Annotated in this window: 56 protein-coding genes, 5 pseudogenes and 1 riboswitch (1 of these 62 cut by a window edge); of the genes and pseudogenes, 39 read left to right on the top strand and 22 right to left on the bottom strand. The window is 74.3% G+C overall.

The window, feature by feature from the left end:
• The 11 genes from BJF81_RS06890 to BJF81_RS06840 all read left to right on the top strand — a co-directional run.
• A protein-coding gene (locus tag BJF81_RS06890) for an AAA family ATPase (protein ID WP_075957709.1) crosses the window boundary here: on the top strand, window positions 1-1,523 show its 3' portion. Its footprint begins 94 nt before the window's first position; 1,523 of the gene's 1,617 nt are visible here — the last part of the coding sequence; its start codon lies off the left edge, out of view; it ends in the stop codon at window positions 1,521-1,523.
• Complete coding sequence (locus BJF81_RS06885) at window positions 1,520-2,848, top strand: hypothetical protein (RefSeq protein WP_075957708.1); 1,329 nt, start codon at window positions 1,520-1,522, stop codon at window positions 2,846-2,848. The genes BJF81_RS06890 and BJF81_RS06885 overlap by 4 nt, the downstream gene beginning before the upstream one ends.
• A gap of 18 nt (window positions 2,849-2,866) precedes the next feature.
• Window positions 2,867-3,991, top strand: coding sequence for a hypothetical protein (locus tag BJF81_RS06880; RefSeq protein WP_075957707.1), 1,125 nt, complete (start codon window positions 2,867-2,869; stop codon window positions 3,989-3,991).
• A gap of 46 nt (window positions 3,992-4,037) precedes the next feature.
• Window positions 4,038-5,255 (top strand): serine/threonine protein kinase, encoded by a 1,218-nt coding sequence (locus BJF81_RS20900; RefSeq protein WP_342447094.1) that lies wholly within the window; start codon window positions 4,038-4,040, stop codon window positions 5,253-5,255.
• The gene (locus BJF81_RS20895) at window positions 5,198-6,436 is read left to right on the top strand and encodes a tetratricopeptide repeat protein (RefSeq protein WP_342447093.1); all 1,239 of its coding nucleotides are present in this window, start codon (window positions 5,198-5,200) and stop codon (window positions 6,434-6,436) included. The genes BJF81_RS20900 and BJF81_RS20895 overlap by 58 nt, the downstream gene beginning before the upstream one ends.
• Complete coding sequence (locus BJF81_RS06870) at window positions 6,433-7,587, top strand: PP2C family protein-serine/threonine phosphatase (protein WP_075957706.1); 1,155 nt, start codon at window positions 6,433-6,435, stop codon at window positions 7,585-7,587. Before BJF81_RS20895 ends, BJF81_RS06870 begins: the two co-directional genes overlap by 4 nt.
• A complete protein-coding gene (locus tag BJF81_RS06865; RefSeq protein WP_075957705.1) occupies window positions 7,580-8,866 on the top strand; it encodes a VWA domain-containing protein in 1,287 nt (428 codons plus the stop codon). Before BJF81_RS06870 ends, BJF81_RS06865 begins: the two co-directional genes overlap by 8 nt.
• Window positions 8,863-9,954, top strand: a complete 1,092-nt coding sequence (locus BJF81_RS17370) for an FHA domain-containing protein (RefSeq protein ID WP_143780708.1) — start codon at window positions 8,863-8,865, stop codon at window positions 9,952-9,954. The genes BJF81_RS06865 and BJF81_RS17370 overlap by 4 nt, the downstream gene beginning before the upstream one ends.
• A 57-nt stretch (window positions 9,955-10,011) precedes the next feature.
• Complete coding sequence (locus BJF81_RS06850) at window positions 10,012-11,937, top strand: SGNH/GDSL hydrolase family protein (RefSeq protein WP_143780707.1); 1,926 nt, start codon at window positions 10,012-10,014, stop codon at window positions 11,935-11,937.
• A gap of 144 nt (window positions 11,938-12,081) precedes the next feature.
• Window positions 12,082-12,909 carry a hypothetical protein gene (locus BJF81_RS06845; RefSeq protein WP_143780706.1) on the top strand — a complete coding sequence of 276 codons (828 nt, stop codon included), beginning with the start codon at window positions 12,082-12,084 and terminating at the stop codon, window positions 12,907-12,909.
• A gap of 13 nt (window positions 12,910-12,922) precedes the next feature.
• Window positions 12,923-13,285, top strand: coding sequence for a hypothetical protein (locus tag BJF81_RS06840; protein WP_075957702.1), 363 nt, complete (start codon window positions 12,923-12,925; stop codon window positions 13,283-13,285).
• Here the strand turns inward: BJF81_RS06840 and BJF81_RS06835 are convergent.
• Together BJF81_RS06835 and BJF81_RS06830 are read right to left on the bottom strand one after the other, a co-directional pair.
• Window positions 13,272-14,459, bottom strand: coding sequence for a YihY/virulence factor BrkB family protein (locus tag BJF81_RS06835; protein ID WP_075957701.1), 1,188 nt, complete (start codon window positions 14,457-14,459; stop codon window positions 13,272-13,274). The genes BJF81_RS06840 and BJF81_RS06835 overlap by 14 nt on opposite strands.
• A 141-nt stretch (window positions 14,460-14,600) precedes the next feature.
• A pseudogene (locus BJF81_RS06830) lies at window positions 14,601-15,508 on the bottom strand (SDR family oxidoreductase).
• A gap of 374 nt (window positions 15,509-15,882) precedes the next feature.
• Between BJF81_RS06830 and BJF81_RS06825 the strand changes: the two are divergent.
• The 5 genes from BJF81_RS06825 (at window position 15,883) to BJF81_RS19330 (ending at window position 20,189) form a co-directional block, all read left to right on the top strand.
• The gene (locus BJF81_RS06825) at window positions 15,883-17,553 is read left to right on the top strand and encodes a hypothetical protein (RefSeq protein ID WP_075957700.1); all 1,671 of its coding nucleotides are present in this window, start codon (window positions 15,883-15,885) and stop codon (window positions 17,551-17,553) included.
• Between the two features lie 69 nt (window positions 17,554-17,622).
• The gene (locus BJF81_RS06820; RefSeq protein WP_075957699.1) at window positions 17,623-18,279 is read left to right on the top strand and encodes a hypothetical protein; all 657 of its coding nucleotides are present in this window, start codon (window positions 17,623-17,625) and stop codon (window positions 18,277-18,279) included.
• Entirely contained in the window at window positions 18,276-19,058 is a 783-nt protein-coding gene (locus BJF81_RS17365; RefSeq protein WP_143780705.1) for a hypothetical protein, read from the top strand. Before BJF81_RS06820 ends, BJF81_RS17365 begins: the two co-directional genes overlap by 4 nt.
• Before the next feature lie 64 nt (window positions 19,059-19,122).
• Window positions 19,123-19,374, top strand: coding sequence for a hypothetical protein (locus BJF81_RS06810; RefSeq protein WP_075957697.1), 252 nt, complete (start codon window positions 19,123-19,125; stop codon window positions 19,372-19,374).
• Window positions 19,371-20,189 carry an FHA domain-containing protein gene (locus BJF81_RS19330; protein WP_237770084.1) on the top strand — a complete coding sequence of 273 codons (819 nt, stop codon included), beginning with the start codon at window positions 19,371-19,373 and terminating at the stop codon, window positions 20,187-20,189. The genes BJF81_RS06810 and BJF81_RS19330 overlap by 4 nt, the downstream gene beginning before the upstream one ends.
• Before the next feature lie 46 nt (window positions 20,190-20,235).
• On the opposite strand, the gene BJF81_RS16715 is transcribed toward BJF81_RS19330, so the two are convergent.
• Window positions 20,236-20,646: a hypothetical protein gene (locus BJF81_RS16715; RefSeq protein ID WP_083664046.1), complete on the bottom strand. Its 411-nt coding sequence runs from the start codon at window positions 20,644-20,646 to the stop codon at window positions 20,236-20,238.
• 116 nt (window positions 20,647-20,762) lie between these two features.
• On the opposite strand from BJF81_RS16715, the gene BJF81_RS19325 reads away from it, so the two are divergent.
• The 3 genes and pseudogenes from BJF81_RS19325 to BJF81_RS19315 all read left to right on the top strand — a co-directional run bounded on the left by BJF81_RS19325 (window position 20,763) and on the right by BJF81_RS19315 (window position 22,977).
• Window positions 20,763-20,957 (top strand): hypothetical protein, encoded by a 195-nt coding sequence (locus tag BJF81_RS19325; RefSeq protein ID WP_237770083.1) that lies wholly within the window; start codon window positions 20,763-20,765, stop codon window positions 20,955-20,957.
• A pseudogene (locus tag BJF81_RS19320) lies at window positions 20,912-21,196 on the top strand (AIM24 family protein); the annotation flags it as partial. The gene BJF81_RS19325 and the pseudogene BJF81_RS19320, both read left to right, overlap by 46 nt.
• 80 nt (window positions 21,197-21,276) lie before the next feature.
• Window positions 21,277-22,977 carry a M1 family metallopeptidase gene (locus tag BJF81_RS19315; RefSeq protein ID WP_237770082.1) on the top strand — a complete coding sequence of 567 codons (1,701 nt, stop codon included), beginning with the start codon at window positions 21,277-21,279 and terminating at the stop codon, window positions 22,975-22,977.
• Between the two features lie 99 nt (window positions 22,978-23,076).
• Here BJF81_RS19315 and BJF81_RS06790 read toward each other — a convergent pair whose 3' ends face one another.
• On the bottom strand, window positions 23,077-24,060 hold the full coding sequence (locus tag BJF81_RS06790; RefSeq protein WP_075957696.1) for a DUF2382 domain-containing protein: 984 nt from the start codon (window positions 24,058-24,060) through the stop codon (window positions 23,077-23,079).
• A gap of 126 nt (window positions 24,061-24,186) precedes the next feature.
• On the opposite strand from BJF81_RS06790, the gene BJF81_RS06785 reads away from it, so the two are divergent.
• Together BJF81_RS06785 and BJF81_RS06780 are read left to right on the top strand one after the other, a co-directional pair.
• On the top strand, window positions 24,187-24,927 hold the full coding sequence (locus tag BJF81_RS06785) for a TetR family transcriptional regulator (RefSeq protein WP_083664045.1): 741 nt from the start codon (window positions 24,187-24,189) through the stop codon (window positions 24,925-24,927).
• Window positions 24,928-24,976: 49 nt separating this feature from the next.
• Window positions 24,977-25,612, top strand: a complete 636-nt coding sequence (locus BJF81_RS06780; protein WP_075957695.1) for a DUF2461 domain-containing protein — start codon at window positions 24,977-24,979, stop codon at window positions 25,610-25,612.
• A gap of 2 nt (window positions 25,613-25,614) precedes the next feature.
• On the opposite strand, the gene BJF81_RS06775 is transcribed toward BJF81_RS06780, so the two are convergent.
• The 4 genes from BJF81_RS06775 to BJF81_RS06755 form a co-directional block, all read right to left on the bottom strand.
• The gene (locus BJF81_RS06775; RefSeq protein ID WP_269087317.1) at window positions 25,615-26,061 is read right to left on the bottom strand and encodes a very short patch repair endonuclease; all 447 of its coding nucleotides are present in this window, start codon (window positions 26,059-26,061) and stop codon (window positions 25,615-25,617) included.
• Window positions 26,062-26,064: 3 nt separating this feature from the next.
• Window positions 26,065-27,174, bottom strand: a complete 1,110-nt coding sequence (locus BJF81_RS06770; RefSeq protein ID WP_075957693.1) for an NAD(P)-dependent alcohol dehydrogenase — start codon at window positions 27,172-27,174, stop codon at window positions 26,065-26,067.
• 1,162 nt (window positions 27,175-28,336) lie between these two features.
• On the bottom strand, window positions 28,337-28,987 hold the full coding sequence (locus BJF81_RS06760; protein WP_075957691.1) for a hypothetical protein: 651 nt from the start codon (window positions 28,985-28,987) through the stop codon (window positions 28,337-28,339).
• 75 nt (window positions 28,988-29,062) lie between these two features.
• Window positions 29,063-29,752, bottom strand: a complete 690-nt coding sequence (locus BJF81_RS06755) for an NUDIX hydrolase (RefSeq protein ID WP_075957690.1) — start codon at window positions 29,750-29,752, stop codon at window positions 29,063-29,065.
• Between the two features lie 88 nt (window positions 29,753-29,840).
• Between BJF81_RS06755 and BJF81_RS19310 the strand changes: the two genes are divergently transcribed.
• The 6 genes from BJF81_RS19310 (at window position 29,841) to BJF81_RS06725 (ending at window position 36,452) form a co-directional block, all read left to right on the top strand.
• Window positions 29,841-31,298 carry an ADP-ribosylglycohydrolase family protein gene (locus tag BJF81_RS19310; protein ID WP_075957689.1) on the top strand — a complete coding sequence of 486 codons (1,458 nt, stop codon included), beginning with the start codon at window positions 29,841-29,843 and terminating at the stop codon, window positions 31,296-31,298.
• Between the two features lie 145 nt (window positions 31,299-31,443).
• A complete protein-coding gene (locus BJF81_RS06745) occupies window positions 31,444-32,565 on the top strand; it encodes an ABC transporter substrate-binding protein (RefSeq protein ID WP_075957688.1) in 1,122 nt (373 codons plus the stop codon).
• Between the two features lie 82 nt (window positions 32,566-32,647).
• Window positions 32,648-33,655 carry a FecCD family ABC transporter permease gene (locus BJF81_RS06740; protein WP_075957687.1) on the top strand — a complete coding sequence of 336 codons (1,008 nt, stop codon included), beginning with the start codon at window positions 32,648-32,650 and terminating at the stop codon, window positions 33,653-33,655.
• Window positions 33,652-34,707: a FecCD family ABC transporter permease gene (locus tag BJF81_RS17360; protein WP_075957686.1), complete on the top strand. Its 1,056-nt coding sequence runs from the start codon at window positions 33,652-33,654 to the stop codon at window positions 34,705-34,707. Before BJF81_RS06740 ends, BJF81_RS17360 begins: the two co-directional genes overlap by 4 nt.
• Complete coding sequence (locus BJF81_RS17355; protein WP_075957685.1) at window positions 34,708-35,571, top strand: ABC transporter ATP-binding protein; 864 nt, start codon at window positions 34,708-34,710, stop codon at window positions 35,569-35,571.
• Window positions 35,568-36,452: a siderophore-interacting protein gene (locus tag BJF81_RS06725; RefSeq protein WP_075957684.1), complete on the top strand. Its 885-nt coding sequence runs from the start codon at window positions 35,568-35,570 to the stop codon at window positions 36,450-36,452. The genes BJF81_RS17355 and BJF81_RS06725 overlap by 4 nt, the downstream gene beginning before the upstream one ends.
• Before the next feature lie 42 nt (window positions 36,453-36,494).
• Here BJF81_RS06725 and BJF81_RS06720 read toward each other — a convergent pair whose 3' ends face one another.
• Window positions 36,495-36,950 carry an META domain-containing protein gene (locus BJF81_RS06720; protein ID WP_075957683.1) on the bottom strand — a complete coding sequence of 152 codons (456 nt, stop codon included), beginning with the start codon at window positions 36,948-36,950 and terminating at the stop codon, window positions 36,495-36,497.
• 102 nt (window positions 36,951-37,052) lie between these two features.
• On the opposite strand from BJF81_RS06720, the gene BJF81_RS06715 reads away from it, so the two are divergent.
• A complete protein-coding gene (locus BJF81_RS06715) occupies window positions 37,053-38,528 on the top strand; it encodes a DUF5129 domain-containing protein (RefSeq protein ID WP_075957682.1) in 1,476 nt (491 codons plus the stop codon).
• Window positions 38,529-38,837: 309 nt separating this feature from the next.
• Here BJF81_RS06715 and BJF81_RS17925 read toward each other — a convergent pair whose 3' ends face one another.
• Entirely contained in the window at window positions 38,838-39,005 is a 168-nt protein-coding gene (locus BJF81_RS17925; RefSeq protein ID WP_158068624.1) for a hypothetical protein, read from the bottom strand.
• A 121-nt stretch (window positions 39,006-39,126) separates the two neighbouring features.
• Here BJF81_RS17925 and BJF81_RS06705 point away from each other — a divergent pair, with 121 nt between their 5' ends.
• Window positions 39,127-39,960, top strand: a complete 834-nt coding sequence (locus BJF81_RS06705; RefSeq protein WP_342447092.1) for an alcohol dehydrogenase catalytic domain-containing protein — start codon at window positions 39,127-39,129, stop codon at window positions 39,958-39,960.
• The gene (locus BJF81_RS20890) at window positions 39,930-40,208 is read left to right on the top strand and encodes a hypothetical protein (RefSeq protein ID WP_342447091.1); all 279 of its coding nucleotides are present in this window, start codon (window positions 39,930-39,932) and stop codon (window positions 40,206-40,208) included. The genes BJF81_RS06705 and BJF81_RS20890 overlap by 31 nt, the downstream gene beginning before the upstream one ends.
• Window positions 40,209-40,214: 6 nt before the next feature.
• Here the strand turns inward: BJF81_RS20890 and ribH are convergent, their stop codons facing one another.
• From ribH to BJF81_RS06680, 5 genes and pseudogenes are all read right to left on the bottom strand, one after another.
• Window positions 40,215-40,685 carry a 6,7-dimethyl-8-ribityllumazine synthase gene (gene ribH / locus BJF81_RS06700; RefSeq protein WP_075957680.1) on the bottom strand — a complete coding sequence of 157 codons (471 nt, stop codon included), beginning with the start codon at window positions 40,683-40,685 and terminating at the stop codon, window positions 40,215-40,217.
• A complete protein-coding gene (ribB, locus tag BJF81_RS06695; protein ID WP_075957679.1) occupies window positions 40,682-41,350 on the bottom strand; it encodes a 3,4-dihydroxy-2-butanone-4-phosphate synthase in 669 nt (222 codons plus the stop codon). The genes ribH and ribB overlap by 4 nt, the downstream gene beginning before the upstream one ends.
• Window positions 41,347-41,971: pseudogene (locus BJF81_RS06690) on the bottom strand (riboflavin synthase). Before BJF81_RS06690 ends, ribB begins: the two are co-directional and overlap by 4 nt.
• Window positions 41,972-41,979: 8 nt before the next feature.
• A complete protein-coding gene (ribD, locus tag BJF81_RS06685; protein WP_075957678.1) occupies window positions 41,980-43,089 on the bottom strand; it encodes a bifunctional diaminohydroxyphosphoribosylaminopyrimidine deaminase/5-amino-6-(5-phosphoribosylamino)uracil reductase RibD in 1,110 nt (369 codons plus the stop codon).
• Between the two features lie 110 nt (window positions 43,090-43,199).
• Window positions 43,200-43,326, bottom strand: a riboswitch (FMN riboswitch).
• A 62-nt stretch (window positions 43,327-43,388) separates the two neighbouring features.
• Window positions 43,389-44,711 (bottom strand): APC family permease, encoded by a 1,323-nt coding sequence (locus tag BJF81_RS06680; RefSeq protein ID WP_075957677.1) that lies wholly within the window; start codon window positions 44,709-44,711, stop codon window positions 43,389-43,391.
• 108 nt (window positions 44,712-44,819) lie between these two features.
• Here BJF81_RS06680 and BJF81_RS06675 point away from each other — a divergent pair, with 108 nt between their 5' ends.
• Together BJF81_RS06675 and BJF81_RS06670 are read left to right on the top strand one after the other, a co-directional pair.
• Complete coding sequence (locus BJF81_RS06675) at window positions 44,820-45,857, top strand: LLM class flavin-dependent oxidoreductase (RefSeq protein ID WP_202817444.1); 1,038 nt, start codon at window positions 44,820-44,822, stop codon at window positions 45,855-45,857.
• A 104-nt stretch (window positions 45,858-45,961) separates the two neighbouring features.
• On the top strand, window positions 45,962-46,636 hold the full coding sequence (locus tag BJF81_RS06670) for a YceI family protein (protein ID WP_075957676.1): 675 nt from the start codon (window positions 45,962-45,964) through the stop codon (window positions 46,634-46,636).
• Between the two features lie 12 nt (window positions 46,637-46,648).
• Here the strand turns inward: BJF81_RS06670 and BJF81_RS06665 are convergent, their stop codons facing one another.
• From BJF81_RS06665 to BJF81_RS19300, 5 genes and pseudogenes are all read right to left on the bottom strand, one after another.
• Window positions 46,649-47,761, bottom strand: a complete 1,113-nt coding sequence (locus tag BJF81_RS06665; protein WP_075957675.1) for a TerC family protein — start codon at window positions 47,759-47,761, stop codon at window positions 46,649-46,651.
• Window positions 47,762-47,957: 196 nt separating this feature from the next.
• The gene (locus BJF81_RS18335) at window positions 47,958-48,113 is read right to left on the bottom strand and encodes a DUF4175 domain-containing protein (RefSeq protein WP_143780702.1); all 156 of its coding nucleotides are present in this window, start codon (window positions 48,111-48,113) and stop codon (window positions 47,958-47,960) included.
• 30 nt (window positions 48,114-48,143) lie between these two features.
• Window positions 48,144-49,766, bottom strand: a complete 1,623-nt coding sequence (locus BJF81_RS06660; protein WP_075957674.1) for an SLC13 family permease — start codon at window positions 49,764-49,766, stop codon at window positions 48,144-48,146.
• 38 nt (window positions 49,767-49,804) lie between these two features.
• On the bottom strand, window positions 49,805-50,371 hold the full coding sequence (locus BJF81_RS19305; RefSeq protein WP_237770087.1) for a hypothetical protein: 567 nt from the start codon (window positions 50,369-50,371) through the stop codon (window positions 49,805-49,807).
• A gap of 85 nt (window positions 50,372-50,456) precedes the next feature.
• A pseudogene (locus tag BJF81_RS19300) lies at window positions 50,457-50,891 on the bottom strand (MFS transporter); the annotation flags it as partial.
• On the opposite strand from BJF81_RS19300, the gene BJF81_RS19295 reads away from it, so the two are divergent.
• Complete coding sequence (locus BJF81_RS19295; protein ID WP_237770086.1) at window positions 50,850-51,008, top strand: hypothetical protein; 159 nt, start codon at window positions 50,850-50,852, stop codon at window positions 51,006-51,008. The pseudogene BJF81_RS19300 and the gene BJF81_RS19295 sit on opposite strands and share 42 nt — an antisense overlap.
• On the opposite strand, the gene BJF81_RS06650 is transcribed toward BJF81_RS19295, so the two are convergent.
• Window positions 50,998-51,624, bottom strand: a complete 627-nt coding sequence (locus BJF81_RS06650) for a hypothetical protein (RefSeq protein WP_143780701.1) — start codon at window positions 51,622-51,624, stop codon at window positions 50,998-51,000. The two genes, BJF81_RS19295 and BJF81_RS06650, sit on opposite strands and share 11 nt — an antisense overlap.
• Before the next feature lie 97 nt (window positions 51,625-51,721).
• Window positions 51,722-52,099: an ArsR/SmtB family transcription factor gene (locus BJF81_RS06645; RefSeq protein WP_075957672.1), complete on the bottom strand. Its 378-nt coding sequence runs from the start codon at window positions 52,097-52,099 to the stop codon at window positions 51,722-51,724.
• A 47-nt stretch (window positions 52,100-52,146) separates the two neighbouring features.
• Between BJF81_RS06645 and BJF81_RS06640 the strand changes: the two genes are divergently transcribed.
• The 6 genes and pseudogenes from BJF81_RS06640 to BJF81_RS06620 all read left to right on the top strand — a co-directional run.
• Window positions 52,147-53,079: a permease gene (locus BJF81_RS06640; protein WP_202817443.1), complete on the top strand. Its 933-nt coding sequence runs from the start codon at window positions 52,147-52,149 to the stop codon at window positions 53,077-53,079.
• A gap of 146 nt (window positions 53,080-53,225) precedes the next feature.
• On the top strand, window positions 53,226-53,456 hold the full coding sequence (locus BJF81_RS06635) for an SHOCT domain-containing protein (RefSeq protein ID WP_237770081.1): 231 nt from the start codon (window positions 53,226-53,228) through the stop codon (window positions 53,454-53,456).
• Window positions 53,453-54,673 carry a multicopper oxidase family protein gene (locus BJF81_RS06630; protein WP_237770080.1) on the top strand — a complete coding sequence of 407 codons (1,221 nt, stop codon included), beginning with the start codon at window positions 53,453-53,455 and terminating at the stop codon, window positions 54,671-54,673. Before BJF81_RS06635 ends, BJF81_RS06630 begins: the two co-directional genes overlap by 4 nt.
• Window positions 54,670-54,996: a multicopper oxidase domain-containing protein gene (locus BJF81_RS19290; protein WP_237770079.1), complete on the top strand. Its 327-nt coding sequence runs from the start codon at window positions 54,670-54,672 to the stop codon at window positions 54,994-54,996. The genes BJF81_RS06630 and BJF81_RS19290 overlap by 4 nt, the downstream gene beginning before the upstream one ends.
• 45 nt (window positions 54,997-55,041) lie before the next feature.
• Window positions 55,042-55,284 (top strand): SHOCT domain-containing protein, encoded by a 243-nt coding sequence (locus BJF81_RS06625; protein WP_075957670.1) that lies wholly within the window; start codon window positions 55,042-55,044, stop codon window positions 55,282-55,284.
• 57 nt (window positions 55,285-55,341) lie between these two features.
• Window positions 55,342-55,576 (top strand): annotated as a pseudogene (locus BJF81_RS06620) (hypothetical protein); the annotation flags it as partial.

The raw sequence follows: 55,576 nt of genomic DNA, 5'->3' as shown, positions 1-55,576 counted from the left end.
TCGCCCTGGCCGCGGCGGTCATGGAGCGCAGCGTGGGCTCGGCCCGGATCGCCCGCACCTGGGGGGAGGCCTTCGCCCTGCCCGCCAGCGACTACTTCGGCACCGCCCCGCACGGCCGCCGCTACCGCGCCGTCCCCACGCCGCTGCTGCAGACGCTCCTGGCCGAGTCGAGCCCGCACGCGCAGGGGTATGCCGTCGCGCTGGCCGACGTGGCCACCGCGGCGAGCGCGCTGCCCGGGTCGGACGCGACCACGGTGGGTCAGGCGATCACCGCGGCCCGGACCCAGCTGGCCGCGGCCGGGGTGCAGGGGCACCCCCGCGCCGGGCGGCGTCCGCCGGCCGCGGACCCGCTCGAGGGCTACGCACCGGCCTCGCACCAGGGTGCCGGGCCGGACGGCACCGACCAGCGCACCTGGGCCCGGGAGCTGCTCGAGCGTGCCCAGGAGCAGTCCGGCCGGGTCCGCCAGATGCTGGACGAGATGGGCCGGTTCGGCCAGGCCGGCGGCCCGGGCGGCCAGCTGCCGCCCGCCCCGCCGACGTCGTGGACGCCGCCGGCGGGCACGGCATACCCCCCGGAACCCACTGCCGCCGCCACCCAGGAGGAGCCCGCGGAGGCCGGGCCGCCGCCCGAGCCCGCTCCCCCGCAGCGGTCGGTCGAGGAGCTGCTCGCAGAGCTCGACGAGCTGATCGGGCTGGAGCGGGTCAAGGCCGAGATCCACCGGCAGGTGGCCCTGCTGAAGATGGACGCGCGCCGTCAGGAGGCCGGCCTCAAGGTCGCCACGCTGACCCGGCACCTGGTCTTCGTCGGCAACCCGGGCACCGGCAAGACGACGGTGGCGCGGCTGGTCGGCGGCATCTACCGGGCGCTGGGGCTGCTCGACAAGGGGCAGCTCGTCGAGGTCGACCGCTCCGAGCTGGTCGCCGGCTACCTGGGCCAGACCGCCGCCAAGACCGCCGAGGTGGTGGCGTCGGCGCTGGGCGGGGTGCTGTTCATCGACGAGGCGTACAGCCTGGGCGGGGACCAGTACGGCAAGGAGGCCGTCGACACCCTCGTCAAGGAGATGGAGGACCACCGCGACGAGCTGGTCGTCATCGTCGCCGGCTACCCGGCGCCGATGGCCGAGTTCATCGGGATGAACCCGGGCCTGGAGAGCCGGTTCCGCACGATCATCGAGTTCGACGACTACACCGACGACGAGCTCACCGGGATCCTGCTCGTGCTCGCCGAGAAGATGGACTACGACGTCGACCCGGAGGCGCAGGAGCGGTTCCGCGAGATGCTGGCCGCCACGCCGCGGGGGCCGAGCTTCGGCAACGGACGCTTCGCCCGCAACATGCTCGAGGCCGCGATCGGCCGGCACGCCTGGCGGCTGCGGGACACCGAGGACGTCGACGTCGAGGAGCTGCGCACGCTGCGGCGGCAGGACTTCGAGGACCGCGACGGGGTGGACCTGTCCGTGGAGGTCGGGGACGGCGACGAGGACGACGGGAACGGTTCCGAGGACATGGAGGCCTCCTCGTGAGCACGCCGACGCCGGCGACGTCAGGGGGGACGCCCGCGACGTCGGGAGGGGCCGCCACCGCCGCCTCCGCCGCCACGCCCGCCCGGCAGCAGGCTGCCCAGGCCAAGCCCGCGCAGGGGCAGGCAGGCCAGCAGCCGGCCCCGGGCAAGGGCGCCCAGCCGCAGACCGCAGGGAAGGGCACCCAGGGGCACCCGACCTCCTCGACCCCCCGTCTGCTCCGGCTGGCCCGCGGCGTGACGGCGGCCGCGGCCCTGCTCACCGGGATCGTGGCCACGGGCACCTTCGACACCGGGGGCGTCAACAGCACCCCCAACGTCATCGCCGCCCAGTGGACCGCGGCCGAGCGCACGGGCGTCGGACTGGCCGAGGCCGAGCTGCGGGCCACCGAGCAGGCCGCCGCCCGGGCCACCGGCAGCGCGCCGGCCGAGACCTCCGGGGACCCCGTCGAGGCGCTGGGGGTCGCGGCCGGGGCGCACGCCCGCTCCGGCGGCGACCCGGGCCGCAGCAGCGAGACCGCGGCCGAGATCGCCGAGGCGGCCGTCCTCGTCGGTCGGACGCTCGCGGCCCCCGCCGCCGACGCTGCGGCGGACGGTGCCGCCGGGGGCGGCACGGTGGCCGAGGACCTGACCGCGGCCCGCACCCTGCTGCGCACCGCCGGCGACGCCAGCGACGCCACGGCGGCCACGCACGCCGAGGACCTGGCCACCGGCTCCCGGTCGGTCCTCACCGGGGTCGTCGGGACCCTCGCGACCCTCCTCATGCTCGGCGTGCTCGTCTGGCTGGCGCTGCGCACGCGGCGGATCGTCAACGTCCCCCTGCTGGTCGCCACCGCGATGACGGGCTGGCTGGCCTACGTCTCGCTCAACCCCGCTGCCGTCCCGGTCAGCGTCGACGGCCAGGTCAGCGGCACCGCCGAGGTGGCGAACGCCCTGCAGCAGGTCCGGGAGGCCAGGGCGGCGCAGTACGCCCCCGTGCTCGGCACCCCCGGCAGCTTCGGCACCGACGGCACGGACGCCACGCAGGCCCTGGCCACGCTCGACGACCAGGAGCTGTCGGACACCTGGCAGCAGATCTCCGCCACCCAGGAGGACGTCGCCGGCGCGCCCGACCCCGCCGCGGCCGCGGAGGTCCTCGCCGGGACGCAGGAGGCCTACGCCGGGCTGGACGCCGAGCTCTCCGAGCGGCTGGACGGCCGCCTGGACGCCGCGGCCTCCCGCGTCGGGCTGCCGGCCGTCGTCAGCTCCGGCCTGGCCCTGCTGCTGGGCCTGTCCGCCGCCGGCCTGGCGTGGGCCGGGATCACCCGTCGTCTGCAGGACTACCGGTGAGCCCCGCCACGAGCAGGTATGCCGTGGCGCCCCCCCGCACCCGGGGCGCTCGGCACCGACGTCGACCCCCGGGAGCTGCTGCGCTACCTGGACGACCTGATCACCTGGAAGGACCGGCGCAAGGTCGAGCTCGACGCCCTCGACCGCGCCTCGATGGACCTGACCGACCCGCAGGACCGGGCGGCCGTGACCCCTGACGTGACGCTGTCGATGACGTTGTGGCAGGCCGTCTCCGACCGACTTGGCCTCATCCTGGCCACCTGGGACTCCGGCCGGGTCGGGGAGGGTGAGCGCCGCCGGATCACGACCCTGGTCTGGGGGTCGCTGGAGCAGCCCGGACAGCGCGCCGGCGGACAGTCCCTGGCGGTCTCGCTGCCCGAGGCCTGCCGGCTCTCGGACTCCCTGGCCTCCGCGCTGCGGATGCGCCTGCGCCTCGACGGCGCGGACCCGACCGTCACCGACCGCCTGCACGACCTGCGCCAGCAGGTGGAGCGGATCGCCGACCAGGTCGCCCTCGTGCCGGAGAGCCGCCGGGCCTCGGCGCAGCAGGCCTACGACGCGCTGGACCGTCGGCTGGAGGAGGTCACCGGGCGGGCCCGGCGCGGCGGCGACGTCGGCGGCTTCCTCGGGCCCCTGGAGGTGGAGGCGGCCACGACCGAGCGCGACCTCATCGTCGCCGCCTCCCAGCGCGCGCACGCCCGGGTCGATCACGCCCGCGCCTCGCAGCTGGTGGCCGAGCTGGCCGCCCGCGGCGACGCGGTCCGGGCCCTCGCGGAGCGGGCCCGGACCCTGGTCACCCCCGCCCCGACGCTCGGTGTGCCCGACGTGGCCCAGCTCGGACCGGTGCCGGGCGATCCCCAGGAGCTCACGGCATACCTGACCCGGCTGGAGCGGGTGGACCGCGCGCTCACCCTGGCCCAGCAGGCCTACGCCGCCGCGTTGGAGCGGCGGGAGGACCTCGCCGGGCGGGCCGAGCGGGTGCACGCGGCGCTGGACGCCGACGAGCAGGGCGCGGCGGCGAGCGCCGGGCTGGCCGAGCAGGCGCAGGCGCTGCTGGCCCGGACCCCCACCGACCTGACGAGGCTGGAGGCGATGGTGCAGGCGCAGGAGACGCTGGTCCGGACGATGGGGGTCCAGCCGTGAGGCCCCACGACGTGGCGCCGGCGGCCGGCGGACGGACGGAGGCGCGGTGACCAGGTGCGTCGAGCCGGGCTGCCCGGGGACCTACGAGGACGGCTGGTGCAACGTCTGCGGGTCGCCCGAGCCCACGCAGGTGCCGACCGGCGGGGCCGGCGCGACCGGGCACGTCCACGGGGACCCCTCGCTCGGCCCGGCCGGCGCCGGGGTCGGGGCGGGTCCCTCGGCAGCCGGGCCGTCCGGGTCCGACGGCGACGGCGCCTCCGCGGGGGGCGACGGGTCGGCGTCCGGCAGCGGGTCGGCGGCAGGCGACGGGGCGGTGGGGAGCCCGTCGGCCGAGGCGCCGGCGGAGGGTTCGAGCGCCCACCAGGTCGCCACCCCGGCCCCCGGCCAGACCCGCCAGGCCGTCCGCGCGGCCCGGGTCCGCCGGCAGCGCGCGGCGTCCGGACGTCGGTCCCGGCTGGGCATGGGCCTGACCCAGGTCCCGCCGGTGCCCCCGGGGGACCCTCTGGACGCCGTCATGGTCGACCCGGAGGTCCCCGAGGACCGGCGCGTCTGCCCCAACTGCGGCGCCAGCGTCGGGCGGGCGCTGGGCGAGGGCACCGGCCGGCAGCAGGGCTTCTGCCCGCAGTGCGGCGCGCCCTACTCCTTCACCCCCAAGCTGGGCCCGGGCGACCTCGTGGCCGGGCAGTACGAGGTCGCCGGGGCACTGGCGCACGGCGGGATGGGCTGGATCTACCTGGCCCGCGACCGCAACGTCTCCGACCGGTGGGTCGTGCTCAAGGGCCTGCTCAACACCGGCGACGCCGACGCCCTGGACGCCGCGGTCGCCGAGCAGCAGTTCCTGGCGCAGGTCAAGCACCCGCTCATCGTCGAGATCTACAACGTCGTCACCCACGAGGGCGACGCCTACACCGTGATGGAGCACGTCGGCGGCACGAGCCTGAAGCAGATGCTCAAGGCCCGGATGCAGGCGGCCGGGCGCTACGACGCCTTCCCCGTCGAGCAGGCGCTGGCCTACGTTCTCGAGGTGCTCCCCGCCTTCACCCACCTGCACGACCTGGGGCTGCTCTACTGCGACTTCAAGCCGGACAACCTCATCCAGGAGGGCGACGGCGTCAAGCTCATCGACCTCGGCGGCGTGCGGCGGCAGGACGACCTGGAGTCGCCGATCTACGGCACGGTCGGCTACCAGCGCCCGAGGTCGCCGAGGTGGGCCCGTCGGTCGCCTCCGACATCTACACGGTGGGCCGCACGCTGGCGGTGCTGACCTTCGAGTTCCGCGGCTACCAGAGCGAGTACGTCGACTCCCTCCCCCCGATGTCGCAGGTGCCGCCGTTCGTCGAGCACGACGCGTTCTACCGGCTGGTGGCCCGCTGCTGCGCCCCCGACCCCAACGACCGCTTCCTCACCGTCGAGGACCTGCGCACCCAGATGGTCGGCGTGCTGCGGCAGGTCGTGGCCGCGGGGTCGGACCACCCGGCGACGCTGTCCTCGCACTCCCCGGTCTTCGACCCGCCGGTGTCGACGACCGAGACCCTCGCCTGGTGGGAGCTGCCCGAGCTCAAGCACGACGACGCCGACCCGATGCTGGACTGGGTCGCCAACCTGCCCACCTCGGACCCCGTGGCGCTGCACGCCGCCCTGCAGGGAGCCTCCGAGCGCACCCCCGAGGTGCTGCTCGCCCAGGCCCGGGCGGGCATCCGGGTCGGCCAGCAGACGTGGGTGGAGGACGCCGTCCGGGGCCTGCTGGCGGAGGACCCCTGGGACTGGCGGGCCTCCTGGATGCGGGGCCTGTGGGCGCTGAGCCGGGTCGGGACCGCGCAGCCGACCGACCACGACGCAGACCGCGCCGCGGGCCACGCCGCCGCCAGCCACCTGGCGGTCGTGCGCGACGCCCTCCCCGGCGAGATCGCGCCGCGGCTGGCGCTGGCGCTGGCCAGCGAGATCGGGGGCTACGCCAAGGCGGCCGAGCTCGACTACGACCGGGCGTGGCGCACGGACGCGGCGTACGTCGCGCCCGCCGCCTTCGGGCTCTACCGGGTGCGGCTGGGCCGCGGGGACGTCGACGGGGCCATCACGGCCCTCGACTCCGTCCCGCCCGGCAGCCGGGCGCACCCCCGGGCCCGCTGGCTGCGCGCCGAGCTGCTCCGCCGCCGGGGCGGGCTGGCCGACCTGCGCGAGTCGGTCCACTCGGTCTCCCGGCTGACCCTGGACCCCCGGCAGCGGGCCCACTTCTCCGCCGGCGTCTACGAGCAGGCCCTGGAGCAGGTGCGCGAGCACGGCGAACGGCCGGACTGGCGCCTGGGCGAGGTGCGCCTGACCCGCGACGCGCTCCGCCGGGCGCTGGAGCAGGAGTACCGCTTCCTGGCCGACTACACCCCCGACCCCGCCGAGCGCGCGGCCCTCATCGACCGGGCCAACGCCGTCCGACCCTGGAGCTGGACATGACGACGACCCCTCCCGTCCCCCCGCCTCCGGACGGCCTGCCCGAGCCGGCCGACCGGCAGGAGGCCGACCCGGTCGAGGCTGCCGAGCCCGACGCCGCCGGACCCCGAACCGACCCGGCCGAGGCGGAAGAACCCGAGGCCGAGGAGCCCGAGCCCTTCTCCGACGGCCCTCCTCCCCTGCCTGAGCCGATGCTCGTCCTCGACGGGACGCTGCCCGAGCACCCCGCCCCCGCCGACGAGCAGGCCCCGGACCACGGGACCTGCGCGGTGTGCGGCGGCGCCTACGACGAGGACGGCTGGTGCACCGAGTGCGGGTCGCGCCGGCCGGACCCGCGGCACCACTTCAGCGCCCGGCCGGACGACCACGTCGCCGCCGTCTGCGACCGGGGGATCCGGCACGAGGACAACGAGGACGCGATGGCCGTCTGGGCCGACGGCACGGGCCGGGCGGCCCTGGTCGTCTGCGACGGCGTGACCACCGCGACCCGCAGCGCGGAGGCCAGCATGGCGGCCGCCGACGCGGCGCTGGAGGTGCTCGTCGACGACGCCCTGGCCCCGGCCGAGCGGATCGTCGCCGCCACCGACGCGGCCGCGGAGGCGGTCGAGCAGGTGGGCCGCGACTTCCCAGAGTCGGCGCCGTCGTGCACCTACGTCGCCGCCCTCGTCCAGGACGGCACCGCGACGGTCGGCTCAGTGGGCGACAGCCGGGCCTACTGGCTGCCGGACTCCGGCGAGCCCCGCCGGCTGACCACCGACGACTCGATGGCCGAGGAGCAGGTCCAGGCCGGCATCGACCGACAGACCGCCGAGGCCGGCCCGATGGCCCACACCATCACCCGCTGGCTGGGCCCCGACTCCCCCGACCACACGCCGGTGGTCACCACCCAGGACGTCACGACGCCCGGCTGGCTGCTGCTGTGCTCGGACGGGCTGTGGAACTACGCCTCCGAGCCGCGGGCCCTCCGGGAGGTCGTCCACACCCTCGCCCGGCCCGAGGCGGACGGGGGCGAGGCACCGCATACCTCCTCCTCCCCCGACCCCCTCGCCCTGGCGCAGGCGCTGGTCGACTGGGCCAACGAGCGGGGCGGCGCCGACAACATCACCGTCGCGCTCGTGCGCACGCCGACGGGGCAGGATGGGACCCATGGCTGAGTTCACGGCGACCGTCCACCAGAACGAGCACCTGCCCGACGGCGGGACCGACGTGCACGCCATCGTCTCGGTGACCTGCACCGGGGCCGGCACGGTGGCACCGATGAGCAGCGGGTCCGGGGAGGCCGGCGAGATCATCATCGTCGACGTCTCCGGGTCGATGGACGTGCAGGGCGTGCAGGCGGCGGCCTACGCCGCGTCCGCCGCGCTGGACCAGATCGTCGACGGGGTCTGGTTCGCGATCGTCGCGGGCAACCACGAGGCCGCGCTGTGCTACCCCACGACGGGGACCGCCTCGATGGTGCGGATGTCGGCCCAGTCGCGGCTGGAGGCCAAGCGCTCCCTCCAGCGGCTGGTGCCCGGGGGCGGCACCGCGATGGGCCGCTGGCTGCTGGCGGCGGCCCAGCTGTTCGGGACCGTGCCGACGCTGACCAAGCGCCACGCGATCCTGCTCACCGACGGGGCCAACCAGCACGAGACCCCCCAGGAGCTGAGCTGGGCCATCGAGCAGGTGCGGGGCCGCTACCAGGCCGACTGCCGCGGGCTCGGCGCCGCCTGGCAGGTCGAGGAGGTGCGCCGGATCGCCGAGGCGCTCATGGGCACCGTCGAGCTGATCCGCACGTGGGACGGCCTGCCGGAGGACTTCGCCCGCCTCATGCAGCAGTCGATGGGCCGGGGCGTCAGCGACGCCGAGCTGCGGGTGTGGGCCCCGCAGGGCGCGCAGATCCTCTTCGTCAAGCAGGTGGCCCCGACCCTGGAGGACCTCACCGGGCGGCGGCGGGAGGTCAACGCGCTGACGGGGGCCTACGACACGGGGGCGTGGGGCGACGAGACGCGGGACTACCACGTTGCCGTCCGGCTGGCGCCGCGCGCGCTCGGTCAGGAGCAGCTCGCCGCCCGGGTCCAGCTCGCCGTCGCCGGCGAGGTCCGGGCCCAGGGGCTGGTCAAGGCCAGGTGGTCCGACGACAGCCTGCTCACCGCCCAGATCAGCCCCGAGGTCGCGCACTACACCGGGCAGACCGAGCTGGCCTCGGCGATCCAGGAAGGGTTGCGCGCCAAGGCGATCGGCGACGACACGACCGCGACGTCCAAGCTGGGGCGGGCCGTGCAGCTGGCCCGGCAGACCGGGGACGAGGCGGCCACCTCCCGCCTGGCGCGGGTGGTGGACATCGAGGATGCCGCCACCGGACGGGTCCGGCTGCGGCGCAACGTGGACCGCCTGGACGAGATGGAGCTGGACACCGCCTCGACGAAGACCACGAGGGTGCGGCCTTCGTGAGCGCCCGCTGCCCCGAGGGGCACCTCAGCGAGGCGTTGGACTACTGCGACGTCTGCGGCACCCCCATGGACGCGTCCGGCGGTGCCGGTATGCCGCCCGCGCCGGCCCCGGCCGGGAGCGGGCTCGACCTCGGGCCCTCGCTGCCGGGCCCCGGGGCGGGTGGTTCCGCAGGTGCGCCCGCCCCCTCGTCCCCGGCCCCCGCGACGATCACCTGTCCGCACTGCGGGGCGACCAACGTCGAGGAGGCGCTGTTCTGCGAGGCGTGCGGCTACGACTTCACGACCGGGACGCCGCCGATGGACAGTCCTGCCCCGGAGGTCGACCGGACCGGACCGGAGAGTTCGGAGCCGGAGGACGGCAGGCCGCCCGAGGGTGGGGCGGAGGCGGGCGAGCCGGAGGAGCCGGCAGACGAGCAGGAGGAGGCCGGGGACGAGCACGAGGCCCAGGTCGAGGTCGAGCCGGTCGAGCCGGTCGAGCCGGAGCCGGACCCCGAGCCCGAGCCGGAGCCGAGTCCCGAGCACCAGCCCGACCCCGAGCCCGCACAGGAGGCCGCCCCCGGCCCTGAGGCCGAGGTCACGCCCGAGCCCGAGCCCGAGCCCGAGCCGAGTCCCGCGGAGCCCGCACCGCGGGCGCACCGGGCGCCACGGCATACCCCTCCCTCCCGGGAGCTCGCGGACGCGTGGGTCGTCGAGGTCTGGGTGGACCCCGACTGGTACGCCGTGCAGCAGACCGACGAGACCTGCCCGAGCGCCGGAATCCCGGACGTGGTCCTGCTGACGCGCAGCAACGCGCTCGTCGGCCGTCCGTCCAGCAGCCTGGCCGCGCGCCCGGAGATCGACGCCGGCGGGGACAGCGCGGTGTCCAGGCGGCACGCCCAGCTGAGCAGCGACGGCCAGCGGTGGTGGATCGAGGACCTGGGCAGCAGCAACGGCACGTTCGTCGGCACCGTCGGCGAGCCGCTGCCGACCGCACCCCTGACCCCCGGCCAGCGGGTGGAGATCGACCGCGACGACCGGATCTTCGTGGGCGCCTGGACCCGGCTCGCGCTGCGGCACGCGACGGACGCGGAGAAGCAGGGTCGGGGCTGACCGGCGCGACGCGCCGCGCCCTGGCTCCTGTCTCTCGCGACGCCTAGAGTCAGCACCATGTCCACCGCGCAGTCCGACAGGTCCAGCCACGCGCCCTCGAGCCGCGGGCGGCTGCGCCGGTCGGGCCGCGCCATGACCCGTGTGGGTGTCGTCCTGCTGCTCGTCTCCCTGGTCGTCACCCTCGTGGCCGGCCTGGCCACGAGAAACCTGGTGAAGAACCTGCGCGACAACTCGGCCGAGCTGCTCGACGGGACCGCCGCGGTGCCGCTGTCCCAGGGCGACCAGCGCAGCCTCTACGTCACGGGCGGGCTGGTCGCGCCCGGTGAGATCGTGCCCACGCCGGTCGAGGACATCCGCTGCACGGTGGACGGGCCCGAGGGCGAGGTGCCGGTCGCGCACCTGTCCGACGAGGGCCAGCGCGTCGGCGTGGACAACCCGCTGGCCCGCTTCCAGGTCGTCGGATCGTTCCGTGCGGACTCCTCGGGGGAGCACACGATCGACTGCTCGGGCCTCGGCGTGGTCGTCGCCCCCGAGGTGAGCCCGGCCGACGGCCTGTTGCGGGTGGGCGGTCTCATGCTCGGCAGCCTCGGGGTCTTCGGCGGTGCCACGCTGGCGCTCATCGGCGGCGTCCTTCTGCTCGTCGTGCGGCACGGCACCGACGAGGAGGACGACGACGGGCAGGACCTCGACGTGTCTGCCCAGCCACCCTCGGAGGGTGCCGACGAGTGGTGGGAGGAGGAGACCGCGAGCCCCGCGGCGGTGCCCGACGGCGTGGAGGGCCCCGGCGACGTCGCCGCCGACGTCCCGGAGGCCGCCGGCCCGGTGGACTTCGACGTGGTCACCGAGGACGACTACGTCGACCTGACCGACGAGGAGCTGGCCGCGCTGTCGGACGAGGAGATCGCCCAGCTCGTGGAGTCGGGCGCCTGGTCTTCGTCGACGAGGACGGCGAGGTCGTGCACGATCCCACCGTCGACGGGGATGACGGCGGCACGGAGCGGCGGGACACCTACCGCTGACCCGGACCCCGGCGGTCGCCCCTCCCCCGGATTCGTCCGGGGTCTTCCCTGGACGGCCCAACGGCGGCATCATGGCTCTCAGCGCCATCGGCGCACCGTCGCGCCGGTGGTCCTTCTCAGAGGAGGACCCATGTTCCGCAGGATGGCGACCGCCGCCGCAGCCCTGACCCTCGCCGTGCCGCTCGCCGCGCTCCCCGCGGTCGCCGGTCCGCCGGACGGCAAGGGGCCTCCTCAGGAACGTCCCGACACCTCGTCCCGGAGCGTGCAGTGGTACCTCGCGCTCGGCGACTCGTTGGCCGCCGGCTACCAGCCCGGGATGGGTGACGACCTCGACGGCGGTTACGTCGGGCACGTGCTCGACGGGCTGCGGGACAACTACGCCAAGACCAAGCTGGTCAACCTCGCCTGCTCCGGGGAGACGTCGGACACGATGATCGACGGCGGGCGGTGCTCCTACCCCCACGGCAGCCAGCTCGACGCGGCCGAGCAGTTCCTCAGGGCCCACAAGGACAAGGTGTCGACGGTGACGATCGACATCGGCGCCAACGACGTGGCGGGGTGCGTCTCGGCGTACTTGGGGGATCCAACCATCGACCTGCAGCAGTGCATCGACGACGGACTGGGGAGCGTGGGGACCAACCTGCCGTTGATCCTCGACCGCCTGCGCGCCGCCTCCCCCGAGGCCGACATCGCGATCAACACCTACTACAACCCGTTCGTCATCGACGAAGCACTGGCGGCCATGACCGCACTTCCAGCAGCATCGTTGAACCAGCACATCGAGACTGCGGCGCTGATGTGGAACGTTGACGTCGCCGAGGTAGCGGCCGCGTTCGGTTCCGACGACCAAGCCATCTGCCTCCTGACCTGGATGTGCGCGGCCCGCGACATCCACCCCAAGGACGCCGGCTACGAGGTCATGGGCGACGCCTTCCTGGAGGCCCTCGGGTTGCCCGTGGAGTGACGGAAGCACTCTCGTCCGGTTCTTGACCGACCCCTCCTCCGCGACCTGCGGAAGCGTCCAGGGCCGCGTCAAGAACCGGACAGGAGTGCTGCCCCGGGCATGTCAACCTGCGCGAGATGCGCCCGACGGCATACCGTGGGGCCTGTGAGCACCGCACCCAATCCGTACGGGCCCGGCCAGTCCCTCCCCCGCCGCAGCAGCGGGATGACCAAGGCCGGCAAGATCATGTTCTTCGTCGGACTCGTCCTGTCCGTCCTCTCCCTGATCGCGGTGGTGTGGGGCACGACCCAGACGGTCCGCGTCGCGCAGAACATGATGGACGACACCATCACGGTCTCCGGCGACACCACCGTGCCGATGAGCCAGGGCGGCTCCCGGATGATCCTCACCGAGGGCGGGCAGGAGCCGACCTGCACCGTGACCGCCCCCGACGGCTCGGACGTGGCGGTCACCCAGGACGCGGCGTTCTCGGACCTCGGGGACGCCCAGGTCCAGCTCGTGGGTTCCTTCACCGCCGTGCAGAGCGGCGACCACACCATCACCTGCGACGCCCCCGCGCAGCTCACCCCCGAGCTGAGCGCCTCCTCGGCCATGGGCGTGCTCGCCGCCGGCCTGGGCCTGCTCGCGCTCCTCGGCTTCGGCTTCCTGACCCTGATCGGCCTGATCCTGTGGCTGGTCGGGCGTAGCCGCGACAAGAAGGCCACGAACGGCCCCGGCGGCTACGGCTACAGCACCTCCTCCGGCTACGGCCAGGGCCAGGGGTATGGCGCACCGCCCTCCCCCGGGTACGGCCAGCAAGGTTCCGGCTACGGGCAGCAGGGCTACGGCCAGCCCGGGTCCGCCGACGGGAACCAGCAGTGGGGCACCCCGGGGCAGCAGCCGCCGTCGCAGGGGTCCACCGACAACCCGTGGGCCGCGCCGCCGCCCCCCGGCACCTCCCCGGACCAGGGCACCGACGACGACCGTCGCTGACGACCGGTCGGCCGTGGCCACCTACGCGGTGAACGAGGCCGGCGTGGCCCGCTGCCGCGCCCTCATCGACGCCCGGCAGTACGTCCTCGACAGCGAGTGGTCGGACGTCCAGCCGGACGCCGACGCCGAGAACGCCTACCTGGAGCGCCACTCCTTCGAGGAGTACGCCGGGTGGCACCTCGGCCTGACGGCGGGTGCCACCGAGGGCACCAAGAGCCGCTACGCGTTCGTGTTCGGCGACTTCCGGCGGGTGCACCGGTCGGCGCTCATCGCCTGCGTCTTCCGGGCCGCGCAGTGGCGGCACAAGGCGGTCGAGCTGGCCGCCCACGAACTGCTGCAGCGGCTCGACGCGGCGTCGGGGCTCACCGCGGACTGAGCGGGCGGTCCTCGGGGTCGCCCCCGTCCTCCGTCGGCACCCCGTCCTCCGTCATCTCCCCCTCGCCCGTCGCCTCTCCGTTGCGGCGTCGGCGCATGAGGCGGCGCCGCCGGGTGCCGTCCTCGGTCTCCCCCGCGGCGGCCGCCCGGCGGGACTCCCGGTCCGCGGCGCGTTCGGCCGCCCGTGCCTCGGCCTGCTCCAGGTGGTCGGACTGGTCGAAGGTCACCGCCACGTCCTGGAAGTCCTTGATCCGTGTCGAGACCGTCGCGTCCTGGTAGGTCCGTACGTCGGCCGGGGTGAGGGCGACCGAGCTCGTGAAGGGACCGAGGAGGGCCCGGGGCCACAGCTTCTTGACCCGCACCACGTTGACCTCGACCCCGAGCACGACGATCTGGGCGGCCACGAAGATGAACCCGATGAGGCCGAGGACCACCGCGAACACGCCGTAGGTGTCGCCGGAGCGGCTGACGATCTGGTTGGCGTAGGTGATGCCGAACCGCTGCAGCAGGAGCCAGCCGACCGCCGCGACGACGGCACCGGGCAGCACCTCGACCAGGCGCACGCGGTAGGTCGTGCCGACCCACATGCCGAGGCTGAAGACGAGCACGGCCACGACAAAGCTGGCCGCGATCACCATCAACGGCACCATCTGCCGCAGCTCGACCCCGTAGGCCCCCGCGGAGTGCGCCAGGACCGACCCGACCGTGGTCCCCAGCAGCATCAGCCCGGCGATGGCGATGAGCGGCAGCGACCGGATCGGCGAGCGGATCGGGTCCGGGCGCTGGTGCCGGGGCACCGCCCAGCAGATGTTCATCATGTGCAGCGTGGCCTGCGAGGCGCGCACGGCCGCCCAGATGGCGATGACGACTCCGATGACCACCGCGGTCGTCGACCCGCCGAAGCCCTCGTCCCCGATCTGGCTGCCCAGGACGGGGAACTGGCCGACGGCGGTCTCCAGGATCCGCTCGCGCCACTCCGGCTCCCCGTCGAGGACGAACCCCAGCACGGAGGTCAGCAGCAGGATCATCGGGAACAGCGCGAGGAAGCCGTAGTAGGTGATGAGCACCGACAGGTAGACACCGTGGTCGTCGATGAACTTGTAGACCACCGCGATCGGGAAGCCCACCCAGCGGTGCCGGCGCTGCAGCTCGTCGAGCCGGCGGGGTAGCGACATGAAGGCCTCCTGGTGTCCCGTCGATTGTGACGCACCGGCCCGTCGGCGCCGGGGAGGACGCGTCCGGCCCGGGCGCGTCGACCAGGGTCGCGATCCTCGGGTCGGCCTCGTCCGGTCACCGTCGTCGGTCGTCCCGCCGGTTCACGGCGAGTCGGCACCACCGTTGACGTTGAGCGTCTCCCCCACGACGTAGGAGCTCTCCGGCGAGGCGAGGAAGACATAGGCCGGGGCCAGCTCGACCGGCTGGGCGGCCCGGCCGATCGGCTGCCCCTTGCCGAAGTCCGGCAGCTTGTTCTTGGGCTGGCCCTCCACGACCTGCAGCGGCGTCCACACGGGGCCGGGGGCGACGATGTTGACCCGCACGCCCCTGGGGGCCAGCTGCTTGGCCAGTCCCTTGCCGAAGGTGTTCATCGCCGACTTGGTCATCGCGTAGTCCAGGAGCGTCTCGCTCGGGCTGTAGGCCTGCACCGAGGAGCTGAGCACGATCGTGGACCCGGGCTCCAGGTGCTTCACCGCGGCCCGGACGATCCAGAACATCGCGTAGACGTTGGTCTTGACGGTCTCGTCGAACTGCTCGTCGCTGATCTGCTCGATGGACTCGGTGGCCACCTGCGCCCGGCGTTGACGACGAGCGCGTCGAGCCCGCCCAGACCGTCGACGGCCTCCTTGACGATCCGGTCGCAGGACTCCCGGTCGGTCACGTCGGCCGGGATCCGGATGCAGGTGCGCCCCTCGGCCTCGACGAGCTCGGCGATCCGGTCGGCGTCCTCCTCCTCGGCCGGCAGGTAGTTGATCGCCACGTCCGCCCCCTCCCGGGCGTAGGCGATCGCCACGGCCCCGCCGATCCCGGAGTCGCCCCCGGTGACCAGGGCCTTGCGGCCCTCGAGCCGCCCGGTCCCCCGGTAGGTCCTCTCCCCCCGGTCGGTCTGCGGCTCCAGCTCGGCGTCCAGGCCGGGCATGTCCTGGTCCTGCTTGGGCGGCGTGATGTCCGGGTGCCTGGTCACCGGGTTGTCGAACGTCAGGTGGTCCTTGTGCTTCGTCCTGGCCATGGGTTCATGCCACCACCACGGTCCGTGGTGCGCCAGCCGAGGCGTCCTGCCCCACCCGCAGGGGTATGCCGTCGCGCCGGCAGGCGTGGCACCGCACCGCTCGTCCGCCGCTCGCCTAGCCTGGGGAGGTCCACGAGCTCGGGAGCCCGCATGTCAGACCGCCTGTCCTTCTTCCCTGTCCCGTCCAGCGACGACCGGCCCGCCCGACGGCCCGCCGGTCGCGGCCGGCGCCGCGGGGTGGCCGCCACGGCCGCCCTGACGCTCCTCCTGGCCGCCTGCTCGCCCGGGTCCGACGGGGACGACCGGAGCGGGACCGACGGGGCCCGCGGCACGGACGGCTCGGCCGTCGCCCCGCCCACCGACCCGGACGCCTCGTGGCGACCGTCTCCGCGGGTCAGGAGGGCACGGTCGTGCTGGGGGCCGAGGACGACGACCCGGCCGAGGGCGACGACCCCGCGGCCCTCGCCCTGGCGACGGCCGAGCACTTCTTCACGGACGCCCCGGTCGTCGTGCTCACCTCGGCCGACGAGCAGCTGCGGGCCGCGTCCGCCGCCGTGGCCCTCGGGGTGCCCGTCCTCGTCGACGGCCCGGACACCTCGGCGCAGCTGGACCGGCTCGGCACCGAGGTGGCCCTCGTCGTCGGTGCCGTGGCGGACCCCGGCATCGACGTGGTCATGGCCGCCGACGACGCCGAGCTGGCCTCCCTGGCGGGTGCCACGGGCGAGCCGGTGGCCGTGGGTCCCGAGGACCAGTTGCAGCAGGTGGCCGACCTCGACCCGGCCTCCCCCGAGGTCCTCGTGCCGGACGGCCCCACGGGTGGGTCCACCGACGCGGACGCGGCGACCGCCGCCCCGGCCGGGGACGAGGGCAGCGCGACCGCAGAGGCCGCCCCGGCACCGGCGCCGGAAGGGGCCGACCAGGACGCCGCGACGGCCACCGCCGGACCGCAGGCTCCGGCTCCCCTGGAGTCCGACCGGGACGAGCTGCCCGCGACCGCGCCCCCGCCCCCGCTGGACGACGTGCTCGTGCTCTCGACCGGCGACCCCGCGCAGACGGCCGCTGTCGGCACGGCGAGGGCCGCGGGCGCGCAGGTGGTCGTGCTGCCCGGCGGTGACCCCGGTGCCTCGTCCGACTCGCTGTCCGCCTTCGCCGACGCGGCCGCCGGGGCGACCTCACTAGTGGGGCTCGGTGCGCAGTTCGGCGACCCGGACACCCTCGACTGGCAGGCCCGCGTGGCCGCCACCGGCGTGGAGCTGCCCGGCGGAGGCCTGACGACCCTGCCGGGCAAGACCTACGTGGCCCTCTACGGCACGCCGAGCACCGGGGCCCTCGGCGTTCTCGGCGAGCAGCCCATCGAGGACACGATCACCAGGGCGCAGGAGCACGCGTCCTGGTACGAGCCGCTGACCGACGAGCCCGTGGTCCCGACCCTGGAGATCATCGCCACGGTCGCCAGCGCGGAGGCCGGGCCGGACGGCAACTACTCCAACGAGCTGCCGGTCGAGGACCTGCGGCCCCTGGTCGAGCTGGCCGCCGAGAACGGCGTCTACGTCGTGCTCGACCTCCAGCCGGGCCGGACCGACTTCGTGGAGCAGGCGCAGATCTACGAGGAGCTGCTCCGACTGCCCCACGTGGGTCTCGCGCTGGACCCGGAGTGGCGGCTGGGCCCCGACGAGGTGCACATGGTCCGGATCGGGTCGGTGGAGACCGAGGAGGTCGACCGGGTGGTCGACTGGATGGCCGAGCTGGTGCGCGAGCACGACCTGCCCCAGAAGATGCTCGTGCTGCACCAGTTCCAGATCCGGATGATCCCCGGTGCCGACGACGTCGACCGGTCCCGCCCCGAGGTCGCCGTGCTCATCCATGCCGACGGGCAGGGGCCCCACGGGAGCAAGATGGACACCTGGACGGCGCTGCAGGGCCACGCGCCGGGCGTGGAGCACTGGGGCTGGAAGAACTTCTACGACGAGGACGTCCCGGGGCCTTTCACCCCGGAAGCGACGATGCAGGTCGAGCCGACCCCCGACTTCATCTCCTACCAGTAGCCGTCGAGTAGCCACCATCCCAGGGGGTGGGCAGAATGACACGACCGTGACCTCGACCCAGGACCCGTGATGCCCGACGCGCCCGACCCCGCCCTCCTCGACGTCCCCTCCGTCGAGGCACTGCGGCGCACCGTCGCCGAGCAGGAGCCCCTGCTGACAGGTCCTCCCCTCCACGACTCGGTCACGGTCCGGGTGCGCCGGGTGCTCGGGGCCGCCGCCGACCTGCTGGAGCTCCTGGACGAGGACATCTCCGGCCGTCCGGCCGGGGCGCGCACCACCGGACCCGTCGACGACCTGGATCTGCTCGCCCGCGACACGGTCGCCCGCGCGGTCACCTGGGTGGTGGAGTCCGTCGGCGCGCACCTGCGCCTGCCGTCCCGGTTCGCGGCGGGGCACGCCGTCGAGGGGGAGCACCCGCCGCTGCTGGCCCTCGTCGACGACCTCGACCTGCTGGGCCTGACCGTGGACCACGCCTACGACGCCGTCCACCGGGCCGATCCTGACCACGCTCGCCGCCAGCGTGAGGTGCTGCTGACCCGGTTCGGCACCACCACCCGGCCGGACCGCCTCGTCGACGAGACCGGGGTCCGGCCCGAGCACCTGGACGAGCAGGTCCTCGACGACCACGGGCTCCAGGTGGGCGAGGACGGCATACCCCGGTTGCCGGTGCCCGAGCAGCCCGACCCGCACCACGCCCAGGACGGGCAGACCCAGGAGGACACGTGAGCAGCAGGTATGCGGTGGCGCCGACCCCGCCGGCGGGGCCCGGGGAGCACCCCGAGGACCGGGCGGTGGACCACTACCTCTCCGAGCTGGCCCGGTGGCGGATGCGTCGCGAGCACGAGCTCAGCGCGCTGGACGAGGTCACCCGCACCCATCCCGACCGGGACACCCTCAACGAGGACGTCACCGCCTCGATGACGCTCTACCACGCGATCGCCCAGCGGCACGACCTGCTGATGGCCACGTGGGAGGACGTGCGCGACGGGGACGGCGAGCGCGAGTGGGTCTCCACCCTGCTGTGGGGTGTGCTGGAGATGCCCGACGGCGACCCCCAGGCGCTGGCGCTGGCGCTGCCGGACGCGCTGCGCATGTCGGACGCCTGGCCGCCTCGCTGCGGGCCCGCACCGGTGCCGACGGCGAGGAGCTGCCGGTGCGTCAGCGGGTGGCGGCGCTGCGGGCCGACCTGGAACGGCTGGCGGACGCGGTGGCCGGCGACGACGGCACCGAGCGCCTCGAGCAGGCCGGTCGCAGGCTCGACGCGCTGGGGCGGCGCGCCGACGAGGAGGCGCTGGTCGAGATCGGCGAGCTGGAGTCCGAGCTGGCCGGGCTGGAGCGGGCGCTGCTCGTGGCCGCCGCCGAGGAGGCCCACGGCACCGCCGACCTCGACCAGGCGCGGGCCGAGCGCGAGCACCTCGTCGCCAAGGGCGAGGCCGTCCGGGCCCTGGCGGCCCGGGTGCTGGAGAGCGTCACGCCCGCGCCGACCCTGGGCATCCCCGACGTGAGCGCCCTCGGGGAGGTGCCGGCCGAGGAGTCCGAGCTGACGGCATACGTCGCAATCTCGAGCGCGTGGGCAGGGCGCTGGACCAGGCGCACGCGACGTATGCGGCGGCGCTGGCGGAGTACGCCGACCTGGCCGACCGCGCGGAGCGGCTCGCCTCGACCCTGGCCGGGTGCGGCGCCCCGACCAGCGTGGACCTGTCCGGGATGCTCACCGCCGCCAAGGAGTCCCTGCACAACAAGCCGGCCGACGTCCGGCGGGCGGCGGCGCTGGTCGCCGCGCAGGAGGCCTACCTGGCCCAGCTGAGGCCGGAGTCGTGAACGAGGAGGAGGTCACCGGCCGCCGCACCGAGCCGGCCCGTCCGGTCGACCCGGAGGCGGAGGTCGAGGAGACCAGCCGGGAGTGCCCCCACTGCCACGCGACCAGCGTCGGGGACGTCAGCTTCTGCGGGTCCTGCGGCTACGACTTCGTCACCGGCACCCCGCCGGTGGCGCCCGAGGAGCTGCCGCAGGCGGACGAGCGGCGCCCCACGGCGGAGCAGTCCGCCGAGCCGCTGGAGGCCTACATCGACCCGCGGCGGGACGCCGACGACATCGAGCTGCAGACCACCCCGGCCGAGGTGGCCCTCGACCCCGCGGACCTGCCCCACCGGCCGGACGTGCCGCCCCCCACGCCGCCGGCGGCCGGCCAGATGGAGATCGCCCACGACCCCCCGCAGCGGCGGCCGCCCTCGCGGGAGCAGGACGCGGGGTGGGTGGCCGAGATCTGGGTGGACCACGCCTGGTACGCCACCCGCGACACCGACCAGCCGGCGCCCGAGGCGGGGCCCCCGGAGCTGGTGACCCTCACGCAGGACAACGTGGTCGTGGGCCGGACCAACGTCGAGCGCGGGCTGCGCCCGGACCTGGACGCCGGCACCGACGCGGGCGTGTCCGTCCGGCACGCCCAGCTGACCAGCGACGGGCACCGGTGGTGGGTCGAGGACCTCGACACCTCCAACGGCACCTACGTCTCGACCGTGGGACTGCCGCTGCCGACCGAGCCGATCGAGCGTGGCGTGCGGGTGCAGATCGACGAGGACGACCGGGTCTTCCTCGGCGCGTGGACCCGGCTGATGCTGCGGCGCAGGGCCTGACGCGGATGGTGCTCCACCAGCAGGCGTCGTCCCCCCGCCTCGGGACCTAGCGTCCGGGCGGGGGCGGTGGCGGAGGAGGCGTCGCGGACGGGCCGGGGCCCGGTGGTGGGGACGCGCCCGGGCCCGGTGGTGGGGACGCGCCCGGGCCAGGTGGTGACGACGCGCCCGGACCGGGGGGAGGCTGCGGCGAGGGACCACCTCCGGGGGGCGGAGGGGCCGAGGAGGCCCGGTCGGCCAGCTCGTCGAGCTGGGCGAGCAGCTGGTCCCGTCGGGCCGGGTCCGCCGGCTCTCCCCGGTGCTCGTCGTGGACGAGCCTCCCCAGCTGGGCGTAGAGCCGCTCGGCGCCCGGCACCCCGCCCGAGCCGCCGGGCAGCGTCATACCGCTCTGGTTGAGGGCCGTCTCGGCCTTCCCCGCGAGCTCGTTCGCGGTGCGCATGGCCTTGTCCAGGAATCCCACGGTCCACCTCCGGATGGGTGACAGCGACTGTGATCCAGACCATACTCGGGTCGTGGGCCGCTCGGGGAGCTCGGGACAGGTCCGAAGGAGATGGGACCGACCAGAGGAGATGACGTATGGCCATCCACGGTTCGCTGTTCGAGGACTTCCGCGAGACCGAGTCCCGCGACCAGTTCACCCGGCAGAACTCCAAGCTGCTCAAGATCCGCATGGACTACGGCCCGGTCAACGCCCGGCTCGGCTCGATGGTGGCCTACCAGGCGACGTGCGGTTCACCAACCGCGGCTCCGGCGGCCTGGACAAGCTGCTGAAGTCCAAGCTGACCGGCGAGGGCGTGCCGATCATGGAGTGCGCCGGCGCGGGTGAGCTGTTCCTGGCAAACGACGCCGCCGACGTGCAGGTGCTCTACCTCGACAACGACATGATCTCGGTCAACGGCGCCAACGTGCTGGCCTTCAGCGCCTCGATCGACTGGGACATCCACCGGGTGGCGGCGCGTGGCGGGATGATGGCCGGCGGCCTGTTCAACGTCTCGCTCCGCGGGTCGGGGTATGTCGCGGTCACCAGCCGCGGCGAGCCCGTCGCCCTCGACGTGGGCCAGGCGCCGACCTTCGCCGACGCGCACGCGTCGTGCTGTGGACGGCCGGGGCGCGGATGGACATCAAGGTCGACACCGGGGGCATCGGCTCGATGCTGCGGGGCGGCACCGGGGAGTCCATCCAGATGGCCTTCACCGGCAACGGGCACGTGCTGGTCCAGCCGGCCGAGAACCAGCAGAGACGGGTGCCGGCGAGCGGACCGGCCGCAGCGGCGGCCTGGGGGACATCCTGGGCGGCTGAGCCGCCGCGCCCCGGATCACGACTCGTCAGCACCGAAGACACGACGGCACGAAGGAGCACCGATGAGCACTCTTCACCGACGGCTGACCGCAGGCGCGGCCCTGGGCGTCCTGACGCTCGCGCCCGCACTGACCACCGCCACCGCCGCGCCGGACGGGCCCGGCCCTCGCTACACCGAGGCGCGGACGGGGCGGGAGATCCCTACCTGCCGCTCGCCGGCAACGGCGGGATCGACGTCCGGCACTACTCGCTGGACCTCGACTACACACCGCCCGGACCGGACCCGGCGCCGCTCGAGGGGTGGCTGGAGGGCACGGCGACGCTGACCCTCACGGCGACCCAGGACCTGCGGTCCTTCAACCTCGACCTGCGAGGGCTCACGGCCACGGAGGTCCGGGTGGACGGCAAACCGATGTCCTTCGCCCAGGAGCAGGGCAACGAGCTGGTCGTCCAGCCCCGCCCGATGCTCAAGACCGGGCGGACGGTCGAGGTCGTCGTCGACTACGAAGGCACCACGACCCGCCCCTTGGACCTGGAAGGTGCGCTGTACGGCTGGGTGACCACGCGCGACGGTGCGATGGTGACCAGCCAGCCCGACGGCGCGGCGACGTGGTTCCCCACCAGCGACCACCCGACGGACAAGGCGACCTACGACTTCGCCATCACCGTGCCCGAGGGGCTGGTCGCCGTGGCCAACGGGCTGCTCGGGGGCTCGAGGACCGCCGACGGGCGCACCACGTGGTGGTGGGACGCCCCGGACCCGATGGCGGCCTACCTGGCTACCGCGACGGTCGGCAACTTCGAGCTGCACGAGTACACGACGGCCAGCGGTGTGCCCGTCATCGACGCCGTGGATGCCGACCTGCCGGAATCGGCCTCGGCGAACCTGGCCCTGACGGACGAGATGATGACGTTCTACGAGGGCGTCTTCGGCCCCTACCCGTTCGTGGCCTACGGCGCCATCGTGGACGACGACAGCGTCGGCTACGCCCTGGAGACGCAGACACGGTCCTTCTTCAGCCGCACCGCACGGGAGGGCACTGTCGCGCACGAGCTGGTCCACCAGTGGATCGGGGACGACGTCGCCGTGGAGCGCTGGGCCGACATCTGGCACAACGAGGGGTGGGCCACCTACGGCACCTGGCTGTGGAACGAGGAGCAGGGCAGGGCCACCGCCGACGAGGCGTTCCAGGCCGTGATGGACCGGCCCGCCACGAGTGACTTCTGGCAGCTCGAGATCGGTGACCCGGGGCCCCTCAACCTCTTCCACTCGGCGATCTACAGCCGCTCCGCCGCGATGCTGCACGCGCTGCGCACCGAGATCGGGGACGACCACTTCTTCACGCTGACCCGCACCTGGCTCCAGGAGCACGCCGGTGGGACGGCCTCGACGCAGGAGTACATGGAGATGGCCGAGGAGATCTCCGGAGAGGACCTCGACCACTTCTTCGAGGTGTGGCTGTTCACCCCGGAGAAGCCCACCGACTGGTGACCCCGGGCGTCACGCGCGGACGCCCGCCCCCTCGTGGGGGCGGGCCGTCTACTGTCCCGGGGCCCGGGCGTCGGGCTCAGGGCCGACGCGGTACGCCGATCAGGTGCGACGACCGGGGTCGACGTCGCCGTCGCGCAGGCCCTCGCGGTCGTCGCCGTCCCGGACGACGTCGACCTCCTCGTGGGCCACGTCGGTGGTCACGTCGCGCTCGTCGGTGACGGTGGTGCGCTGCACCCCGACCTCCTCGGTGGCGACCACATCCTTGTCGATGACCGGACGCTCCTCGTGGACGGCCACCTCGACCTCGTCGTCCCCCAGGTCACCACGGTCGGCGGTGCCGCCGTCGGTGACGGGCTCGCGGACGACCTCGTACTCCTCGCGCTCGACGGGGACGGTGACGGTCTTCTGGTCGGTGACCACGTGCTTGCGCAGCCGGACCCGGCCGGTCTCGACCCGCTCGGTGCCTACGTCGACCCGCTCCTCGTGGAGGGTCATCCGACCCTCGTCGGTGCCGCGGTCCGCGGCGTCGCCGGCGACGGCGTCACGGTCTGCGCCGGCACGCACCTCATCGCCGCGGGGGTCGCCGGCGTACTCCTGCCGGGCGACGTCACCCCCGGCGTTCAGGTCCTGCCGGTCCTCGTCGAGACCGCCGGACATCGCGGCGCCGCGCGGCATGGCGTTGCTCTCGACGTCGTCGGCGCGACCGTCACGGTCGCGGTCGACGAAGCCCTCGCGGTCGACGTCGCCACGGCCGGTGCCGCCGCCCAGGCCCTGCACCTCGTAGTAGCGGTAGAGCTCGTCCTGCTCGCTCTCGCTGAGGTGCTGGTCGGCCTCCATGTTGGGGGCGTCCTTGATGAAGTCCTTCTCGTAGGGCAGCCGGATCGTGCCGTCGCCGTAGTCGGCCTCGGTCAGCGGCACGAAGGTCTCCTTGGTGCCGAAGAACCCGGTCTTGACCGTGACCCACGCCGGGTCGCCGGTGTTGTCGTCCAGGTAGACCTGGCCCACTCCCCCGAGGCTGTCGCCGTCGCGGTCGACGACGTCGGCGTTGTACAGCTGGTCGATGTGCTCCTGGGTGATGCGCATGGTTGCGAACTCCTTCCGTCTGGGGCACTACCCGACCGACCATGGCAGAGCACCTGGGGGCATCGCATCTCGAATAGACCGTCCTCACCCCCAGGGGTGGGGTGGGGGAATGGCTAGACTGAGGGGATGGACGACCCCGGCCCGGGCGGCGCGCCCCCCGCTGGTCGGGTCCGGCGCCGGCACCTCGACCGCCCCCACCTGGACCGCGGCACGATCGTGCGCGGTGCGCTGGAGATCCTCGACGAGGGTGGGCTCGAGAGCCTGAGCATGCGCAGCCTCGGCCGTCACCTGGGCTACGAGGCCATGGCGCTCTACCGGCACGTCGACGGCCGGGAGGGCATCCTCGAGGCGGTGGTCGACCACCTGCTGGCCACGCTCGAGCTGCCATCTGCGACGGGCTCCTGGGAGGACTACCTGCGCGGTTTCGCCGACGCCATGCGCGGGCTGGCGCACCGCCACCCCCAGGCGTTCCCCCTGGTCGCCACCACCCACCCGGCGGCCCCCTGGCTCTGCCCGCCGCTGCGCAGCCTGGCGCTCGTCGACCAGTTCTTCGTCGACCTGCGCACGCTGGGCTGGGACCGGGAGTCCTCGGTGGAGGCCTACCAGGCGTTCGCCGGGTTCCTGCTGGGCTTCCTGCTGATGGAGACCGCACGGCTCGGGGTGGGCACGGCGCCGCCGGACGTCCCCCTGGACGAGGGAGGCCCCGACGACCCCCGTGGACGGGACCGCGGGCTCGATCTCACCGCATACCCCACCCTGGTGGACCTGCGTCCCCTCCTGGAGGGCGACCGGTGCGAGGAGGAGTTCCTGGCCGGGACGGAGTCCCTGCTGGAGCGCCTGCGCAGGATCGAGCGGTCCCCCGTCTGACGGCCCGGTCCGGTTGACACCGGCGCGGGCGAGGGCCTGCACTGCGGGTATGCCGTTCACCGGGGTCCCGCACGCCGCGCCCGCCTTCTACGCCGAGCTGGAGGAGGACAACTCACGGGAGTTCTGGGCCCGGAACCGCGAGCGCTACGAGCGGGACGTGCGCGGGCCGATGGCGGCGCTGCTGGAGGAGCTCACCGGGGAGTTCGGCGAGGGGCGCATCTTCCGTCCGCACCGCGACGTGCGCTTCAGCGCCGACAAGAGCCCCTTCAAGACCCACCAGGGGATCTTCGTGCCGGTCGGGCGCCGGACGGGGTGGTATGCCGAGGTGTCGGCCGACGGGTTCCGGCTGGGCGGCGGGTGCTACCACCTGGAGCCGGAGGACCTGCGCGCGTTCCGGCACGGGGTGGACGGGCCCCGCGGGGCCCGGCTGGAGACCGTGGTCGGGCAGCTCGGGCAGGCCGGGTGGGAGGTCGTCGGCGAGTCGTTGCGGACGGCACCCCGAGGATTTTCCCGGGACCATCCGCGGATCGGGCTGCTGCGGCGGCGGTCCCTGGCGGCGATGCGGTGGATCGAGGACGGCGACGTGGTGACGACGCCGCGGCTCGTGGAGGAGGTCAGGGCGGACTGGCGACGCCTGCGGCCGCTGGTGGAGTGGCTGCGCGAGATCGTCGGCGACGGGTCCTGACGTCAGCAGGCTGTTCCGGCCCCGCCCCGGGCCTCCCGCAGGGCTGCCTCGACGACCGCCGCCGCGCTCGCCACGTCCTCGTGCTCCCAGATGCGCACGACGGACCAGCCGGCCTCCCGCAGCAGCCGGTCGGTGTCGGCGTCGCGGGAGCGGTTGGCCTCGAGCTTGCCGGCCCACCACGCCTCGTTCGCCCGGGGCCTGGTGCCGTGCTCGGGGCAGGAGTGCCAGAAGCACCCGTCGACGAAGACGGCCAGCCGCGCGCGGGTGAGGGCGATGTCGACCGTCCGCCGTCGGTTGCCGGGCACCGGGTAGACCACGCGGAAGCGGTGACCCGCGGCGTGCAGAGCGCGCCTCAGGGCCAGCTCCGGCGCCGTCTCACGGCGGGGCGCCCGGGACATCCGGGCCGACACCTGCGCCGAGGAGGCTCCCGGGTGGGGTGGGACGCCCACGGGTCAGTGCACCAGGACGGCCTTGACCACCTCGCCCGACCCGGTCGCCTCGATCGCGGACTCCAGCTCGGCGAAGGGGAAGGTGCGCACGATCTTCTCGAGCGGGAACCGGCCGGCCCGTCGCAGCTCGAGCAGCTGGGGGATGAAGACCCGCGGCACCGAGTTGCCCTCGACGATGCCCTGCACCTGGCGGCCCAGCTGCATCAGCGGCATCAGGTCCAGCGTCATGTCCGGCGCCGCCCCCACGATGCCCAGGCGGCCGCCCCAGGCGAGCGAGTCGACCAGGCGGGAGAGCACCGGCGCGACGCCGGTGGTGTCGAAGGCGTGGGTGGCCCCGCCGCCGGTCAGTTCCTGGATCTGGGCGACCTGGTCTTCGTCGTCGCCGTCGATCGTGTGCGTGGCGCCCAGCTCGGTGGCGAGCCGGAGCCGTTCCTCGACGATGTCGACGGCCACGATCGTGCCGACGCCGGAGGCGATGGCGGCCATGAGCGCGCTCAGGCCGACGGCACCGGTCCCGGCCACGACGATGCTGTCCGTGGGCCCGGGGCGCAGGACGTTGAGCACCGCGCCCGCGCCGGTCTGGACGCCGCACCCCAGCGGGCCCAGCAGGTGCTCGTCCTCCGCGGCGACCCAGTCGGGGACCTTGGCCAGGTTGCGGGCGGACACCAGTCCGTGCGTGGCGAAGGAGGACTGGCCGAAGAAGCTGGCCCCCACGGGGTCCCCGTCCAGGGTGACCTTGGGGCTGCCGTCCGCCCGGGTGAGGGCGAAGTTGAGGTCGTTGAACTGCTGGCAGTTGAACGGCCGCCCGGTCAGGCAGGTGCGGCACCGGCCGCAGGAGGCGTAGGAGGCCATGACCCGGTCGCCCTCGACGACGTCGGTCACCCCGGCCCCGACGGCCTCGACCACTCCCGTGCCCTCGTGGCCGTAGACGGCGGGCGGGAAGTCCGGCTGGTGGAAGACGTCGCGGGCGAACAGGTCGGTGTGGCACAGGCCCGTGGAGGTGTAGCGGACCCGGACCTCCCCCGCCTGCGGATCGCCCAGCTCCAGGCCGTCCACCAGTTCGAAGGAGCCCTGGGGCTCGCGGAGGACGTGGGCACTGATCTGCGTCGGCATGGGAATCCTCTCGTCGCGGTCCTCCCACCGTAGTCCGGCCGTGGCGGGCGTGCCGGGCCCTCCGACGAAGGGTCTGTCGGTGCCTGGGGGTAGACCGTGAGGTGTGGACGGGCAGGGACGCTTCGAGAACTCGCTGCTGCGCGGCATCGAGGAGCGGGCCGAGCGCTACGGGAGACGGTGGCCGACCGGCTGGTTCGAGCTGGACGACCTGGTCGGCGGCGGGGTCGGGCGGGGCCGGGTCACGGTGGTCACCGGCCCCGAGGAGCTGCGGCGGGCGGTGACCGTCAGCATCGCCCTGTGGGGCGCGGCCGCCGGGGCGACGACCCTCCTCGTCGGGTTGCAGGAGACGCCCGAGCAGCTGCAGGTGCGGTGCGTGACGTCGGCGACGGGGCTGACGGCGCAGGAGGTGGTCCGTCCCGAGGACGGCTGGCCGGGAGCGCGCCGGGAGGCCCTCGACGAGATCCTCCGGCGGGTGACCCTCCGGGCGATGACCCCGTCGTCCATGGTGGCCTCGCACCAGCTGACCATGATGCAGGTCGAGCTGCTGGTCGCCGACGATCCCTGGGCCGACCTGGGCGCGCTGTCGACCTCGCTCGCCGCCGGTCCCGGCTGGCAGCGTGGTGCGGCCGTCGAGGACAGCCTGCGTCGCTACGCCGCCCTGTCCCGGGCGGTCGTGGTCACCAGCGGTGCCGCGACCAGGATGGGCCGGTGGCGGCCCCACCTGCGGATCGACATCGCCGAACCACGACGGCCCGGGGCCGGGACCACCGCCCTGGTCCGGCGACGCGCCCACGAGGACGTGCGGCTCGCGCTGCCCTTCGCCGTGGACCCGGACGGCGTGCACCGCCTCCCCCAGCCCGGCCCGGCCTCCGGCTGGCCGGACCCACCTCCACCGCTCGCCCTCCTGGACGACCGGGCCGTCGAGCTGCTCGCGGCCCGGGGAGGGAGGCTGGACCTGCCCGGAGCCCGGGGCACCTGCCCTGAGTGCCACAGCCTCGACGTCCGCCACCACGTCCTGGGGATGCCGGCCGTCCCCTGCCCGGTGGCGTGGGTGGACCAGCTGGGCTGCGTCGTCGAGCCCGGTGTGACGCAACGCACCGCGAGCACTGCGGCCACGGGTGGGACCCGGACGGCTGAGCAGGGCGTCCCCCGCCGGCACGGTTCAGGGACAGGTGGCCTCGAAGCTTCCCTCCCCCACCGGGCCCCCCTCCTCGTCGACGAACAGGACCTCGCCGCTCACGTCCTTGCCGTCGACCTCGATGAAGTCGTCGGCCGCGAAGTCGGAGGAGATCGCCACCGACGGGTCCTCGAAGTTCTCCACGTCGTTCAGCGAGACGGAGTGTCCGAAGTCGTCGATGGAGACGTAGAACTGCAGGCCGTCCTGGATCGAGGAGACCACGACCTCGGCGCCCTCCTGGCCGATCTCCTCCTCGCCGAAGGCGCAGAGCACGGAGTCGAAGGTCCACTCCTCGTCACCGACGGTGAGCGTGGCCGAGCCACCCCCTTGGGCCTCCTGCTGCTCCGCCAGGTCGTCGACCATGCCCTCGACCATCTCCTCGAGCTCCTCCGTGGACGTTGCCCCGGCCAGGCTGTCCGCGACGTCGGCATCGGCATCGGTCCCGTCGTCGGTGCCGGCGTCCTCCGTCGAGGCGCCGTCGGTGCCGGCGTCGGTCGTCGCGTCGGCGGCGGACTCGGGCGAGTCCACCGGGTCGGTGGTGCCGCCCCCGCACCCGGCGAGGACGACCGCCAGCGCGACGGCGAGCGTGGCGGAGACCGGTCCGGGACCGGGGCGGGGGCTGGACGGTCGATTCACGGGCACCTCCACGACGTAGGGGGGAATCACGCTACCGGCGCCGGGATCGCCTGAACAGAGCTGCGGAGGAGCCGGTCAGCCCCGCAGCAGCGGCGGGTGCAGCACCGTGCCCTCCCCGGCCGCGGCCCGGTAGAGCCGGGCGGGCCGACCCCGGCGCCCCTCGGCATACCTGCCGGTGTCCTCGACGAACCCCTCGGTGCCCAGGACCTTGCGCTGGAAGTTGGACCGGTCGAGCGTGCTGCCCCACACCGTCTCGTAGACGTGCCGCAGGTCGCGCAGGGTGAACTCCCGGGGGCAGAAGCTGGTGGCCAGGGTGGTGTACTCCAGCTTGGCTCTGGCCCGCTCGAGCCCGTCGGTGAGGATCTGGTGGTGGTCGAAGGCCAGCGGCATCGCCAGGGCCTCCTCGACCGGCCACCACCTGGCCTCGGCGGCGTCGGTGCCGGCCGCCGGCTCGGGCAGGTGGGCGCCCAGGGCGAGCCAGGCCACGCTGACGACGCGCTCGGGCCGAGGGTCGCGGCCGGGCGCGCCGTAGGTGCGCAGCTGCTCCAGCCGCAGGTCGTCCCGGGTGACCCGGCACTCCTCGGCGAGCTCGCGGTAGGCCGCCTCCTCGAGGTCCTCCTCGACCCGGGTGAAGCCGCCCGGGAGGGCCCAGCGGCCGGCGAACGGCTCACCTCCCCGTCGGACCAGGAGCACGTGGAGGACCTCGTCGCGGATGGTGAGGGCGACGACGTCGACGGTGACGGCGAAGGCGGGGTAGGCGGCCACGGCCCCAGCGTAACCCCTTAAGGGTCAACGACACCCTTTGTCGGTGGGCTCGCATGTAGTCACTCTGACACGAAGAAAGAAGGTCCCCATGCACCTCAGCACCGTCCAGCACGACCGCACCGCCGGCGTCCTCCTCGGGCAGGCCTGCGGCGACGCCCTCGGCGTCCCCTACGAGTTCGGCACGGCCCGGCTCGACCCGACCAGCGGCCCCCGGATGGCGGGGGGTGGGCTGGGGGGCTACGCGCCGGGCGAGTGGTCCGACGACACCCAGATGGCCGTCGCGGTCGCCCAGGTGGCCGCCACCGGGGCCGACCTGGCCGGGGACGACGGCCTGGAGCAGGTCGCGGCCGGCTTCCTGCGCTGGCACGCCCACGGCCCGGCCGACATCGGCGTCCAGACCCGGCAGATCCTGGCCGACCGCCCGCACCACCCCTCGGACCGGGACCACGTCGCCCTGCGTGAGCTGGCCGCCGACCTGCACCGTCGCACCGGCCGGACCGCCGGCAACGGCGCGCTGATGCGCACCTCCGTGGTCGGCCTGACCCGTCTCGACGACCGGGAGGCCACCGCCGGGGCGGCCCGGGCCGTGGCGACCCTGACGCACGCCGACCCGGTCGCGGGCGACTCGTGCGTGCTGTGGTCCGAGGCGGTCCGCCGGGCCGTGCTCGACGGGGTGCTCGACGTGGCGGCGGGGCTCGACCTGCTGCCGACGGACCGGCGCACCTGGTGGGCCGAGCGGCTCGAGGAGGCGCAGACCCGGCCGCCGGAGACGTTCGCGGGCAACGGCTGGACGGCCACCGCCCTCCAGGCCGCCTGGTCGGCGATCTGGCACACCCGGGAGGTCGGGACCGGCCCGGACCACGTCGTGGCCGCGCTGCACTGGGCGGTCGGCATCGGGCACGACACCGACACGGTGGCCGCGATCGCGGGCGGGCTGCTCGGGGCGCGCTACGGCGCCTCGGCGCTGCCGTTCGCCTGGACGCGGGAGGTGCACGGCTGGCCGGGGCTGCGGTCCCGGGGCCTGGTCTCCCTGGCGGTCCGCACCGCCGCGGGCGGTGGGCGCGGCGCCCAGGGCTGGCCGGGCGTCCCCCGCATGGACGACGGGGCGCAGCGGCCGCTGGCGGCGGCGCTGCCCTCCGACCCGGACGTGCTGCTGGGCACCATCGCCGACCTGGGCCGCGTCCGCGAACTCGGCGTCGACGCCGTTGTCTCGCTGTGCCGGCTGGGCCAGGACGAGCACGCCCCCTCCCCGGTCGAGCCCCGCGACCACGCCGAGGTGTGGCTCGTCGACTCCGACGACCCGGCCAGCCACCAGCACCTGCGGTTCGCCCTCGCCGAGGCGGCCCGGGCGGTGGCCACCCTCCGCGCCGAGGGCCGGCGGGTGCTGCTGCACTGCGTGGCCGCCCACCACCGCACGCCTGCGGTCGCGCTGGCCTACCTGAGGGTGAGGGGCATGGAGCGCGCGGCCGCCGCGGACGAGGTCACCCAGGCCCTGGGCCGGGACGCGGTCGACGGGCTGCTGTGGCAGGAGGCGGGCCGCGACTGACGGGCACGCCTGAGGGGCACGCCCAGGCGCGGGCGGCGCCACGCCATACCCGCCCGTCGGTGTTTGCATAATCGGGTAAGGACACCCTAACCTCACTTCGGTCCGCGTTCCGGACCCCACGGGGTCCCCGCCCGAGGAGTCCTCGATGTCCCGACGTCCCGCCGTCCTCCGCACGACCGCCCTGGCCGCCGCCGCCCTGCTCACCCTGACCGCCTGCTCCACCGGCCCGACCTCCGACGCGGAGAGCGGGGACACCGCCAACGACACCGGCGACGCCGGGCAGGGCACGGGCACCGCGACCGGCGACGACGGATCGGCTGCCGGCGGCGAGGACACCGGCGCCTTCCCGGTCACCGTCGACCACGCCTTCGGCAGCACCGAGATCACCGCGGACCCCCAGCGCGTGGTCACCGTCGGCTGGACCGACCACGAGGTCATGGCCGCCCTCGGCGAGGTGCCGGTCGGCGCGGTGACGATCAACTGGGGCGGCAACGAGGCCGGCTCGACCGACTGGTTCGACGAGGCGGTCACCGAGCTCGGCCACGACCCGGCCGACATCACCCGCTACGACGACTCCGACGGCATCCCGGTCGACGAGATCGCCGCGATGGAGCCCGACCTGATCATCGGCACCAACTCGGGCATGAGCGAGGAGGACTACGACCGCCTCTCCCGGATCGCGCCGACCGTCGCCTACCCGGAGACGGCGTGGGCGACCCCGTGGCGTGAGTCCGTCGAGCTCGTCGGCCAGGCGATCGGCCGGCCGGAGCAGGCGCAGGAGGCCGTCGCCGAGACCGAGGCCGCGTTCGAGGCGGCCCGTGAGGAGTTCCCCCAGCTCGAGGGAACCTCCTTCGCGTGGGGCTGGTTCAGCCCGACCGACACCTCGACCATCGGCCTCTACAACGTCATCGACCTGCGCCCGCAGTTCCTCACCGAGCTCGGCATGGTCAACGCCCCGGTCGTGGAGGAGATGAGCGGCGAGGAGAACTTCTCGGCCAACCTGTCCGCCGAGCAGGCGGACACCCTCGAGGCCGACGTCTTCATCTTCTACACCGACGGCGGCTTCACCGCGGACATGCTGCTCGAGGACCCGCTGCTCTCGCAGATCCCCGCGATGGCCTCCGGGGCCTACGTCGAGGCCGACGAGCCGCAGGACGTCGTGGGCATGAGCTCGCCGACCCCGCTGTCCATCCCGGTCGCACTCGACCGTTTCGTCCCGCAGGTCGCCGAGGCCGCCGCCACCGCGGCGGAGGCCGACGCCCGCTGAGCGACCCATCCCCCCTGCTGATCGGAGAGCCGCGATCGCCACGCGCACCAGCACCCTCCCCGGCACGCCGCGCACCCGCGGCGTGCCGGCAGGGCGCCGTCGGACCTGGGAGCCCCTGGCCGTCGGGCTCGGTGCCGTCGTGCTGGCCGTCGCGATCTCGGTCGCGGTCGGCTCGCGCACCCTCGGCCCCGGCGAGGTGCTCTCCGGGGTCGAGGCCCTCCTGCGCGGCGGCACCACCGACCCGGCCGCCGCGATCGTCGCCGCCCGGGTCGACCGCACGGTCGTCGGCGCCGTCGTCGGACTCGCGGTCGCGCTGTCGGGGGCAGCCATGCAGGGGCTGACCCGCAACCCGCTGGCGGACCCGGGGATCCTCGGCGTCAACGCCGGAGCGGCGCTCGGGGTCGTGCTCGGCATCCAGCTGCTCGGCGTCGGTTCCGCAGCGGCGTTCGGCTGGCTCGCCCTGGGGGGCGGGGTCGTCGCCGCCGTCGTCGTGTATGCCGTCTCCGCCGCCGCGCCCGGCGGCCCCGCCCCGCTCACCATGGCCCTGGCCGGCGCCGCCCTCACGGCCGGGGCGGTCAGCGTCGTGGCCGGACTGCTCATCAGCGACCGCAGCGCCCTGGACACCTTCCGCTTCTGGCAGGTCGGCAGCGTCGCCGGACGACCGGTGGGCCTGGTCCTCGACGTCCTGCCGCTGCTGGTCGTCTCCCTCCTCGTCGTCGCCCTGTCCGGCCCGGTGCTCAACGCCACCGCCCTGGGCGACGACCTCGAGCGGGCGCTCGGCCAGCGGGTCCACCTGGCGCGCGGCGTCGTCGCCCTCGGCGCCGTCGGCCTGGCCGCCGGCGCCGTGGCGCTGGCCGGTCCGGTCGGCTTCGTCGGCCTGGTCGTGCCGCACCTGGTGCGGCTCGTCACCGGCCCCGACTACCGCCGCATCCTCCTCGGCAGCGCGATCGTCGGGCCGGTGCTGGTGCTGCTGACCGACACGCTCGGCCGGATCGTCATGCCGCCCTCGGAGATCCAGGTCGGCCTCATGACCGCGGTGCTCGGCGCCCCCGGCCTCATCTGGCTCGTGCGCAGGACGGCCGTGCGATGAGCGTGGACGTCGCCCCGGGGAGGGTCGTCGACCGGGTCGAGCAGGTCCGCTCCTCCCGCCGCCGGGCCGGCCGGCGCGGGCAGCTCGTCCTCGGCGGCCTGCTCGCCGCCTGGCTGGTGGCCATGGTGGTGCGGACCCTGCTGGGCGACTTCACGATCACCGTCCCCGACTTCTGGCGCATCGTCCTAGGCACGGGCGAGGTGCCCGGCGGCGCCGAGTTCATCCTGCTGGAGTCCAAGCTGCCGCGCGCCGTCGTCGGCACCCTCGCCGGCATGGCGCTGGGCGCGAGCGGGGCAACCTTCCAGCTCATGGCCCGCAACCCCCTGGCCAGCCCCGACGTCCTCGGCCTGACCATGGGCGCGAGCGCGGCGGCCGTCTTCACGCTCGTGGTCCTCGGCGGGTCGGGGGCGGCCGTCACGGTGGCGGCCCTGGTCGGCGCCGCCCTCGTGGCCGTGGCCCTGCTGACGCTGTCGGCCTCCCGCCCCGGCGCGGCCCCGACGCGGATGATCCTCGTCGGGATCGCGCTGTCGGCGATGCTCACCTCGGTCGTGCACTGGGTGCTGCTGCGCGCCGACGTCTACCGGGCGCACGAGGCGATGGTCTGGCTGACCGGCAGCCTCAACGGCGTCACCTGGCGCCAGATCGGGCTGCTCGCCGTGGTCGTGGCGCTGGCCCTCCCGCTGCTGCTCGCCACCGCCCGCGAGCTGCACCTCGTCGAGCTCGGCGACGACGTCGCCGCCGGCGTCGGCGCCCCGCCCGGCCTCGTCCGCGCCCGGGCGCTGCTGCTGGTCGTGCTCCTCGTCGCGGCGACCACCTCGGTCTGCGGGCCGATCGCCTTCGTCGCCTTCCTCTCCGGCCCGATCGCCCGGAGGCTCCTCGGCGGCCGGGCCTCGATCGCCGCGGCGGCCCTCGTCGGCTCGGTCATCGTGGTGCTGGCCGACCATGCCGGCGCCTACGCCATACCTGACGTGAACCTTCCCGTCGGTGTCGTCACCGGCCTCGTCGGCGCCCCCTTCCTCCTGTGGCTCCTCACCCGTGAAAGGGCTTCCTAGATGACCTCCCTGACCGCCGAACGTCTCAGCCTCGGCTACGGCGAGCAGACGATCGTGCACGACCTCGACCTCACCGTCCCCGAGGGCAGGGTCACCGCCATCGTCGGCCCCAACGGGTGCGGCAAGTCCACGCTGCTGCGCGGGCTCTCCCGCCTGCTGCGGCCCAAGGACGGGCGCGTGCTGCTCGGCGACCGCGACGTCCACCGGATGCCGACCAAGCAGGTGGCGCGCTCAATGGCGCTGCTGCCCCAGCACCCGGTCGTGCCCGAGGGCATCACGGTCGGCGAGCTGGTCGCCCGCGGCCGCCACCCCCACCACGGCCTGCTGCGCCGGTGGACCCGCGAGGACGACGAGGTGGTCGCCGAGGCGCTGGAGCTGACCTCCACCAGCCACCTGGTCGGCCGTGAGGTCGGCGAGCTCTCCGGCGGGCAGCGGCAGCGCGTGTGGATCGCGATGGTGCTGGCCCAGCGCACCGATCTGCTGCTGCTCGACGAGCCGACGAGCTTCCTCGACATCGCCCACCAGGTGGAGGTGCTCGACCTGGTCCGCGACCTGTCCGTCGACCGCGGCACGACGGTGGTCATGGTGCTGCACGACCTGGCGATGGCGGCCCGCTACGCCGACCACCTGGTCGCGATGCGCGGCGGCCGGGTCGTCGCCCAGGGCAACCCCCGCGAGGTCGTGACGGCCGAGACCGTCTGCGACGTCTTCGGCATCACCTGCCGCGTGCTGTGGCAGGAGGCCACCGGCGACCTGTCCGTCATCCCGCTCGGCCGGCACCGGCCGGTCGGGCACGCCCTGGGCACCGCGGGCACCCCGCGGATCGCCCCGGAGCTCGCCCCCGAGCTGGAGGTCCTGCGATGAACGCCCCCCTGAGCGACACCCTCGCCCGCGGCGCGCGGCAGGTCGCCGAGCGGGCGGCCGCCGAGGCCGACGCCCGCACGACGGCGATGCCGCTGGAGCGCAGCGAGCACGCCTGCGTCCTCGCGACCGTGCGGGCGGCGCGGTGGGTCGCCCCCCAGCTGCGCCGGCTCACCGTGCACGTGCCCGGCCTCGTGGGCCGGTGGGAGCCGTTCGGGCCCGACGAGTTCGTGGGCCTGGTCATGCCGCAGTCCGGGACGGCACTGCCTGACCTGTCGGGGGTCAGCGGCCCCAACCCGCGGCCGGTCCTGGCGCAGATGCCGGAGGACGTGCGCCCCGACGTGCGCTGGTACACCGTCCGCGCCTACCGGCCCGAGGTCGCCGAGCTCGACCTCGAGGTCGTGCTCCACCCGGACGGCGAGGTCGACGAGGGACCCGGCGCCCGATGGGTGCGCGCCGCCGCACCGGGCGACGAGCTCGCGGTGCAGACCGGCACGACCTGCTACCACCCGCCCGCCGACGCCCGGGTGCAGGTGGTCGCCGGCGACGAGACGGCATACCCGTCCATGGTGGGGATGATCGAGCGCGCACGCGGGCGTGACGTCGAGCTGCACGTCCTGCTCGAGGCCACGCCCGGTGCGCTGCCCGACCTGCCGGCCCCGGAGCGCGGCAGCCTCACCGTGGTCGAGCGGGACGGACGGCCGGGCGACGCCCTCCTCGAGGTGCTCGCGGACGCCGACCTGCCGGACCCCGACTACGGCTGGGTCGCCGGGGAGCAGGAGCTGGCCGCCGGGGTCCGCCGGCACCTGGTCCGCGAGCGCGGCGTGCCCGCCACGTCGGTGTACTTCTGCGCCTACTGGATCCTCGGGCGGCCGCGCGGCTGACGCCCTGGGCACCGCGGTTCCTGAGGCGTCAGACCGGCATGCTCACCGACCCCCCGGTCCCTTCGGGTCGAAGATCAGCAGGTCCCCGCCCTGATCGTCCGAGAGCCGCAGCCTGGTGTCGGCCACCTCGTAGCGCCGCACCGCCTCGAGCGCGTCGAAGAACTTCTGCTCGACCGCCATCTGCTCCTCCGTCCCGCCCACGGCGGTCCTCGTGACGTCCTCGAGCTGGAACGTCCCGTCGCTGCTCCAGGTGTAGGACCCGCCGAACTGGTTGACCCCGGAGTGCCCGGTCACCTCGCCCGCGTCCAGGGTCATCGTCGGGACCATCCCCGCGTCGTCGACCACCGGACCGGCCGCGTCCCCGAAGGAGGCGAGCTCCCACGGCCCGTCGAGGGCCTCGTTCCGGCCACCGCCGAGCAGCCCGCAGCCCGCAGCCGCCACGAGCACCGTGAGCAGCACGGCGAGCCCGGCGGCTGCACCGGCCCGCAACGACCTCATGCGCCCGAGGCTACTCCCGGGTGGCGTGGAACCATGGAGGTGCGCGGCGCCGTCGCACCCGCAGCTGCGGGCGAGCGTCGGCCGCGGAGAGGAGCTCGGGGTATGTCGATCCGTCAGCGGGTGCTCGTCGGGGGCGTGGCGACGCTCGGGGTGGTGGGGGCCAGCGTGGGATGGTTCCTCGCCGAGGCGCCCGGGCACCCCGCCACGCAGGTCCAGCTGGAGGACACCGCCGGGGTCATCCACGAGCCCGACCTGCTGTCCGGGGTCGAGGACGTGCGCTTCCACGAGCCCACCACGGTGGCGGTGTTCACCACCCGCGGCGGCGAGGAGGCGCTGACCGACGACCTCGCCCTCAACGACGCCGTCCTGGAGCACGCCCGCCAGGACCGGACCGACTGGCTCAGCGACGACGGGCAGCGGTGGGCCGACGGGCTCTACGTCTGGGCGGTCGACCCCGAGGGGCGGCTCGTCGGGACCTACTTCGGCGACGACCGGGCGGTCGGCGAGGACGCCCAGCTGGCGATCCAGGACGCCACCAAGGACGACCTGCGCGCCGGCCGCTGGACCGACGGCGCGGTCGTCGGGGTCGAGGAGGCCGCCGCCCGGATGAACGCACCCTTCGTCCGCACCGCCGGCGGGATCGCCGTTGCCGGGGTCGCCTCGCTGGCCACGCTCGCGGGGGCCGGCACCTGGCTCGGCGTGGGGATGCACCGGGCGAGGAGGAGCCGCCGGAGCCGGGCGGCCGGCGACACGGCGATGGCCAGCGTCGTGCGGGACCAGGAGGTGACCGAGCTGCACGCCCGGCTCATTCCGGAGGACTCGCGCTACGGCGGTCAGATGCTGCGGCGCTACGACGACTACAGCCGCGGCGTCCGGGAGCTGACCGAGCTGGGCAACGCGGCCCGCGGCATCCCGGAGAAGGACTACGACACGCCCGAGGCCGTCGAGCGGCTCGCCGCCTACGAGGAGAAGGCCACCTCGCTGGACCAGCTGGACGACGTCATCGCCGACACCGCCGCCTTCCTCAACCGGGACCGCGCGTGGGTGGAGGCCTGGCACCGCCAGGTCGCCCCCGTCCGGGAGGACCTCGAGGGGGTCGAGGACCTCCTGGGGACCGAGCTGCCCGAGGAGATGCGCGGACTTCCGGAGGCGGACCGGTTGCGGCAGTTCGCCTCCGAGGAGCTGGCCGGGCTGGACCGCCTCCGTGGCGAGCTGGAGCACCGGCAGGTCTCGCCCGACGACGCCCTCGACCACCTGCGGGCGACGCGGGACGGCCTCAGCGAACGGCTCGACGCGCTGGCCGGGGCCGTGGCCCGGACGTTCGGGGAGGACGAGGACGAGCGGAAGACGCTGGACACGGCGCTGAGGACCGAGCGCGACCGGCGGCGGTCCGAGCCGACGATCGTCGCGACGGCCTACCCGACCTGGACGTGGTTCGGCACCCACGCGTTCGTCTCCGGCTGGTCGGCCGGCAAGGGCGAGGTCGAGCAGGCGCGGTCGGCCGCCTCCGGCGGGTCCGGCTCCGGCTACAGCGGCGGCGGCAGCTTCAGCGGGGCGGGCAGCTCGTCGCGGTTCTGACTCACAACCGGTCGACGGCCTCCTTGGCCTCGCGCAGGCCCATGCCCGTGTGCTCTCGGACGAGCTTGATCGCAGCGATGGGCGAGCCGGCCCGCTTGAGCCGGCGGGCCTCCTCCCAGAACGGCTCCTCCTGCGGCGTGAAGCCTCGAGGACCGCCTCGTCGACGCCCTGACCTCGGGCGAGGTGCTCGACGAGGCGGGTCAGGTGGCGCACCTGCCCCGAGAGGGAGTCGACCTTCCGGGAGAGCCGGGCGATCTGTTCGTCGCTGGTGAAGAGACCCATGGCCCGACCCTACGGACCGCAGCGGCCTCAGCCCTGAGGGGCCCGGTCGTGGCGTGCATCCTGCCCGCCCGCACCGCGCCCGTCGCCGCTGTCCCGCCGCCCGTGGCGCACGCCGAGGCGCACCGCGAGGTAGATCAGGACGACGGGCACGGCCATCAGCAGCAGGACCGCCAGGTGCCAGACCTGGATGCGCACGCGCCGAACCCAGACCTGGCGGGCACCGTCGCGCCATCCTCCGGCGGTGACCCACCTGCGTCCTGCCTGCGCGGGGGACGCCAGACTGAGGGCGCACACGCACCACAGCCCGAGGAGCCCCATGGCCGACGACCGCCCCACCATGCGGGCCGTGCGCTACGACGCGTTCGGCGCGCAGCCCTACGTGACGCAGGTGCCGGTCCCCCGTCCCCGGCCGGACGGTGTCGTCGTCCGCGTCGAGGCGACGGGGGTCTGCCGCTCGGACTGGCACGCGTGGCAGGGGCACGACGACGACATCACCGAGCTGCCGCACGTGCCCGGCCACGAGTTCGCCGGCGTGGTCCACGAGGTCGGGGCGGACGTCCGCACGGTGGCCGTCGGCGACCGGGTCGTCGTCCCGTTCGTCTGCGGGTGCGGCACCTGCGAGGTATGCCGTGCCGGCGCCTCCCAGGTGTGCCCGCACCAGTGGCAGCCGGGGTTCAGCGGACCAGGGTCGTTCGCCGAGCTGGTCGCGGTGCCGTGGGCCGACCACAACGTCGTCCACCTGCCCGACGAGATCGGGGCGGACGTCGCGGCGGGCCTGGGGTGCCGGTTCGCGACGGCATACCGCGGGATCGTCGACGTGGCCCGGGTGACCGACGGGGAGCACGTGGCCGTCCTCGGATGCGGTGGGGTCGGGCTGGCGGCGGTCATGGTCGCCCGGTCGCGCGGCGCGCACGTGGTCGCGGTGGACGTCAGCCCCGAGGCGCTCGACCTGGCGCGCACGGTCGGCGCCGAGCAGACCGTGCGGGTGGACGTCGCCACCGACCCTGCCCTGGAGAGCGCGGTCGCGCGGGTGCGGGAGCTCGTGCCGGGCGGGGTCGACGTCGGCGTCGCGCCCTGGGCAGCGTCGCCACCGCCCGGGCCGCCACCTCGGTGCTGCGCGTGCGCGGCCGTCACCTGCAGCTGGGGCTGATGCCGCCCGCCGTCGTCGGCGACCGGGCCAGCGTGCCGATGCATACGGTGGTCGCCCGGGAGCTGCAGGTGCTGGGCAGCCACGGGATGGCCGCGGCCGACTACCCGCGGATGCTGGCCGACGTGGTGGCGGGGCGACTCGCGCCGGAGCGGTTCCTCGGCCGGACGATCACGCTGGCGGAGGCACCGGCGGCCCTGGCCGCGATGAGCGGCCCGACGACCCCGGGGGTGACCATCGTCCGGCCGTGATCGTGCCTACACGTCGCGCAGGACCGCCGCCGTCGCGACGGCGGCACCGGCCGCCTCGTGGCCCTTGTCCTCCTGCGACCCGGGCAGGCCGGCCCGGTCGAGCGCCTGCTGCTCGTCGTCGCAGGTCAGCACGCCGAAGCCCACGGGGACGCCGGTGGTGACCGAGACGGTGGTCAGGCCGTCGGTGGCCGCCGAGCAGACGTAGTCGAAGTGCGGCGTGCCACCCCGGATGACGACCCCGAGGGCCACGAGCGCGTCGTAGCGGCCGGTCCGCGCGAGCCGGGCCGCGGCGACGGGCAGCTCGAAGCTGCCGGGCACCCGCACCTCGTCGACCTCGGTGACCCCGGCCTCGGCCAGGGCCCGGCGGGCACCGTCCAGCAGCCCGTCCATGACGACGGTGTGCCAGGACGCGGCGACCACGGCCACCCGCATCCCGCTGCCGTCGGCCGCCACGGCGGGGGCTCCGCTCCTGCTCATGTCCTGCTCCTCGTCGGTCCGTCGGCCGTGTCCTGGTCCAGCTCGCGGCGGTGGGTCACGAGCTGGTCGATGGTCAGCACGGGCAGCCCGTGCTCGGCGCCCAGCTCGAGCACCTGGGTGGTGCGCAGCATCTCGCCCTCGTCGTCGACGAGCTCGGCGATGGCCGCCACCGGCGTCAGGCCGGCGAGGGCGCACAGGTCGACGGCCGCCTCGGTGTGGCCGCGACGCTCCAGCACGCCCCCGGCGCGGGCCCGCAGGGGCACGACGTGGCCCGGCCGGCGCAGGTCGGTCGCCCCCGTGGCCGGGTCGCCCAGGGCGGCGACGGTGCGGCACCGGTCGGTGGCGCTGATCCCCGTGGTCACGCCCTCGGCCACGTCGACCGTGATCGCGTAGGCCGTCCGCAGGGCGTCCTCGTTCTGCTCCACCATCGGCGGCAGCGCGAGCCGGTCGGCCCAGTCGGCGGGCATCGGGGCGCACAGGTATCCCGAGGAGTGCCGGATCGTCCACCCGGTCCACCGGGGCGTGATCGTCTGCGCGGCGAGGATGACGTCCCCCTCGTTCTCCCGGTCGACGTCGTCCAGCACGAGCACCGGCAGCCCGTCGCGCAGCGCCTCGAGCGCCGCCTCCACCGAGGACAGGCCGGGGACCACGGCGCTGCTCGTCATGACGTCGTCCCCGTCGACCCGGTCGTCCCGCCCGCCCCTGCGGCGACGAGCCGCTCGACGTACTTGGCCAGCACGTCCACCTCGACGTTGACCTCGTCGCCGGGCTGCCGGCGGCCCAGGGTGGTCAGCTCCAGGGTGGTCGGGATGAGGCTCACCTCGAAGGCGTCCTCGTCGAGCGCGGAGACGGTGAGCGAGACCCCGTCCAGGCAGACCGAGCCCTTGTGCACGACGTACCGGGCCAGCTCCGGCGGCAGCGAGAACCGGACCACCTCCCACCGGTCCCCCGCGTCCGGGAGATCACCCGGGCGGTGCCGTCGACGTGGCCCTGCACGATGTGGCCGCCGAGCCGGTCGTCCACCCGGACGGCCCGCTCGAGGTTAACCGGGTCCCCCTCGATGAGGCGGCCCAGCGTGGTGCGGGCCAGCGTCTCGGCCATGACGTCGGCGACGAAGCCGTCACCGACGACCTCGGTCACGGTCAGGCAGACCCCGTCGACGCGACCGAGTCGCCGTGGGAGAGACCGGGGACGACCGTCGGTCCGGAGATCTCGACGCGGCTGCTGTCCTGCCCGTCGGTCCGTCGGGCCAGGCGGCCGAGCTCCTCGACGATGCCGGTGAACATGGGGCTCCTCAGGGGGTCGGGGACGGGGCGAGCGTCCGCTGGTCGGTGGTGGTCGGCGGTGCCGGTCGGGCGTGCCCGACGGACGGGGTGGACCGCGCCCCACGCTCGCGGGGCGGCGCCTGCGGGACGAGGGAGAGCCGCAGGTCGGGTCCCACCCGGGTCACGTCGACGAGGTCCAGGCGGGCGACGTCCTCGATCGAGGCGATGCCCAGGTCGCCCACGCCGGCGGCCCCGGCACCGAGCAGCGCCGGGGCCAGGTAGACGAGCACTTCGTCGACGCACCCGGCCCGCCAGAAGGCGGCGGCCAGCGTGGGCCCGCCCTCCAGCAGCACCCGGTGGACGCCGCGGCGGGACAGCTCGGCCAGGACCTGGCGTGGTTCGGAGGTGCGCAGGTGCAGCAGCTCGCCGGGGCCGGTCCGCAGCCGCGCGTCCACCGGCAGGTCCCGGCGGCCGACGACCACGCGCAGGGGCTGGTCGGGCAGCAGCTCACCCTCGGCGGTGCGCGCCGTCAGGCTGGGGTCGTCCCGCAGCGCGGTGCCCGTGCCGACGACCACGGCCCCGACCCGCGAACGCAGCAGGTGCGCGTCGGCCCTGGCCTCGGCGGAGGTGATCCAGCGGCTGGAGCCGTCGGCCGCGGCGACCCGGCCGTCCAGCGTCATCGCCGCCTTCCAGACCACGACGGGCCGGCCCAGGCGGGCGGCCGCGGTCCAGTCGGCCACGAGCGCCTCGGCGTCGCGGTGGGGGTGCACCTCGACCTCGATCCCCCGCTCGCGCAACCATTCCGCCCCGCCGGCGGCCTGGGGGGTGGGGTCCGGGACGGCGAAGACCACCCGCTCCACCCCGGCGTCCCGCAGGGCGTGCGTGCAGGGGCCGGTGCGGCCCTGGTGGTTGCACGGCTCGAGGGTCACGTATGCGGTCGCGCCCCTCGCGCGGTCACCGGCGGCGGCAAGGGCCACGGCCTCGGCGTGGGGGCTGCCGGCCCCGCGGTGGTGGCCGCGGCCCACCACGGTGCCGTCGGGCGCGACGACGAGGCAGCCGACCCGGGGGTTGGGGTCGACGGCGGGTCCGTGCAGCGCAGCGTCGACCGCCTGGTCCAGCCAGCGGGTGTCGGTGCTCATCGGCGTCTCTCCGTCGTCGGTCCTGCCCGGGACGAGGGGGACGACGGCAGAGGACCGCCGGAGGCCGGATCCGGTCCGAGGGACCGGGTCACGCCGACGCGTGGTCCACCGCGCGCTGCCTCCCTTCCGGACTTTCACCGTCGGTCCTGGAGTTTCACCAGGTCAACCGGCCGCTGGCTGCGGTCGGGTCGCGGACTGTCACCGCCGGCTCGGAATTGCACCGACCCCGGAGCGCGTGTGCTCTCCTCCCACGGTATCAGGGGCGGCGGGCCGCGCCGACCGGCGCGAGGAGCCGTCGGTCAGCGACGGCGACGCCGCCCCCGCGGTCGACGGTGGTGCAGGCGGGCGGCCCGCAGGGCCAGGCCCGACGCCAGCACGGCCGTCCCCGCCAGCACCGCCGTGGGCGGAAGGGTGACGACGAGGACGAGGCAACCGACGGCCCCGACGGCCTGGAGGGCTCGGGAGAAGCGACGGTGGTCCTCGTCCTGGGTCCAGGCCGAGAGGTTGGCGACCAGGTAGTAGAGCAGCACCCCGAACGAGGAGAAGCCGATCGCCTCCCGCAGGTCGACCGTGAGGACCAGCACGACCACGACGCCCGCGAGCGCGACCTCCGCCCGGTGCGGCACCCGGTGCCGGGGGTGCACGGCGGCCAGCCAGCCGGGCAGGTCGTCCTGCCGCGCCATCGCCAGGCTGGTCCGGCCGATCCCGGCGATGAGCGCGAGGAGGGCGCCGAGGGAGGCGGCAGCGGCCCCGACCCGGACGACGACGCCCGCCCAGGCCCACGGGCCGGCCGCGGCCAGGTCGGCCAGCGGCGCGGCCGAGGAGGCCGTCCCCTCCGCACCCAGGACCGCGAGCAGGGTGGCGGCGACCACGGCATACACGAGGACGGCACCGCCGAGGGCGAGCTGGATGGCCCGGGGGATCGTCCGGGCGGGGTCGCGCACCTCCTCCCCCATCGTCGCGATGCGGGCGTAGCCGGCGAAGGCGAAGAAGAGCAGGCCGGCCGACTGGAGGACACCGTAGCCGGGGACTGCCGCCAGACCGTCCGTGCCCGCGCCCACCAAGCCGCTGCCCGCACCGGGTGCCCCGGCGGGCAGCACACGGGTCCAGTCCGGGTCGCCGCCGACGACCCCGGCCAGCACGACCAGCCCGAGCGAGACGAGGACGACCGTGACGATGACCCTGGCCAGCCCGGCGGTCCGGGTGACCCCGTGGTAGTTGACCGCCGCCAGCGCCACCACGGCGGTGGCGGCGACGGGACGCTCCCAGCCGGGCGGTGCGGCATACGCGGCGAAGGTCAGCGCCATCGCGGCGCAGCTGGCGGTCTTGCCGACGACGAACGCCCACCCGGCGGCGAAGCCCCACCAGGCCCCCAGCCGCTCCCGGCCGTAGACGTAGGTGCCGCCGGAGGTCGGGTACTGCGCCGCGAGCTGGGCCGAGGAGGTCGCGTTGGCGTAGGCGACGAGCGCGGCGACCGCCAGGCCGACGAGCAGCCACGTGCCGGCCGCCTGCGCCGCGGGGGCGAACGCCGCGAAGACCCCGGCGCCGATCATCGAGCCCAGGCCGATGACGACGGCGTCGGCGGTGCCCAGCCGCCGGGCCAGGGTCGGGTGGTCGGTCACCGGCTGCTCCTGCGGGTATGGCGTGGTCAAGGGGCGGGCGGCGGGTGCCGGTACGGCGCCACCGGGGGTCGGGCGGGATCATCCTGGCACGCTCCCTAGACTGTGGACATGTCACCCATCGCCCTGTCCGTGCTCGACCTCCTGCCCGTCCGCACCGGCCAGACCACCGCCCAGGCCCTCGACGCCGCCCGGTCCCTGGCCGTCGTGGCCGACCGCGGCGGGGTGACCCGCTACTGGCTGGCCGAGCACCACAACACGATGTCGGTGGCCTCGACCAGCCCGCCGGTGGCGATCGGGATGCTGGCGGCGGCGACGGAGCGGATGCGGATCGGCTCCGGCGGGGTGATGCTGCCCAACCACGCCCCCCTCGCGGTGGCGGAGCAGTTCGCGCTGCTGGAGGCGGCATACCCCGGTCGGATCGACCTGGGGATCGGGCGGGCCCCCGGGACCGACCCCGTGACCAGCTGGGCCCTGCGCGCCGGGCAGTCGGACGCCGACGCGGTGCAGCGGTTCCCGGAGTACGTCCAGCAGGTGATGGCGTTCATGGACCCTGAGGGTGCCGCCGTGCAGATCGGGCAGCGCCAGCATGCGATCCGCGCGACGCCGTCGGCGCGCACGGCCCCGCCGGTGTGGCTGCTGGGCTCCTCCGACTACTCGGCGCGGCTGGCGGCCGAGCTGGGACTGCCCTACGTCTTCGCCCACCACTTCGCCGGGCGCGGGACGGCCGCGGCGCTGGAGCTCTACCGGTCCGGCTTCGCCGGCCCCGGCGAGCCGCGCACCTTCCTCACCGTCAACGCCGTGGTCGCCGACTCCCGCGAGGAGGCCGGGCGGCTGGCGCTGCCGTTCCACCTGATGATGGCCAGCCTGCAGGCGCCAGGCCCGCTGCGGATGCGGCCGCTGCTGACGGTCGACGAGGCGCTCGAGGAGCCGCTGCCGATCCCGCAGCCGGCCTTCGACGCCGTCACCGACCCCTGGCTGCTGGGGACCGCCGACGAGGTGGCCGACCAGGTGAGGGCGCTGGCGTCGCAGTTCGGCGTGGACGAGGTCATGGTCCAGCCGGTGGCGGGGGCGTATGCCGCCGAGCAGCTGGACCGCGACGTGCATCGGCAGCGGACGGTCCAGGAGCTGGCCACCCGCCTGGTGTGACGCCCCGCCTCGGGGAGGGCCGCCTCCGTCGATAGTTGACTTGTCACATAACTGCCCCTAGGGTGGAGCCGAATCCCCACCACCCGATCTTCAGGAGTTTTCGCATGGGTCTCTTCGACTGGTTCACCAAGAAGTCCGACGCCGCCTCGACCGGCACCAAGACCACGGCCCCGGTGGCCACCGCCGCGTCGCCGGCCACCGACAGGTCGGTCCCGGCCGCGGCGGAGACCGAGACTGCCGCTGCCGAGCTCGACGGCACGTGGACGATCGACCCTAGCCACAGCAGCCTCGGCTTCGTCGCGAGGCACGCGATGGTGACCAACGTCCGCGGCACCTTCGACGAGTTCGAGGGCAGCGGCGTCGTGGACACCGAAGACCTGTCCGCCTCGCACGCCACCGTCGTCATGCAGGCGGCGAGCATCAACACCGGCGCGGCCGACCGGGACGCCCACCTGCGCTCGGCCGACTTCTTCGACGTGAAGACCTACCCGGAGGTGCGCTTCAGCACCACCTCCGTCGAGCGCGTCGACGAGGAGACCTTCCGGCTGGACGGCGAGCTGACCATCAAGGACGTCACCCGCCCGCTGTCGGTCGAGCTGACCAGCACGGGCCTTGCCAAGGACCCGTTCGGCAACCTGCGCGCCGGCTTCGAGGGCGAGACCAGCATCAACCGCAAGGACTGGGGCCTGACGTGGAACGCCGCCCTGGAGACCGGCGGCGTGCTCGTCGGCGAGAAGATCAAGCTCGTCCTGGACATCTCCGCGATCAAGTCGGCCTGACCGGCCGGGGCGTCAGGCCCGGTCCGACGGGTGTCCGGGCCGGGTGTCCACGGAACGGTCCGCCTCCTCCGCCGGCACGTCGGAGCCCTCCTCGGTGGGCGTGCCCAGGTGGGCCAGGTGGGCCGAGCCGACGGGGTCTCCCCCGCCCCGGGTGGCGTACAGGCTCGTGACGGTGACGAGGGCGAGCACGCCGACGATGACCAGGAGCGAGGCCAGGGTCGGCACCTCGGGGACGCCGGGCCAGAGGCCGTGCGCCCAGTGCAGCACCAGCTTGACGCCGATGAAGCCCAGGATCGCCGCCAGGCCGTAGCCGAGGTGCACGAGCTTGCTCAGCGCGCCCTGGAGCACGAAGTAGAGCGCGCGCAGGCCCAGGAGCGCGAACGCGTTGGTGGCGAAGACGAGGAACGGGTCGCCGGTGATGCCGTAGACGGCCGGCACCGAGTCGACGGCGAAGACGATGTCGGTGGCGAAGATCGCCACCACGACCACGGCCAGGGGGGTGAGCGCCCGCCGGCCGGCCTCCCGCACGACCAGCCGGGTGCCGCGGTAGTCCTCGGTGACGGGGACGAACCGGCGGATCAGCCGGACGGAGCGCATCGACGACACGTCGAGGTCGTGGCTTCCCCCGCTGAGCTGGTCGCGCAGGACCTTGACCGCCGTGGCCAGCAGGATGACCCCGAAGAGCAGGAAGGCCCAGGTGAAGTTGGCCAGCACGGCCGCCCCAAGGGCGATGAAGACGGCCCGCAGCACCAGGGCGGCGGCGATGCCGAAGAGCAGGACCCGCTGCTGCAGCTCCTTGTGCACGGCGAAGGCCGACAGCAGGAGCATGAAGACGAACAGGTTGTCCACGGACAGGGACTTCTCGACGAGGTAGCCGGTGAGGTACTCCAGCCCCGTGGTGGAGCCGAAGCGGGTCCAGACGTAGGCGCCGAAGGCCAGCGGGAGGGCGATGTAGAACACGCTCCAGCCCACCGCCTCCCGCATCGACACCTCGTGGGGCGTGCGGGTCAGGGCGAAGTCCAGCGCGAGCAGGGCCAGCACGGCGGTCACGGTGACGGCCCATAGGCCGGGGGTGGCGACGGTGGAGATGGCCGACGGCACGGCGGCAGCGGGGATGGTCAGCATCAGGGGAAGGGCCTCTCGGTCAGATCAGGTCGATCGGATCGAGGTCTCCTTCACCCGGGCCACGGGCCGCCGTCCGGGACACCCCTGGGGTGACGTAGTGACCGGAGCGGCGCTGGGAAGTACTCCCCTCGCTGGCGACGATGGTACGGCAGGACGGGCCCGGCGGGAAACCGCCGGGGCCCGTCTGCCTCCGTCCTCAGGGCGTGCTGCGCAGCTTGAACCATCCCCAGGCGGCGGTGGCCAGGAACGCGATGACACCGATCACCAGGAGCCAGAAGAGCCCCTCGAGCAGGGCGCCGAGGACGGAGAGCACGAGCCAGAGGATGAGCAGGGCGACGATGAGCGTCTTCATGGCTCCATCCTCCCAAAGGCTGCGGTCCGGTCAGTAGACGATCGAGAACACCCAGACCGCCAGCGTCATCACCGTGATGGTCACCAGGACGATGCCGATGAGGTTGAGCCAGAGGCCACCCTTCATCATCTGGGGGATGGTGACGTAGCCGGAGCCGAACGCGATGGCGTTGGGCGGGGTGGCCACCGGCAGCATGAACGCGCACGTGGCGGCCAGCGCCACCGGGATGACCAGCAGCATCGGGTCGACCCCGATCCCGAGGGCGACGCCGCCGGCCACGGGCAGGAAGGTGGCCGCCGTCGCGGTGTTGCTCGTCAGCTCGGTGAGGAAGATGATCCCGGCGGCGAAGACCACGACGAGCAGCACGACCGGCAGACCGCCGAGGCCCTCGGCCTGGCCGCCGATCCACTCGGTCAGGCCGGAGGCGCCGAACTGGGCGGACAACGCCAGCCCGCCGCCGAAGAGGAGCAGCACGCCCCACGGGAGCTCTACCGCGCTCTCCCAGTCGAGCAGGCGCACGCCGCGGGCGGCACCGGCGGGCAGCAGGAAGAGCAGGAGCGCCACGGCCATCGCGATGCCGGCGTCGCTGATCGGCGGCTCCTCCCAGATCAGCGGCACGGTCACCCAGGCCAGCGCGGCGAGGACGAACAGGGCCAGCACCCGGATCTCGCCCTGGGACATGCCGCCCAGCTTGGCGACCTCCTCGTCCATGAGCTCGCGGCCGCCGGGGATCTCGTCGATCTCGGGCTTGAAGATCACCTTGGTCAGCAGGAACCAGGCGATCACGAGGAAGACCACCGCGAGCGGGACGCCGACCAGCATCCACTGGCCGAAGCCGACATCGATGTCGTGGTTCTCGGCGAGGTAGCCGACCATCAGCGTGTTCGGCGGCGTGCCGATGATGGTGCCCAGGGAGCCGATCGAGGCGGCGTAGGCGATGCCGAGCATGAGGGCGGTGCCGAAGTTGGACTCGATGACGGCGTCCTTGACCGCCTCCGACTGCAGGTCGGGCTCGCCCCCCTCGGCACCGGCCGCGGCCGGCTCGCCGACCTTCTCGCCGAGCGTGGTCACGAGCATGAGCACCGAGACGCCGATGGGCAGCATCATGACGGCGGTGGCGGTGTTGGAGACCCACATGGACAGGAAGCCGGTGGCGATCATGAAGCCGGCCACCACCATCGCCGGGTTGGTGCCCATCGCCCGCACGGTGACCAAGGCGATGCGGCGGTGCAGGTTCCACCGCTGCATCGCCAGGGCGAGCATGAACCCGCCCATGAAGAGGAAGATGATGTTGTTGCCGTAGGACGCGCCGACGTCGTTGACGCTGGCCTCCCCCAGGACCGGGAACACCACGAGGGGCACCAGGGCGGTCGCCGGGATCGGGAGGGCCTCGGTCATCCACCAGATGCCCATGAGCACGGCGACGGCGGCGGTCAGCTTGGCCGGGTGCGCCACGTCCCCCATGAGCAGGTAGATGGCGAGGGCGGCGACAAGACCGGCCGCCAGGCCGCCCCAGCGGACCGTGTTGGCACGGGGCTCCAGGCCCGGGTCCCGCTCGCCGGGGGACTTCTGCTCGATCTCCGCCCCTCGGTCCGGGTCGGGTGCGAACCGGTGCAGGTGGTCGCCGGGGACCTGCGGTGGTTGGTGGCTCATGGCGGGATCCTCTTCCCCTCGTCACGGACCGGTCGCAGTCACGCTACTCCCGCTCGTCCCACGAGCAACCGGAGAACCACCAGGGACAGCAGGATCGCCACCGCCACGAAGCCGACCACCCCGGTCCAGCCCCTCGCCTCGAGGGCCAGGCCGCCGGCCCAGCCCAGCAGGCTGGACCCGCCGTAGTAGGCCAGGTTGTACAGCCCTGTCGACTGGGCCCTCGCGGTCACCGCCCGGGCCCCCGCCCACCCGGAGGCCACCGCGTGGGCGCCGAAGAAGCCGGCCGTCATCACGACCAGGCCGAGCAGCACCAGCCACAGCGGCCCGGTCAGCGTGGCGAGCAGGCCGGCCAGCATGACGAGCACGGAGGCGACGAGCACGGCATACCTGCTGTGACGGGCGGCCAGGACCCCCGCCCGCGGCGCGGAGACGGTGCCCGCCAGGTAGGCGAGGAACACGAGCCCGACCGCCCAGGCCGGCAGCAGGTAGGGCGCGGCCACGAGGCGGAAGGCCAGGTAGTTGTAGACGGCGACGAACCCGCCCATGAGCAGGAAGGCGACGATGTAGAGGCCCAGGAGGGCCCGGTCCTGCAGGTTGGTCAGCACCCGTCGTCCGGTCGAGGAAGCTCTCGCCGCGGACCCGGACGAAACGGCGTTCGCGCGGGGCCAGCAGGACGAAGCCGACGGCGGCGGCCGCGGCCATCGCCGAGACGGCCGTCATCCCCACGCGCCACGAGGTCAGGTCGGCGACCGGGGTGGCCACGACCCGGCCGAGCAGCCCACCGACCGTCGTCCCGCCGACGAACCAGCCGGCGGCCACCGAGGCCGACCGTGCGTCGACCTCGTCGTTGAGGTAGGCCATCGCCAGCACCGGCACCCCGCCCAGGAAGGCGCCCTCGAGGAGGCGGGCCAGCAGGACCAGCTCGAAGGTGGGCGCCCACGCCGCCGCCAGGCCCAGGACGGTCGCGCCGACGACGGCCGCGACCATCGCCCGCAGGCGCCCGTAGCGGTCCCCCACGAACGACCAGGGCACGACCGCGAGCGCGAGGCCGAGGGTGGCGGCGGACACCGCGAGCGCGGCCCGGTGGGCGGTGGCGCCCAGGTCGTCGGCGATCTGCGGGAGCACGCCCTGGGGCGAGTAGAGCTGGGCGAAGGTGGCCACCCCCGCCAGCACGAGGGCGGCGAGGAGACGTCGGTATGCCGTGCTGCCGCGGGCGTGCCCCGGCACGGTCCTACTGGCTGAGCAGGCTGCGTGCGATCTCGGTGAGGCCCGCCTCGGTCGCGTCGGCGTCCGGCACCGCCGGGTCGTCACCGAAGACGATCGCCTGCAGGCTGACCATCCACCGTTCCTGACCCTGCCGCACGTGCAGCTGGGAGTTGTTGAGGATGAAGGCCTCCTCCCCCAGCCCGTCGAGCTCGCGGTAGAGGTCCTCGTCCTCGGCGTACTGCTCCTGGTAGACCGAGAAGAGGTCGTTCTGGTCGAGGGCGGCGGCCAGCCCCTCCCCCTCGGCGTTCGTCAGGGACATCCGGCAGGAGGTGACCCCGTCGCCGGGCTCGGGCGGGCTGAACGTCAGGTCGGCGAAGGCCGTGTCGGGGTCCACCGCGGTGAGTGCGTCGCAGATCCTGGTCGCCTCGGCCGCCTCACCGGCAGCGGCCTCGTCCGTCTGCTGCTGGGCCGCAACCTCCTCAACGTCCATCTCCTCGTCCGACGGGTCCGTCTCGGCCGCCGCCACCGGCTGGTCCTCCTCCACCCCGGCCTCGCCGGCGTCGTCGTCCCCACCGCAGGCGGTCAGGAGCACGACCAGGGCCGCGGTCGTGGCGGCGAGGAACCGCCGAGGAGCTGCTGGGTATGGGCGCATGAGCCACCTCTCTCGCACCGGAGGTGCTGGTGGGTCAAGTAAAGCGGTTGGCCGACGCTCACGGCAACGGGACGGGACCACGACGAGTCCTGGCCGTCTACCCTCCGGCGGCGGGCGCGGGGTCTAGCAGCTGCTGCAGGGACTCGAAGGCCGTCGGTTCGATGACGTACCAGGTCTGGCGCCCGTCGCGGCTGCGGGTGAGGAACCCGGTGTCGTGCAGGACGCCGAGGTGGTGGGAGACGGTCGGCTGGGTCAGCCCGAGGTGGTCGGCGAGCTCCTTCGTCGTCGTCCGGGCCCCGTCGCTGGTCCGGATCCGGCCCAGGATGCGCAGCCGCACCGGGTCGCCCAGGGTCCGCAGGGTGCGCGCGAGCAGGTCGGCCTCGGGTCCGTCCAGCTCACCGGCCAGCACCGGCGAGCAGCACAGCTCGCGCAGCTGCTCGGCAGGGGAAGAAGTTGACACCGCGAGGCCTTTCATAGACAGTCATCTAATCATTAGATAGACATCTATGCAAAGGAGCCTCGATGTCCACCACCTCCTCCCATCTTCTCCTGCGGGTCCTCGAGCGGGTCCTCGACACGGTCGAGGCGACCTGGCCCTACCTCGTGCTCAGCGTCCTGCTGGCCTCGGCCATCCAGGTCTACGTCGGCACCGACCGCCTGGGCGGATGGCTGCGGCGCAGCACGCCGATCGCGGTTCTGGGCGCCGTGGCCCTGGGTGCACTGACGCCCTTCTGCTCCTGCGGCACGATGGCTGTGGTCCTCGGGTCGCTGGCGGCCTCCGTCCCGTGGGCCCCGGTGGTCGCGTTCCTGGCCTCCTCCCCGCTGACCAGCCCCGGCGAGTACGCCTGGTCAGTCGGGCTCTTCGGGCCGGCCTTCGCCACGACCTTCCTCCTCGCCGCGGTCGGTGTGGGCCTGCTGGGCGGGACCGCCGCGTGGGTGCTGGAGCGGCACGGCTGGCTGACCGGCCAGGCGAGGGTGGTGGCGTCCTCGCCGGCGCGGAGGGAGGTTGAGGTGCCGGAGCCGGCACTGGTGGGGGGCGGCGGTGCAGGGTGCGGGGCACCCGACGCGCCGACGGGCGCGACGGCATACCTCCTCGAGGGCGGTGGCGCACCGACCTGCGCCAACGACGAGGTCGAGGCCCCGCCGTCGGACCGGCACCGGGAGTTCGGCCGGGTGGTGCTGGCCAACGGCCGGCGGCTGACGGTCTACTTCCTGGCGTTCGCCACCCTGGGCTACCTGGTCGTCGAGCTCGTCCCGTCGTCGTTCTTCGAGCAGCACCTGGGCGACGGCAACGCGCTCACGGCGGTCCCGCTGGCGGCGCTGCTCGGCGTGCCGGTCTACCTCAACACGGACGGGTCGCTGCCGTTGGTCGCCTCATTGATGGACGGTGGCATGGGGGCCGGTCCGGCGCTGGCGTTCCTCATCACCGGGGCCGGCACGAGCGTCGGGGCCTGACCGGGATGCTCGTCGTGGCCCGCTGGCGCGTCGTCGCCCTCGTCGTCGGGACGCTGCTCGTGTCCGCGTGCCTCACCGGGTGGCTGGCGCCGTTGTGGCTCACCTGACACGGTCCGCACCGGCCCGGCAGGAGCATGATGGGACCCATGGTGTGGTTCTGGATCGTCCTGCTGGTCGTCGGGGTCGCGCTGCTCGGCTACACCGCCGTGCGCGTGCTGGTCGGTGGCCTGACGGATGCCTCCGAGGGGTCGGCACCCCCCGCCTCCCGTTCCCGGGCGCGGGAGATCCTGGACGAGCGGTATGCGGCCGGGGAGCTGAGCACGCAGGAGTACGAGGAGCGTCGGGCCGTGCTGGCCCGGGGGGAGGACGGACCGTGAGGCCGGTCAGCCGGCGGACCGCCCTGACCCTGGGCGGTCCGGGCGTGGTGAGCGCGGTCGCGGGCGGGACCGGCCTGTGGCGCGAGCTGACGACCCCGGGCGCTCCTGGCGATCCCGGGGGCGAGCTGGTGGAGCCGGAGGCGCTGGTCAGCAGCGACGGCCGGCTGGACGTGCAGCTCCAGGCCCGGCTCGACACGCACGAGGTCGCCGGACGGTCGGCCACCACGATGGGCTACAACGGCGGCGTGCCGGGTCCGACGCTGCGGCTGCGGCCCGGGGACCTGCTGCGGATCGAGCTGGACAACCAGCTGGACCACGTCACCAACCTGCACGTGCACGGCTTGCACGTCACCCCCGAGGGGAAGGGCGACGACGTCTTCGTCGAGGTCGGGCCCGGGGAGAGGCACCAGTACGAGTACCAGCTGCCCGAGGACCACCCGCCGGGGGTGTACTGGTATCACCCCCACCACCACGGCAGCGTGGCCGACCAGCTGTTCGCCGGCCTCTACGGCGCCATCGTCGTCGAGGAGGACGACCCGCCGGCCGTGGACCGCGAGCGGGTGCTGGTCGTCTCCGACATCACCCTGGCCGAGGACGGTTCCGTCGTGGGTCCCTCGATGCCGGAGCGGATGATGGGCCGGGAGGGCGAGCTCCTCCTGCTCGACGGGCAGCTGGAGCCCCGGCTGCGCGGCCGGGCGGGCGAGCGGGAGCGGTGGCGGGTGGTCAACGCCTGCTCGTCCCGTTTCCTGTCGCTGCGACTGCGCGGTGAGGGCACCGACGGGCAGGTCGTGGGCCGGAACGTGGGCCGGCTGCCTGCGCCGGTGGGCCTGGATGAGGTCGTGCTGGCTCCGGGCAACCGGATGGACCTGCTCGTGGACCTGGCCGAGGGCCAGGCCGAGCTGGTCGCCGTGCCCGTGGACCGCGGCCAGATGATGGGCGGGATGATGGGCGGCGCGGTCGGCCCGGAGGACACCGAACGGGTCCTGGCCCACCTGGAGGTCGACCGGGGCGGGTCCTCGGCCGGCGGGTCCGACGGAGGCGTCGCCGGTGGGCTCCCCGGTGGTCCGGACGGTCCCCTCGCCGACCTGCGCGACGTCGACGTCGACCGGCGCCGGGAGCTGACCATGGAGATGGGCATGGGCGGGATGATGGGCGGCGCGGTGGTCCTGGCAGGGGCCCCGGTGGCGGGGGTGGGGGCCGCCGACCGGGCGGGATGATGGACTTCACCATCGACGGTCGGTCCTTCGACCCCGACCGCACCGACCAGCAGGTGCGGCTGGACACCGTCGAGGAGTGGACCATCGGCAACGTGGGCCCGCTGGACCACCCCTTCCACCTGCACGTGTGGCCCATGCAGGTCATGGACGTGGACGGACGGCGCCCCGAGGAGCCGCTGTGGCTGGACGTGGTCAACGTCCCCGCCGGCGGCACCGTCACCGTGCGGATCAGGTTCGCCGACTTCGGTGGGCGGACCGTCTACCACTGCCACATCCTGGACCACGAGGACCTCGGCATGATGGGCACGATCGTCGCCGGGTGACCCACGGGGCGAGAGCCGACGACCGCCACCGGAAGGAGAGGAACGATGATGGGCAACGGATGGGGCATGGGCGCTGGGTCGATCTGGATGCTGCTGGTGTGGCTCCTGGTGCTCGTCGCCGTCGTCGCCGTCGTGGCGCTGCTGGTCCGCTCCAGCGGCGGCCGGACGAGCGCCTCCGGCGGCCGGTCCGCGGCACGCCGGATCCTCGACGAGCGCTACGCCCGCGGCGAGATCGACGAGCAGGACTACCAGACCCGCCGCCGACGGCTCGAGGAGCCGGACGGCTGAGGGCGTCCTAGCCTCACGTCATACCCCCGCCCTCACCCCTGGAGGAAGGATCCCCTGATGTCCCAGCACGACCAGCACAGCCAGTCCGAGCAGGACCACGACCAGCACAAGAAGCACGAGCGGAAGATGTACCTGATCTTCGCCGCGATGATCACCACCTCGACGGTGACGATGTTCCTGCTGACCTACACCAACGCCTGGACCTGGGCGCACATGACGTTCAGCGAGGAGCGGGTCTACATGGCCCTGCTCATGGGCTCGGCGATGGCCATCATCATGCTCGGCTTCATGT

The organism is Ornithinimicrobium sp. CNJ-824 (assembly GCF_001942405.1).
Classification (GTDB): Bacteria; Actinomycetota; Actinomycetes; order Actinomycetales; family Dermatophilaceae; genus Ornithinicoccus; species Ornithinicoccus kibberensis.
The sequence above is the reverse complement of the archived record's forward strand: the minus strand, read 5'-3'. Positions and strand labels throughout refer to the sequence as shown.

Coding starts and splice junctions, on each gene's coding strand:
- BJF81_RS06665 (WP_075957675.1), bottom strand. CDS start 47,761: ATGCTGACCATCCCCGCTGCCGCCGTGCCGTCGGCCATCTCCACCGTC.
- BJF81_RS06645 (WP_075957672.1), bottom strand. CDS start 52,099: ATGAAAGGCCTCGCGGTGTCAACTTCTTCCCCTGCCGAGCAGCTGCGC.
- BJF81_RS06880 (WP_075957707.1), top strand. CDS start 2,867: ATGCCGTGGCGCCCCCCCGCACCCGGGGCGCTCGGCACCGACGTCGAC.
- BJF81_RS06835 (WP_075957701.1), bottom strand. CDS start 14,459: ATGTCGCTACCCCGCCGGCTCGACGAGCTGCAGCGCCGGCACCGCTGG.
- BJF81_RS17355 (WP_075957685.1), top strand. CDS start 34,708: ATGACCTCCCTGACCGCCGAACGTCTCAGCCTCGGCTACGGCGAGCAG.
- BJF81_RS06720 (WP_075957683.1), bottom strand. CDS start 36,950: ATGAGGTCGTTGCGGGCCGGTGCAGCCGCCGGGCTCGCCGTGCTGCTC.
- BJF81_RS19325 (WP_237770083.1), top strand. CDS start 20,763: ATGGCCATCCACGGTTCGCTGTTCGAGGACTTCCGCGAGACCGAGTCC.
- ribH (WP_075957680.1), bottom strand. CDS start 40,685: ATGAGCAGGAGCGGAGCCCCCGCCGTGGCGGCCGACGGCAGCGGGATG.
- BJF81_RS06675 (WP_202817444.1), top strand. CDS start 44,820: ATGTCACCCATCGCCCTGTCCGTGCTCGACCTCCTGCCCGTCCGCACC.
- BJF81_RS06850 (WP_143780707.1), top strand. CDS start 10,012: ATGTCCACCGCGCAGTCCGACAGGTCCAGCCACGCGCCCTCGAGCCGC.
- BJF81_RS06785 (WP_083664045.1), top strand. CDS start 24,187: ATGGACGACCCCGGCCCGGGCGGCGCGCCCCCCGCTGGTCGGGTCCGG.
- ribD (WP_075957678.1), bottom strand. CDS start 43,089: ATGAGCACCGACACCCGCTGGCTGGACCAGGCGGTCGACGCTGCGCTG.
- BJF81_RS06780 (WP_075957695.1), top strand. CDS start 24,977: ATGCCGTTCACCGGGGTCCCGCACGCCGCGCCCGCCTTCTACGCCGAG.
- BJF81_RS18335 (WP_143780702.1), bottom strand. CDS start 48,113: ATGAAGACGCTCATCGTCGCCCTGCTCATCCTCTGGCTCGTGCTCTCC.
- ribB (WP_075957679.1), bottom strand. CDS start 41,350: ATGACGAGCAGCGCCGTGGTCCCCGGCCTGTCCTCGGTGGAGGCGGCG.
- BJF81_RS06635 (WP_237770081.1), top strand. CDS start 53,226: ATGGTGTGGTTCTGGATCGTCCTGCTGGTCGTCGGGGTCGCGCTGCTC.
- BJF81_RS06725 (WP_075957684.1), top strand. CDS start 35,568: ATGAACGCCCCCCTGAGCGACACCCTCGCCCGCGGCGCGCGGCAGGTC.
- BJF81_RS06790 (WP_075957696.1), bottom strand. CDS start 24,060: ATGCGCATCACCCAGGAGCACATCGACCAGCTGTACAACGCCGACGTC.
- BJF81_RS19310 (WP_075957689.1), top strand. CDS start 29,841: ATGCACCTCAGCACCGTCCAGCACGACCGCACCGCCGGCGTCCTCCTC.
- BJF81_RS17360 (WP_075957686.1), top strand. CDS start 33,652: ATGAGCGTGGACGTCGCCCCGGGGAGGGTCGTCGACCGGGTCGAGCAG.
- BJF81_RS06660 (WP_075957674.1), bottom strand. CDS start 49,766: ATGAGCCACCAACCACCGCAGGTCCCCGGCGACCACCTGCACCGGTTC.
- BJF81_RS06870 (WP_075957706.1), top strand. CDS start 6,433: ATGACGACGACCCCTCCCGTCCCCCCGCCTCCGGACGGCCTGCCCGAG.
- BJF81_RS06715 (WP_075957682.1), top strand. CDS start 37,053: ATGTCGATCCGTCAGCGGGTGCTCGTCGGGGGCGTGGCGACGCTCGGG.
- BJF81_RS06820 (WP_075957699.1), top strand. CDS start 17,623: ATGCCCGACGCGCCCGACCCCGCCCTCCTCGACGTCCCCTCCGTCGAG.
- BJF81_RS06640 (WP_202817443.1), top strand. CDS start 52,147: ATGTCCACCACCTCCTCCCATCTTCTCCTGCGGGTCCTCGAGCGGGTC.
- BJF81_RS06770 (WP_075957693.1), bottom strand. CDS start 27,174: ATGCCGACGCAGATCAGTGCCCACGTCCTCCGCGAGCCCCAGGGCTCC.
- BJF81_RS19290 (WP_237770079.1), top strand. CDS start 54,670: ATGATGGACTTCACCATCGACGGTCGGTCCTTCGACCCCGACCGCACC.
- BJF81_RS06705 (WP_342447092.1), top strand. CDS start 39,127: ATGGCCGACGACCGCCCCACCATGCGGGCCGTGCGCTACGACGCGTTC.
- BJF81_RS06745 (WP_075957688.1), top strand. CDS start 31,444: ATGTCCCGACGTCCCGCCGTCCTCCGCACGACCGCCCTGGCCGCCGCC.
- BJF81_RS06865 (WP_075957705.1), top strand. CDS start 7,580: ATGGCTGAGTTCACGGCGACCGTCCACCAGAACGAGCACCTGCCCGAC.
- BJF81_RS06670 (WP_075957676.1), top strand. CDS start 45,962: ATGGGTCTCTTCGACTGGTTCACCAAGAAGTCCGACGCCGCCTCGACC.
- BJF81_RS06625 (WP_075957670.1), top strand. CDS start 55,042: ATGATGGGCAACGGATGGGGCATGGGCGCTGGGTCGATCTGGATGCTG.
- BJF81_RS06650 (WP_143780701.1), bottom strand. CDS start 51,624: ATGCGCCCATACCCAGCAGCTCCTCGGCGGTTCCTCGCCGCCACGACC.